This is a genomic window from Xylanibacter ruminicola Ga6B6, assembly GCF_000687715.1.
GTDB lineage: Bacteria > Bacteroidota > Bacteroidia > Bacteroidales > Bacteroidaceae > Prevotella > Prevotella ruminicola_B.
The window spans coordinates 1-54,911 of the sequence record NZ_JHXD01000021.1 but is presented as its reverse complement, the minus strand read 5'-3'; the positions used below and the strand labels follow the sequence as shown (position 1 = coordinate 54,911).

The 54,911-nt window shown below is 48.2% G+C and carries 49 protein-coding genes and 1 pseudogene; 19 read left to right on the top strand and 31 right to left on the bottom strand.

What is annotated here, in order from left to right:
* Together T500_RS17170 and T500_RS17015 are read left to right on the top strand one after the other, a co-directional pair.
* A partial coding sequence (locus T500_RS17170; RefSeq protein ID WP_036909039.1) for a DNA-binding protein occupies positions 1-464 on the top strand: 464 nt, incomplete at its 5' end.
* Positions 465-480: 16 nt separating this feature from the next.
* Complete coding sequence (locus T500_RS17015; protein WP_155267535.1) at positions 481-582, top strand: smalltalk protein; 102 nt, start codon at positions 481-483, stop codon at positions 580-582.
* 49 nt (positions 583-631) lie between these two features.
* Here the strand turns inward: T500_RS17015 and T500_RS0111985 are convergent, their stop codons facing one another.
* The gene (locus T500_RS0111985) at positions 632-1,960 is read right to left on the bottom strand and encodes an inositol-3-phosphate synthase (RefSeq protein WP_028908312.1); all 1,329 of its coding nucleotides are present in this window, start codon (positions 1,958-1,960) and stop codon (positions 632-634) included.
* 180 nt (positions 1,961-2,140) lie between these two features.
* Between T500_RS0111985 and T500_RS0111980 the strand changes: the two genes are divergently transcribed.
* Positions 2,141-4,198: a TonB-dependent receptor plug domain-containing protein gene (locus T500_RS0111980; RefSeq protein WP_028908311.1), complete on the top strand. Its 2,058-nt coding sequence runs from the start codon at positions 2,141-2,143 to the stop codon at positions 4,196-4,198.
* Between the two features lie 47 nt (positions 4,199-4,245).
* On the opposite strand, the gene dnaA is transcribed toward T500_RS0111980, so the two are convergent.
* From dnaA to T500_RS0111955, 5 genes and pseudogenes are all read right to left on the bottom strand, one after another.
* On the bottom strand, positions 4,246-5,670 hold the full coding sequence (dnaA, locus tag T500_RS0111975) for a chromosomal replication initiator protein DnaA (RefSeq protein WP_028908310.1): 1,425 nt from the start codon (positions 5,668-5,670) through the stop codon (positions 4,246-4,248).
* Positions 5,671-6,002: 332 nt separating this feature from the next.
* Positions 6,003-6,905, bottom strand: coding sequence for an MlaD family protein (locus T500_RS0111970; RefSeq protein WP_028908309.1), 903 nt, complete (start codon positions 6,903-6,905; stop codon positions 6,003-6,005).
* Between the two features lie 15 nt (positions 6,906-6,920).
* Positions 6,921-8,147: an N-acetylmuramoyl-L-alanine amidase gene (locus T500_RS0111965; RefSeq protein ID WP_080694881.1), complete on the bottom strand. Its 1,227-nt coding sequence runs from the start codon at positions 8,145-8,147 to the stop codon at positions 6,921-6,923.
* 78 nt (positions 8,148-8,225) lie between these two features.
* Positions 8,226-8,591, bottom strand: a complete 366-nt coding sequence (gene folB / locus T500_RS0111960) for a dihydroneopterin aldolase (RefSeq protein WP_028908307.1) — start codon at positions 8,589-8,591, stop codon at positions 8,226-8,228.
* 51 nt (positions 8,592-8,642) lie between these two features.
* Positions 8,643-9,083: pseudogene (locus T500_RS0111955) on the bottom strand (ribonucleoside-triphosphate reductase); the annotation flags it as partial.
* A 307-nt stretch (positions 9,084-9,390) separates the two neighbouring features.
* On the opposite strand from T500_RS0111955, the gene T500_RS0111950 reads away from it, so the two are divergent.
* Complete coding sequence (locus T500_RS0111950; protein ID WP_028908305.1) at positions 9,391-10,155, top strand: nitroreductase family protein; 765 nt, start codon at positions 9,391-9,393, stop codon at positions 10,153-10,155.
* 153 nt (positions 10,156-10,308) lie between these two features.
* Here T500_RS0111950 and T500_RS0111945 read toward each other — a convergent pair whose 3' ends face one another.
* The 8 genes from T500_RS0111945 to T500_RS0111905 form a co-directional block, all read right to left on the bottom strand.
* A complete protein-coding gene (locus T500_RS0111945; RefSeq protein ID WP_013065039.1) occupies positions 10,309-11,763 on the bottom strand; it encodes an MFS transporter in 1,455 nt (484 codons plus the stop codon).
* 2 nt (positions 11,764-11,765) lie between these two features.
* A complete protein-coding gene (gene kduI, locus T500_RS0111940; RefSeq protein ID WP_028908304.1) occupies positions 11,766-12,752 on the bottom strand; it encodes a 5-dehydro-4-deoxy-D-glucuronate isomerase in 987 nt (328 codons plus the stop codon).
* Positions 12,753-12,764: 12 nt separating this feature from the next.
* Positions 12,765-14,132 (bottom strand): PTS galactitol transporter subunit IIC, encoded by a 1,368-nt coding sequence (locus tag T500_RS0111935; protein ID WP_028908303.1) that lies wholly within the window; start codon positions 14,130-14,132, stop codon positions 12,765-12,767.
* 81 nt (positions 14,133-14,213) lie between these two features.
* Positions 14,214-16,166: an ATP-binding protein gene (locus T500_RS0111930; RefSeq protein ID WP_028908302.1), complete on the bottom strand. Its 1,953-nt coding sequence runs from the start codon at positions 16,164-16,166 to the stop codon at positions 14,214-14,216.
* A complete protein-coding gene (locus T500_RS0111925) occupies positions 16,163-17,626 on the bottom strand; it encodes a HAMP domain-containing protein (protein WP_080694880.1) in 1,464 nt (487 codons plus the stop codon). The genes T500_RS0111930 and T500_RS0111925 overlap by 4 nt, the downstream gene beginning before the upstream one ends.
* 158 nt (positions 17,627-17,784) lie before the next feature.
* Positions 17,785-19,833 (bottom strand): PP2C family protein-serine/threonine phosphatase, encoded by a 2,049-nt coding sequence (locus tag T500_RS16515; protein ID WP_230580901.1) that lies wholly within the window; start codon positions 19,831-19,833, stop codon positions 17,785-17,787.
* Between the two features lie 232 nt (positions 19,834-20,065).
* Positions 20,066-20,572, bottom strand: a complete 507-nt coding sequence (locus T500_RS0111910) for an NUDIX hydrolase (protein WP_028908299.1) — start codon at positions 20,570-20,572, stop codon at positions 20,066-20,068.
* 6 nt (positions 20,573-20,578) lie between these two features.
* On the bottom strand, positions 20,579-21,190 hold the full coding sequence (locus T500_RS0111905; protein ID WP_028908298.1) for a DUF4840 domain-containing protein: 612 nt from the start codon (positions 21,188-21,190) through the stop codon (positions 20,579-20,581).
* A 198-nt stretch (positions 21,191-21,388) separates the two neighbouring features.
* Here T500_RS0111905 and T500_RS0111900 point away from each other — a divergent pair, with 198 nt between their 5' ends.
* Positions 21,389-22,171: an EFR1 family ferrodoxin gene (locus T500_RS0111900; protein ID WP_028908297.1), complete on the top strand. Its 783-nt coding sequence runs from the start codon at positions 21,389-21,391 to the stop codon at positions 22,169-22,171.
* On the opposite strand, the gene T500_RS0111895 is transcribed toward T500_RS0111900, so the two are convergent.
* The 3 genes from T500_RS0111895 to T500_RS0111885 are packed head-to-tail and all read right to left on the bottom strand — an operon-like array spanning position 22,143 to position 24,600.
* Positions 22,143-22,817 (bottom strand): YggS family pyridoxal phosphate-dependent enzyme, encoded by a 675-nt coding sequence (locus T500_RS0111895; protein ID WP_028908296.1) that lies wholly within the window; start codon positions 22,815-22,817, stop codon positions 22,143-22,145. The two genes, T500_RS0111900 and T500_RS0111895, sit on opposite strands and share 29 nt — an antisense overlap.
* Before the next feature lie 20 nt (positions 22,818-22,837).
* Positions 22,838-23,314 (bottom strand): DUF4494 domain-containing protein, encoded by a 477-nt coding sequence (locus T500_RS0111890; protein WP_028908295.1) that lies wholly within the window; start codon positions 23,312-23,314, stop codon positions 22,838-22,840.
* Complete coding sequence (locus T500_RS0111885) at positions 23,311-24,600, bottom strand: hypothetical protein (protein ID WP_028908294.1); 1,290 nt, start codon at positions 24,598-24,600, stop codon at positions 23,311-23,313. The genes T500_RS0111890 and T500_RS0111885 overlap by 4 nt, the downstream gene beginning before the upstream one ends.
* Positions 24,601-24,725: 125 nt before the next feature.
* Between T500_RS0111885 and T500_RS0111880 the strand changes: the two genes are divergently transcribed.
* From T500_RS0111880 to T500_RS0111865, 4 genes are all read left to right on the top strand, one after another.
* A complete protein-coding gene (locus T500_RS0111880) occupies positions 24,726-25,931 on the top strand; it encodes a pyridoxal phosphate-dependent aminotransferase (protein WP_028908293.1) in 1,206 nt (401 codons plus the stop codon).
* 21 nt (positions 25,932-25,952) lie between these two features.
* Positions 25,953-27,200 (top strand): ABC transporter permease, encoded by a 1,248-nt coding sequence (locus tag T500_RS0111875; protein ID WP_028908292.1) that lies wholly within the window; start codon positions 25,953-25,955, stop codon positions 27,198-27,200.
* An 86-nt stretch (positions 27,201-27,286) separates the two neighbouring features.
* Positions 27,287-28,945 carry an AMP-binding protein gene (locus T500_RS0111870; protein ID WP_028908291.1) on the top strand — a complete coding sequence of 553 codons (1,659 nt, stop codon included), beginning with the start codon at positions 27,287-27,289 and terminating at the stop codon, positions 28,943-28,945.
* A 6-nt stretch (positions 28,946-28,951) separates the two neighbouring features.
* Positions 28,952-30,613: an AMP-binding protein gene (locus T500_RS0111865; protein WP_028908290.1), complete on the top strand. Its 1,662-nt coding sequence runs from the start codon at positions 28,952-28,954 to the stop codon at positions 30,611-30,613.
* Between the two features lie 53 nt (positions 30,614-30,666).
* On the opposite strand, the gene T500_RS0111860 is transcribed toward T500_RS0111865, so the two are convergent.
* Genes T500_RS0111860 through T500_RS0111845 form a run of 4 tightly spaced genes read right to left on the bottom strand, consistent with a single transcriptional unit; the run spans position 30,667 to position 35,545 of the window.
* Complete coding sequence (locus T500_RS0111860) at positions 30,667-31,830, bottom strand: DUF6057 family protein (protein ID WP_028908289.1); 1,164 nt, start codon at positions 31,828-31,830, stop codon at positions 30,667-30,669.
* A 3-nt stretch (positions 31,831-31,833) separates the two neighbouring features.
* The gene (locus tag T500_RS0111855; RefSeq protein ID WP_028908288.1) at positions 31,834-33,918 is read right to left on the bottom strand and encodes an alpha amylase C-terminal domain-containing protein; all 2,085 of its coding nucleotides are present in this window, start codon (positions 33,916-33,918) and stop codon (positions 31,834-31,836) included.
* 35 nt (positions 33,919-33,953) lie between these two features.
* Positions 33,954-34,400 (bottom strand): YhcH/YjgK/YiaL family protein, encoded by a 447-nt coding sequence (locus T500_RS0111850; RefSeq protein WP_028908287.1) that lies wholly within the window; start codon positions 34,398-34,400, stop codon positions 33,954-33,956.
* A 26-nt stretch (positions 34,401-34,426) separates the two neighbouring features.
* Positions 34,427-35,545 (bottom strand): phosphatidylinositol-4-phosphate 5-kinase, encoded by a 1,119-nt coding sequence (locus T500_RS0111845; RefSeq protein ID WP_028908286.1) that lies wholly within the window; start codon positions 35,543-35,545, stop codon positions 34,427-34,429.
* Positions 35,546-35,669: 124 nt separating this feature from the next.
* On the opposite strand from T500_RS0111845, the gene kdsB reads away from it, so the two are divergent.
* Positions 35,670-36,416 (top strand): 3-deoxy-manno-octulosonate cytidylyltransferase, encoded by a 747-nt coding sequence (gene kdsB / locus T500_RS0111840; protein ID WP_028908285.1) that lies wholly within the window; start codon positions 35,670-35,672, stop codon positions 36,414-36,416.
* Here kdsB and T500_RS0111835 read toward each other — a convergent pair.
* Positions 36,396-37,079 (bottom strand): DnaJ domain-containing protein, encoded by a 684-nt coding sequence (locus T500_RS0111835; RefSeq protein WP_028908284.1) that lies wholly within the window; start codon positions 37,077-37,079, stop codon positions 36,396-36,398. The two genes, kdsB and T500_RS0111835, sit on opposite strands and share 21 nt — an antisense overlap.
* Before the next feature lie 132 nt (positions 37,080-37,211).
* Between T500_RS0111835 and T500_RS0111830 the strand changes: the two genes are divergently transcribed.
* Both T500_RS0111830 and nudC read left to right on the top strand, forming a co-directional pair.
* A complete protein-coding gene (locus T500_RS0111830; protein WP_028908283.1) occupies positions 37,212-38,978 on the top strand; it encodes a bifunctional metallophosphatase/5'-nucleotidase in 1,767 nt (588 codons plus the stop codon).
* Positions 38,975-39,748, top strand: coding sequence for an NAD(+) diphosphatase (gene nudC, locus T500_RS0111825; RefSeq protein WP_028908282.1), 774 nt, complete (start codon positions 38,975-38,977; stop codon positions 39,746-39,748). The genes T500_RS0111830 and nudC overlap by 4 nt, the downstream gene beginning before the upstream one ends.
* Here nudC and T500_RS0111820 read toward each other — a convergent pair.
* Together T500_RS0111820 and T500_RS0111815 are read right to left on the bottom strand one after the other, a co-directional pair.
* On the bottom strand, positions 39,745-40,521 hold the full coding sequence (locus T500_RS0111820) for a DUF4738 domain-containing protein (RefSeq protein WP_028908281.1): 777 nt from the start codon (positions 40,519-40,521) through the stop codon (positions 39,745-39,747). The genes nudC and T500_RS0111820 overlap by 4 nt on opposite strands.
* Positions 40,522-41,841: a UDP-glucose dehydrogenase family protein gene (locus T500_RS0111815; RefSeq protein ID WP_028908280.1), complete on the bottom strand. Its 1,320-nt coding sequence runs from the start codon at positions 41,839-41,841 to the stop codon at positions 40,522-40,524. It lies immediately after the preceding gene.
* Between the two features lie 109 nt (positions 41,842-41,950).
* Here T500_RS0111815 and T500_RS0111810 point away from each other — a divergent pair, with 109 nt between their 5' ends.
* From T500_RS0111810 to pepI, 3 genes are read left to right on the top strand one after another with little or no spacing between them, the layout of a single operon-like run.
* Positions 41,951-43,057: an SPOR domain-containing protein gene (locus T500_RS0111810; RefSeq protein ID WP_028908279.1), complete on the top strand. Its 1,107-nt coding sequence runs from the start codon at positions 41,951-41,953 to the stop codon at positions 43,055-43,057.
* The gene (locus T500_RS0111805; protein WP_013065595.1) at positions 43,058-43,588 is read left to right on the top strand and encodes an FHA domain-containing protein; all 531 of its coding nucleotides are present in this window, start codon (positions 43,058-43,060) and stop codon (positions 43,586-43,588) included.
* 3 nt (positions 43,589-43,591) lie between these two features.
* A complete protein-coding gene (gene pepI, locus T500_RS0111800; protein ID WP_028908278.1) occupies positions 43,592-44,464 on the top strand; it encodes a proline iminopeptidase in 873 nt (290 codons plus the stop codon).
* Positions 44,465-44,491: 27 nt separating this feature from the next.
* Here pepI and T500_RS16510 read toward each other — a convergent pair whose 3' ends face one another.
* The gene (locus tag T500_RS16510; protein ID WP_051612049.1) at positions 44,492-46,387 is read right to left on the bottom strand and encodes a PAS domain-containing sensor histidine kinase; all 1,896 of its coding nucleotides are present in this window, start codon (positions 46,385-46,387) and stop codon (positions 44,492-44,494) included.
* Between the two features lie 39 nt (positions 46,388-46,426).
* Positions 46,427-48,349, bottom strand: a complete 1,923-nt coding sequence (locus T500_RS0111790; RefSeq protein WP_196243515.1) for a PAS domain-containing sensor histidine kinase — start codon at positions 48,347-48,349, stop codon at positions 46,427-46,429.
* 186 nt (positions 48,350-48,535) lie between these two features.
* Here T500_RS0111790 and T500_RS0111785 point away from each other — a divergent pair, with 186 nt between their 5' ends.
* Entirely contained in the window at positions 48,536-48,859 is a 324-nt protein-coding gene (locus T500_RS0111785; protein ID WP_028908276.1) for a nucleotidyltransferase domain-containing protein, read from the top strand.
* Positions 48,860-48,887: 28 nt separating this feature from the next.
* Here the strand turns inward: T500_RS0111785 and T500_RS17010 are convergent, their stop codons facing one another.
* Together T500_RS17010 and T500_RS0111775 are read right to left on the bottom strand one after the other, a co-directional pair.
* Complete coding sequence (locus T500_RS17010) at positions 48,888-49,034, bottom strand: nucleotidyltransferase family protein (protein ID WP_155267533.1); 147 nt, start codon at positions 49,032-49,034, stop codon at positions 48,888-48,890.
* Positions 49,031-49,429, bottom strand: coding sequence for an HU family DNA-binding protein (locus T500_RS0111775; protein WP_028908275.1), 399 nt, complete (start codon positions 49,427-49,429; stop codon positions 49,031-49,033). The genes T500_RS17010 and T500_RS0111775 overlap by 4 nt, the downstream gene beginning before the upstream one ends.
* A 645-nt stretch (positions 49,430-50,074) precedes the next feature.
* Here T500_RS0111775 and T500_RS0111770 point away from each other — a divergent pair.
* A complete protein-coding gene (locus T500_RS0111770) occupies positions 50,075-52,189 on the top strand; it encodes a BT4734/BF3469 family protein (protein ID WP_028908274.1) in 2,115 nt (704 codons plus the stop codon).
* A gap of 122 nt (positions 52,190-52,311) precedes the next feature.
* Positions 52,312-52,464, top strand: coding sequence for a helix-turn-helix domain-containing protein (locus T500_RS17005; protein ID WP_155267532.1), 153 nt, complete (start codon positions 52,312-52,314; stop codon positions 52,462-52,464).
* A 48-nt stretch (positions 52,465-52,512) separates the two neighbouring features.
* Here T500_RS17005 and T500_RS0111765 read toward each other — a convergent pair whose 3' ends face one another.
* The 3 genes from T500_RS0111765 to T500_RS0111750 form a co-directional block, all read right to left on the bottom strand.
* Positions 52,513-52,839, bottom strand: coding sequence for a thioredoxin family protein (locus tag T500_RS0111765; RefSeq protein ID WP_028908273.1), 327 nt, complete (start codon positions 52,837-52,839; stop codon positions 52,513-52,515).
* Positions 52,840-52,924: 85 nt separating this feature from the next.
* On the bottom strand, positions 52,925-53,530 hold the full coding sequence (locus T500_RS0111760; protein ID WP_028908272.1) for a hypothetical protein: 606 nt from the start codon (positions 53,528-53,530) through the stop codon (positions 52,925-52,927).
* Positions 53,531-53,870: 340 nt separating this feature from the next.
* Complete coding sequence (locus T500_RS0111750) at positions 53,871-54,215, bottom strand: winged helix-turn-helix transcriptional regulator (RefSeq protein WP_028908271.1); 345 nt, start codon at positions 54,213-54,215, stop codon at positions 53,871-53,873.
* A gap of 221 nt (positions 54,216-54,436) precedes the next feature.
* Here T500_RS0111750 and T500_RS0111745 point away from each other — a divergent pair, with 221 nt between their 5' ends.
* The gene (locus T500_RS0111745; protein ID WP_028908270.1) at positions 54,437-54,892 is read left to right on the top strand and encodes a cupin domain-containing protein; all 456 of its coding nucleotides are present in this window, start codon (positions 54,437-54,439) and stop codon (positions 54,890-54,892) included.
* Positions 54,893-54,911: the final 19 nt, after the last annotated feature.

Here is a 54,911-nt window from a genome sequence, read left to right as displayed (position 1 = left end):
CCCTGACACAGGACAAGGTGATTAAGGAGGCTGCTCTGCGCAGCGGAGTGAGCAAGGGAGTGATGCAGGCATGCTGGGATGCAGCCGGCGAAGTGATTAAGGCGTGGGCCACCGAGGGTCATAGCGTAGCACTGCCCGGTCTGGGTACTATGCGATTCGGATTGCGCGCCAAGAGCGTAGCCCAGGTTGACGAGGTGAAGGCCGGTCTGATTTCGAGTCGTCGCATCATCTTCACTCCTGACGTAGAGCTGAAGGAAGAGCTGGCCAAGACAGCGGTGCAGATTACCTGCTACGACCGCGACGGTAAGGAGGTGAAGCGCGTGACCAGTACCGATGCAGGCGATGTGGAGGACAATGAGAACACCCAGCCAAGCAATCCTTCGACTGGTGGCAACACAGGTGGTAACACCGGAGGCGGCAATCAGCCCAGCAACCCAGGTAGTGGCGGCTCGGACATGAACTAGCGGAAGGAGGTGAATTATGAGTAAGAAGGAAACATTTAAGTTCATCATCCAGATGATTGCGAGCATCGCCACAGCGATTGTGACGGCACTGGGAGCCACCTCGTGTATGGGGTATTAACAAAGAAACAGAGGATGTTCAAACGAGCATCCTCTGTTCTTTTATTTATTTAGTCAATCTCTTCGTCGGGCTCGTAGCCGCCCATCTCGCGGATGGCGTTTTTGAGCATGGTGTACTGCTGATACAGATGGTTAACGGCCTCCTCGCCTTGGGTGTAGTCGTGCATGGGCGACTTGAGGAAGAACGAAAGGAAACGTTGGATGCCATAACGACCAGCACGAGCAGCCAGGTCGCTGAGCAGACAGAGGTCGAGACAGAGGGGTGCTGCCAAGATTGAGTCGCGGCACAGGAAGTTGATCTTAATCTGCATGGGATAGCCCATCCAACCAAAGATATCGATGTTGTCCCAACCCTCTTTGTTGTCGTTGCGTGGGGGATAATAGTTAATGCGAACCTTATGGTAATACTGGGTATCCTCGTCGTTACCATGACCATAGAGGTCGGGCTGCACATCGGGTTTGAGAATGGTTTCGAGGGTTGAGAGTTTTGATACCTCCTTGGTGCGGAAGTTGGCAGGCTCGTCGAGTACCAAGCCATCGCGGTTACCCAGGATATTGGTTGAGAACCAGCCGCTAAGACCCAGGCAGCGGGTGCCGATGATGGGGGCAAAACCCGACTTAACAAGCGTTTGACCGGTCTTGAAATCCTTACCAGCGATAGGCATTTTTGTCTGCTCGGCCAGCTGCCACATGGCAGGGATATCCACCGTGGTGTTAGGGGCACCCATGATGAAAGGAGCACCCTCGCTCAGGGCGGCATAGGCATAGCACATGGATGGGGCGATATGCTCGCGATCGTCGGCCTTCATGGCGGCTTCGAGGTCGCTGAGCTGATAGTGAACCTTCTCGCACACGGGCACGTAGATTTCGGTAGAGGCTGCCCAGAGCACTACCACGCGGGCGCAATCGTTAGCAGCCTTGAATTGGCGGATATCCTGGCGCAGCGCCTCGACCATCTGCCAACGGGTGAGCCCAGCCTTTACATTATCGCCATCCAGGCGCTTGGCGTAGTTCTTATCGAAGGCGGCGGGCATGGGCACTATCTTCTCGAGCTCATCGCGTACGGGCTCGATATCTTTTTCCTTGAGCACTTCGGCATACATGGCTGCCTGATAGGCGTTCTGCGGATACACATCCCAACAGCCAAACACGATATCATCGAGCTTAGCCAGGGGCACGATGTCGGCATAGTGCAGATAACGGGCATCGGCACCACGACCTACGCGTATCTTATCGTACTGAGTCATTGAACCTACGGGTTTGGTTAAGCCCTTGCGAGCCATGAGCACACCCGTAATAAAAGTGGTAGATACGGCGCCACAGCCAACTACCAGGATGCCCAACTTACCTTGGGCGGGGGTTACTTTAGTTTGTGTCATTTTTTACTTTATTTGGTTGATAAACATATCTATGTTTAGTGCGCTGCAAAGGTGCACAAATAAATTGAAACAAGCAAAGAAAACTTAAAATTTTTGCAAAGTTTTACAGCTTTTAAGTGTTTTGTTACAGAAAAATACATTAATTTTGCACCCGATTTTTTTAGGTAACAAAAATTATTTATGTACAAACAAGCATTCAACATGAAGCGCCAGCGCCTGGTTTTCCGTCATTTCGGAAACAAGGGCTACTCGCTCTTTAGTTGTCTGGGCCGCGAGGTGGTTTGCAGCGTGCTATCGGTTAGCACCCTTACCTACGCATCGGCCGAGAGCGTGAGCACACACCCTGTGGTGAGCGACTCAACCGCTACGACAACTGCACGCGAGATGATGCTCGACGAGGTTAGCGTAACCGGATCGAGGGCGCCACTGACCAAGAGTCAGGCTGCGAGAATGGTAACTGTACTGGACCGCAAGGCTATTGCGCAGGCGCCAGTACAAAGTGTAAACGACCTTTTAAAGTACGCTGTAGGCGTGGATGTTAGGCAACGAGGACCCATCGGTGCCCAGACCGACGTGTCGATTCGAGGCGGCAACTACGAGCAGATTACCATCCTGCTGAATGGAATTAACATCTGCGACCCGCAAACAGGGCACAACGCCTTCGACTTTCCTGTAGACATCAGCGACATAGTGCGCATAGAGGTGCTTGAGGGACCTGCAGGGCGTGTGTATGGAACGTCGAGTCTGGTAGGAGCAATCAACATTGTGACGAAGCCTACCCTACCCTCTGCCGTGCATGCCGAAGCAGGATCGTATGGCTATGCCAATGTGGGCGGACGTGTGGCTTTTGGCGGCAAAGCCAGCCACAGCCTGTCAGGCAGCTATACCCGAAGCGACGGCTACAGCCGCAATAAGGCAGGCAAACTGAATGCCGACTACAAAAGCGGAAAGGCTTTTTACCAGGGACAGTACGACGACAACGACATACGCGTGAACTGGCATGCAGGTATAAGCGTAAGGGATTTTGGCTCGAACACCTTTTATGGCGCCAAATGGGACGACCAGTTTGAGCACACACTGAAAACCTACACTGCCGTAACAGCCGAGAACAAACAAGGGCGCCTGCACTTGAAACCAACCATATACTGGAACAGATCGCAAGACCGCTTTGAGCTGTTCCGCGATGCACCCGATATCTACCCCTTTAACTACCATCGCACGGATGTGTACGGCGTGAATCTGAACAGCCACTTTGACTGGGCTGCAGGGCGCACAGCCATAGGCGCCGAACTGCGCAACGAAGACCTTGTGAGCGGCAATCTGGGCGAGCCACTATCGCGCACACACCATATTCATGGTACCGACCGTAACTACGAGTACGGTCTGAACCGCACCAACATGAGCTTTGTGCTGGAACATAACATACTGCTTGAGCGCTTTACCCTTTCGGCAGGCGTGGTGGCCGTAAAAAACTCGTGGAACGAGATGAACATGCGTCTGTATCCAGGCATTGATGCCAGCTACCGTATTGGCAGCAACTGGAAGGTGTATGCATCGTACAACACATCGCTACGCATGCCATCGGTTACCGAACTGTACTACTCGGTGGGCGGGCATAAGGCCGATAAGCACCTGAAACCTGAGGAACTGGCGGCCGTAGAGGGCGGACTGCAATACAACTCGTACCTGGTTGACGCCAAGCTGAGCGTGTATCGTAACCACTGCAAGAACCTGATTGACTGGATCAGGCGCAGCGATGATGTGGATGCACCATGGGAATCGGTAAACTTTACCAAGGTGAACGCCACTGGTATAGAGGCCACACTGGCCCTGAACCTACAGGAGATGATGCCTGCACAACACATACTGAAACGCTTGCAGGTAGATTACAGCTACATTGACCAGGATAAGGTGGAGACCGACGGCATACAGAGCCAGTACACGCTGGAGTATCTGCGACACAAACTGGTGGCACAGTTGCAGGCCAACCTCTGGAAGCGCTTGCATGCAAATATAAGCTACCGCATGCAGGACCGCACGGGCACCTACACCAACGCCGACGGCGAGATAACCGAATACAAGCCTTACGGCATAGTTGACGCACGACTGAGTTGGAATGCCGATAACTACACGATGTATGTAGAGGCTAACAATCTGCTGAACAAAACGTACGTTGACTTTGGCCACATACCACAACCAGGCAGATGGTGGATGGCTGGATTTGCAATCCAATTATAAAACAAAAGAGGCTCGCTGAATAGCGGGCCTCAATTGATAACAATTATTTATTTACCTTTAAGTTTAAACGAATTCTCGATGCTGCAGAGTTCGGCTTCGAAGGCCTTATCAATCTTAAGGCGCTGCTCAACGGTATTGCAGCTGTGGATAACAGTTGAGTGATCGCGACCGCCGATGAGCTGACCAATACGCGACGATGGCATCTTGGTGTGCTTCTGGGCCAGGTACATCGAAATCTGACGGGCCTGCACAAAATCGCGCTTGCGGCTCTTGCTGAACACACTCTGCTGACTTACACCATAGTGGTTGCAAACCTTATCAAGGATATCATCGATAGTCAACGGATGGTTGTCAACCTTAACAGAACGCTTGATAACACGCTCGGCCAGCTTCATATCGATGTTAGAGTTGTATACAATCGAGTAAGCCATCAACGAGTTAACCACACCCTCCAGGTCGCGCACGCTGCCGTTAGCAGTCTGGGCGATATACTCAATCACGTCGGCAGGAATCTTCAAGCCGTCGCGCTTGCACTTAGCGTTCAGGATATCTACACACAACTGCACGTTGGGCTTCTCGAGCTCGGCAATCAGTCCGCAGGCAAAACGGGTAAGCAGGCGGTCCTTAACACCAGTAAGGTCAACTGGGGGACGGTCGCTGGCCAGAATAATCTGCTTGCCGATACGGAACAGGTGATCGAAGATGTGGAAGAAAGTGTCGAGTGTTTTTGGCGAATTCACCCACTCCTGAATATCGTCGACAATCAGCACGTCGATACTCTGATAGAAGTTGATGAAATCGTTCGTGGTATTCTGACGTACAGAATCGGTGAACTGAACCTGGAACAGACGGGCACTTACATACAGCACGCGCTTGTTAGGATAAAGCTCGCAGCACTTCAGTCCGATGGCGTTAATCAGGTGGGTCTTACCACAACCTGAAGGACCATAGATAAAGAAGGGGTTGAAGGTGGTTTTACCCGGGTGCTCGGCGATAGAGAGACCAACGGTACGAGGCAGCTTATTTGAGTTACCCTCGATATAGTTGTGGAAACTCTTCTTGGTGTCGAGCTGGGGATTGAGCTGCTGCTGACGGGGGGCATCGAGCACATTAGGCGACTTGTTAAGATGCTGACGGGCGGGAACGGTCTCAAGCGTAGGACCCTCGCTCTCTACATCGGTAGTTACATCGCGACCCTTAGCGGTAGCAGCCTTTACCTCAACGATTCTGTAATTGAGTTTTACATTGGTACCAAACACTCGCTCTAATACCTTACTTAATAATCCAACGTAGTACTGCTCCAAGAACTCGAATACATATCGGCTTGGAACCTGCACCAGAACCGAACGGTTCGCTTCGTTGAACGACTCGAACACGATTGGTGCAAACCACGTTTTGTACTGCTGCTCTGTAACGTTAGCCTGGATGAGACGAAGGCAGTCGGCCCAGAGCGCCTGATGATTATTATTCATTTGGCGAATGTTATATTTTTAAATTTTAAATCAAACTAGATACAAGACTTAGGCTTGTAGAGTTTATTGTTGTTGTTTCCGAGTGCAAAGGTAAAACAAATTTTTGTAACTTGCAAATGCCCGATTTTCCCCGACGTGTGTACACAATTTGTAACTGCTTAAAAACGTGATAGTTACGCTGTTTCACAAAAGCATCACCTTTTTTACACATTTGCAAACACCACAATGCCTGAAAATCAGGTAGTTACGATTGTGTGAACACAAAAATAATAATGGCCAAGACATAAAAAACATACCTATGGCCAAAATTTATTATTTAGACAAAATCTATATTACTTATCTTTCTTGCCGAAAACTGAGAAGTGAACATAGCGTTTTGGATGTTGCTTCAGATCAAGCATCAGCGAGTCGGCATGCATCATGGTGCTGTTCAGGTTGTAGTACAGACTGGGGTCGCGCATCAGCAGTCCGAGGGTGCCCTCGCGGCTGTTCAGGGCGGCAGTCATCTGCTCTACATTCTTCAGCGTGGTGTTAACACTGGTCATGGTGGCGGCAAAATCCATGTTGCTGATATCCTTTGTAATCTGGTTGGTGTTTGCCAGCACGCCATCGGCATTCTGCAGCATCTGGGGCATCTGACGGTTCAGCGAGGCTGTGAGCAGGCTGAGATCGTGCGAGGTGCGTGTCAGGTCGGCTGTAATCTGATCGACATTATGCAGCGAGTTGGCGATGGCAGGATCGGCCAACAGGGTGTTGACGCTGGCCAGGATAGAGTCGAGCTTAGGCAGCATCTGCTGTACGGCTGGAATCATATCGGCAGCCTTACCCATAGCGCCTACCTGCTGACTGCCTGTGATGGTATCGCCAGGGGCCACCATACCGTCGGCAGCATTACCCAGCACCAGCAGCACCTTTACATTGCCCATCAGGTCGGTAGCAATCTCGGCACGACTGCCCTTGGGCACACTCAGCTCGGTATCCACATCGATAGCAGCCACAATCTCGCCTGTGTTCTGATAGTCGAACATAATATCCTCGACCACACCCACACGGTAGCCGTTGGCAAAGATAGGACTGGCCACCGACAGGCCGCTTACATCCTTGAACTTCACGTAATATTTGTTGTCGCCAGAAAACAGCGTCATTCCCTTTAAGAAGTGCAAACCAAAATAGAGCACCAACAGGCCGGCAATGGCCACCAGGGCAATCTGAATTTCTTTCGAAAACTTTTTCATATCTTATAGATTAAATTATTTTTTTGACTTAAACTCGCGGATAGCCGCATTCACATCTACACGCTGACCGCCCTTGAAGGCAATGATAAACGCCTCGGGGATGGTGGCAGCCACCTGCTTGCGCAAGCGGTAGATCTCGTTGTAATCGGTTGATGCACCAACGGTGTACTTATACATACCGCCATCGCGATACGAATCAACATCGGTAAGACCCTTAAAGCGGGCATCGCCAGCCTTGAGCTTGCTGGAACTAGAGAGTATCTGCACCTTAAACACAGGGGCATCGTTGGTGGCAGCTGCAGCAGCGGGCTTAGGCTCGGCCTTGACAGGCGCCTGCGACTCTACCACGTGTTTGGGCTCGTTAACCTGGCGCACCTCTACAGGCTCAACCTTGGCCTCGACCACCTGCTCCTGTGGCTCCTCTACCTGTGCATCGGGCAGTGGTGCCAATCGGCGCTCAGGCTCGGGCTCATCAATCTTCTTATAAGGAATGGTGATATTACCACCATGACGCTTACGATAGTTCAGGAAGGCGTTGAACATACCCGTGGCATACAGCGTTTCGGCACGGGCCGAATTCATAAACTCCTCCTCGTCGCGGGTTGAGATAAAGCCCAACTCCAACAGTGCACCAGGCATCGACGAGAGGCGCAGCACAGCCAGATTGTCCTGCTGGGCACCCATATCCTGGCGGCCAGTGGCCTGACACACGTAGCGCTGCATGTACTTGGCCAGCTCTACGCTGTTCTCCATATTCTTATCCTGGATGAACTCGAACATGATATCGCTCTCGGGCGAGTTAGGATCGTAGCCATGATAGGTTTGCTGGTAGTCCTTCTCCATAAAGATAACCGAGTTCTCGCGTTTGGCCACCTCCAGGTTCTGCAGCACACCAGTCTGCTTACCTGTACGCTTGCTGGTACCCAAGGTGTAGGTCTGGAAACCACGTGCCACCCTACCCTTTGGCAAGGCATTGATGTGCACAGAGATAAACAAATCGGCCTTGGCCTGATTAGCTATCTCGGCACGACGGTACAACTCTACAAACTTATCGGTTTTGCGGGTATAAACCACTTTTACATCGGGACAGTTCTGCTCAACCATACGTCCGAAGGCCAGCGCAAACTTCAGCGTGAGGTTCTTCTCCTTAGAGATAGCACCCACGGCACCCGTATCGTGACCACCATGACCGGCATCAATCACCAACGTAAAACCAGTTTTACCAGCTGCCTGGGCCATCATAGCCCCTCCCAGCAGCAACGCACATAATATATATCTTAACCTAATCACGTTCCTAACCAATCTTCAATTTTTTAATTTTTACATTTTTACATTTACCTCGACCCCTGCGCCTTTGCTATCAGCCCCCATCGGCGGATTCTTTTTGGTGATACGCAGATGGATGCTCGACACCAGCGGGAACTGCTCATGGATGGCCTTCACGATGCGACCTGCCACATGTTCGAGCAGCTTTGAGGGGATGTCCATCTGCTGTTTTACTAACTGGAACAGCTCGGCATAGTTCAGCGTGTCGGCCACATCGTCGGTCTCCATAGCCCCCTGGATGGGATACCCCACACGCAAGCTAACCAAAAACTCGCCTCCCACCTGTGTCTCCTGGGGCATCACCCCATGAAAGGCATAAAAGCGAACCTCGTCCAGATATATAAATGTTTCACTATTCACTCTTCACTACTCACTAATCTCTTCTTCCTCCTCATCATGGCAGCCAGGAGCGTACTTCTTCAGTGCGCGCTCAACACCTGTTTTCCAGGTATTGATGCTCTCATCCTTGAGCGAGAGCGAAGCCACCAGCTTGATTACATGCTCGATAGGCATGCGATAACGCAGCACACCCGATATCAGTTTGGCATAGTTCCAGTACTCGGGGTTGAACTTCTCTGAGAGGCCCTCGACGGTGGTTTTATAACCACGACGATTCTCGAACTGGAAATCGTAACGCTTGGTGCCATCGGGGTTAACCTGCTTAATGATTTTACCCGTTGTAACGGTCTTGGGCAGCACAATGCCATCCTCGTCGTCGGCCAAGCCTGTAAATATCTCGTAAGGGTAGCCATTCAGCAAACCTACCAATGCCACCCATTTTTCGCGGTTATTCTGGAAACGTACCACGTCGCACTCCAACACCTCAGGACGCACCTCGGTTACCTCGGGGCGGGTGCCCGACAAGAAGATATCGAATGCCTGATTGGCCAACGTAAGCAGCAATTCGGCATCATCGGCCTTAACCGATTTGAGGCACTGGTTAAGGATGCTGGCCACACGCTCCTCGGACAGAGTAGCATCGCTGTGCTTACCTATGGCTGTGAGTTCGTGAGCAATACGCCCAACGAGTTCACTTCGCAAGTTTTCTTCCATATCAAACTATTTTTGCGTGCAAAGTTAGATAAATTTGCCGAATTATTTGTATTTTTGCAACCAAATAATACAAAAAAGCAGATTTTTATAAGCAAAATTAAGAGATATGAAACATTTATTGACACGACGAACCATCCGCAAATACACCCAGCAGGATGTTAGCGATGAGCTGTTGAACCGTCTGATGAACGAGGCTGCACGCACCCAGACCATGGGAAACCTGCAGCTTTACAGCGTGATTGTTACCCGTTCGGCCGACATGAAAGAAAAGCTGGCACCTGCCCACTTCAACCAGCCGATGGTGAAACAGGCACCTGTGGTACTGACCATCTGTGCCGATTTCAATCGTACCAGTTTCTGGGCCAAGTGCCGCAATGCCGAACCTGGTTACGACAACTTCCTGTCGTTTATCAATGCGGCTACCGATGCCCTTCTCTACACACAGACATTGTGCAACCTGATGGACGAGGAAGGCTTGGGCTACTGCTACCTGGGTACCACCGTGTATCAGCCCCAACAGATTATCGACGTGCTGCAGTTGCCTAAACTGGTGATGCCTGTGGCCACGCTTACTGTGGGTTGGCCCGACGAGGAGCCCGCCCTGAGCGACCGTCTGCCGCTGGAGAGCTTTGTGCATCAGGAAACCTATCAGGACTATATGGGTGCTGATATCGACACCTATTATAATTATAAGGAGAATCTGGAGGAGAACAAGAACTTTGTTAAAATCAACAACAAAGAAACACTTGCCCAGATATTTACGGATATCCGCTACACGCGCAAGGACAACGAGGCGATGTCAAACACTCTTATCCAAACCTTAGAACGCCAAGGTTTCCTGCCTTACACCATACAGCTGCAGAAAATTTAGGCACGGATTACGCGGCTTTTTTATAAAAAAACACGGCTTAGTTTACAATGCTAAAGCCGTGTCTTTAATTTATTAAAGCCGTGTTAATCCGTGCCTAAATATATAGCGCGAGGACTTAATCCGTGTAATCCGCGTAATCCGTGCCTAAAAAAATCACTCGAGCACGATGGGCTTGTACTTTGGTACGAGTGCCTTCATGATGCACCAACCAATGAGGTAGGCTACAGCACAGATACAGAATACTACCATGTAAGCAGCAGGCTTGCCTTCGAAACCGAAGAACTGGAAGGCGGCACCCTGATTAGCTGCCCAGGTAAAGAACTCACCCGAACCCATGTTGATGGCCATCGAGCCGAAACCACCAGTCATAGTACCCAGACCAACGATAGTACCGATGGTGCTCTTGGGGAACATGTCGCCGATGGTTGAGAACAGGTTGGCACTCCATGCCTGATGACCTGCACCCAGAAGACCAATCAGGATAGCTGGCCACCAAGCGCTATAAGCACCAAGAGGCTGAGCCAACAGACCTAATACTGGGAAACAAGCAAATATCAGCATGGCACGCATACGACCCAGATAGGGGTTCATGCCCTTCTTATCAACAAAATAGGTTGGCAGATAACCTCCACCGATAGAGAGAACGGTTACAATGAGGTAGAGCGTAAAGATGAGCGCAATACCCATAGCCGAATCGGAGGTATAGCCGTACTGGTCGCTGAAGTAAGCAGGCGCCCAGAACAGGAAGAACCACCAAACACCATCGGTCATGAGCTTACCTACGAGGAAAGCCCAAGTCTGACGATAGGTAAAGCACTTGAGGAATGGGATAGCCTTCTCCTCCTTCACTTCGCCGCGATCCTTCACCTCTTCAAGGTCGTTGTCCTGCTCAATGTAGTTCAGCTCGGCCTGGTTAACGAACTTGTTGCTACGTGGCTTTTCGTACAGCCACATCCACAAGCCCATCCAAACATAACCCAGCACACCAATGATAACAAAGGCCATCTCCCATCCCCAGGCACGGGCCAACAGGGGGATAGTAGCAGGTGCAGCCAGCGCACCTACCGATGCACCACTATTAAAGATAGAGGTAGAGAAAGCACGGTCCTTCTTGGGGAAGTACTCGGCAGTGGCCTTGATGGCAGCGGGGAAGTTACCAGCCTCGCCCACAGCCAGAATCATACGGCATGAGAGGAACAACCATACTGAGATGGTGGCAATGGCCACAGCGGCATCGCTACCAGCCTGCACCATGCGCAGAGCCTCGATACTGTCGTAACCCTCGATATTCATAGCTACCCATCCGCAGCCAGCGTGCATCACAGCACCTGTGCTCCATACAAAGATGGCGATGAGATAACCCTTCTTTGTACCCATCCAATCGATGAACTTACCTGAGAACAGGTTGGCGATGGCATAGAACAACGAGAACAAACCCGTAATCTTACCATAATCGGCATCGGTCCAATGGAAATCAACAGCGATAAAATCTTTCCAAGTCAAAGAGAGAACCTGACGGTCCATATAGTTTACTGTGGTTGCCAGGAACAGCAGCGCACAGATAACCCAACGGAAGTTGGACATTTTTGTAGTCTGTACTGGTGTCATAATTATCTCAGGTCTTTAACTTCGATGTTATCTTTATCGTTATAGTTCAAGTTCTCGCCAGCCATCCCCCAGATAAAGGTATAGTAATAAGTGGCCGATGCGCAATGGATGCTCCACTCAGGACTCATGATGGCCTGCTCGTTCTTGAGCCATACCACACGGGTTTCCTGGGGCTCGCCCATCACGTGGCTTACCTGCTGACCCTCGGGCAGATTGAAATAGTAATAAGCCTCGATACGGCGACCATGGGTGTGAGGTGGCATGGTGTTCCATACGCTACCCTCCTGCAACTGGGTCAAACCCATCTGCAACTGGCAGGGACCCTCCTCGAGGGCGGTATTTACAATCAGCTGGTTGATGGTACGCTGGTTGCTCTCGGCCTTGGTGCCCAGAGGCTTCTCTTTTGTACCAACAATCACAGCCTTCAGACTCTGTACCTTACCGTTCTTACGACCATCGAGTGTAACCCACTGCGTCTTATAGTGCTGGTGGGCAGTAGCCGAGTTAAGATAGAACTTAGCAGGGTTCTGAGCATCCTTTGAGCGGAAGATAACCTCCTTGTTGCTGTCGATATCGTTACCTTTCTTGTCCTTACCCAGCCAACCACGACCCACATAAAGGGCCTCGCTATAGCCAAGTGGATACTCCTGACCATCGACGATAACCACGCCAGGACCACCAGTATTAATAATGCCCAACTCGCGGTTACGCATAAAATAGTCGGCACGCAGCTGGGGATGAGTCTCCAGCTTCAGATCCTTGTTAACAGGCATTGCGCCTCCGTAGATAAAACGATCGTAGTACGAATAAGTGAGGTTAATCTCATCGGGCGCCATCACCTTCTCCATCACAAAACGGTCGCGCAGGGTCTGCGTGTCGTAATGTTTCACGTCGGCAGGGTGACAAGCCGTCTGGAACGTCATGTTCTGCTGGCCAAAGGCCGTCATCAGATTTCCCATAAGCATCAAAGTAAAAATTGATTTCTTCATTGTTATTAATTATTATTGATTATTCTTTTCATCGGCGATAATGCGCTGGCGGTTGAACCACATCATACCAGCGGTGAAGACAGTAAGCACGCCCAGACCAACCCACTGCAGGTTGTTAACGCACTTGTAGATGGTCCAGCCAAACAGGCTTGATGCAAAGTCGAGCGCGCCAGCCTCGAAGCCCTCAGGAATCTTGGCGGCGTTATCGCCAGTCTGCTCAAACACAGTGTGGGCGGCCTGCGTAAAGGCGGGCGCCATATCGGTTACAAACCACAGGCCAATGGCCAGCGCCACCAAACCTACGATAAACGTCTTAACCACATTACCCTTGGTATAAGGCAGCACCATCACAAACACATAGAACATGCCAGCCAACGAGGCCAGAGGCAGGAACTCATTGCCTGGCAGGATAACAGCCAAGCCCAAGGTTACAGGTATCAACAGCAGCGATACTACCAGCGTGGTGGGATGACCGATAACCAATGCTGGCGACATGCCGATATATACCTTCTTACCATTGAACTTCTTCTTAACCACCTCCTGTGTCTTCTCTGAGATAGGCATCAGACCGTCGATAAACAGCTTGGTGATACGAGGGATGAGCTCCATCACTGCACCCATGGTAACACCCAGGAACAGGATCTTCTTAATATCCAACTGAGCCAGCGCACCAATCAGCGCACCAACGATAACACCCAATACCAGGGGCTCGCCCAGCACACCAAACTTCTTTTTCAATCCCTCGGCATCGATATCCAGCTTTGAGAAACCAGGAATCATATCCAAGCCCTTATTAACGAGCATGGCAAACGGGGTGAAACTCTGCACAAAAGGCTGTGGGATAGAGATGCCCTCCATACCCTCGTAATAGCCCTGGAACTTAGGCGCTGTAAGGTCGGCCATTACCAATGTGTTGATGTAGCATACGATAGCTGCGAAATAGCCCCATGCCAGACTCTGATCCATCACGAAATAGGCTACGGCACCAATAAAGGCAAAGTGCCAGTAGTTCCATAGGTCGATATTAACGGTGCGGGTGGTTTTGGTGATGAGCATAAGGAAGTTTACACCCAGACAGATGGGGATAATCAATGCGCCTACAGCCGTGTTATAAGCCACAGCAGCTGCTGCCGGCCAACCCATATCGAACACGCCGAGCTGGAGGTTGTACAAACGCGAAATCTCAGAAAGCGGATCGCCAAAATTGTTAGTCAGCAGGGCCGTTACAATGCCCAGACCAACAAATCCTACACCTACGTAAAGTCCTGATTTTAAAGACTTTCCGAATTTTAATCCAATACAAAGTCCAATAATAGTAAACAGTATGGGCATCATGACCGATGCACCAAGACTGATAATGTAACTGAATACTTGTTCCATTGTTTTTAGTCGATTTTTGGTGCAAAGATACACATTTTTGCTGAACAACACGAGAAAGCGAACGTTTTTTTTACTCAAACGTTAACGTAAGTCGTCGTGCAGGTCAACCCATGCCTCTTCGTCGGGTATCACAATCACAAATCGTGAGCCGTTGGTATAGGTGGCATCCAGCTTCAGCTCGCCTCCAATCAGGCGCACCAACTGGCGGCATACTGGCAAGCCCAAGCCCAAACCCTCGGTAAAGATATCACCCTTCTCGAATGTATCGAAAAGATTCTTGCGAACACTCTCGCTAATACCAGGACCAGTATCCTCGACAAAGAACATCACCTTGAGTCCATCGGTCTTTACCGACAGTTTTACATGGCCCTCGGTAGTAAACTTCTTGGCGTTGAACAGCAACTCGTTCAAGGCCTTGGTAAGATAGTCGCGATTGGTTTTAACCGTACGCTTGTCATCCACCTGCACATCGGTAGTCAAATCGATGGTATGCGGCGGGCGCGAGGCGTAGATATCGGCCACTTGCTGTATCAGCTCCTTAATGCAAACACGCTCATGGGTATCCACCTTTACATCCTTACCGGCATTCGAGGCTACAATCAGCATACCCACCATACGACTGATGAGGATGGCGTTGGTTTGCATAGTTTCTGTAATATTGCCGAGCTCCTCCTGAGGGATGCTCTCGTAATCGTCGCGCAGCACCTGGGTAAAGCCGTTGATAATGTTGAGCGGCGTACGTATCTGGTGGGTTATATCCTGCAAGAACTCGTTCTTCTTCTCGTCGGCCTTACGTGCCTGCTCGTTGGCCTCGGCCAAATCCTGGTTCATCCGCTCGGCCTCAAGATTGGTTTGCTTCAGGTCCAGGATGTGACTACTCAGGGCCTGTTGCATCTCAGCAAAATTATTCTGCAGGCGACCTATCACATCCTTACGCCTACTGAAGCTGATGGCCTCGTGGAAGTGGCCGTCGGTAATGTAGCTGATCTGGCGGGTCAGGTCGTTAAGCGGCTGCACCATCATCGACACCACATTGAGGCAGAATACCAGAATGAGCAGCAAACCAAACGTAAGCACAGGTATCAGAATGTAGAGCAGTTTGTTATAGCTCACAAAGATATCGCTCTCGTAACATATCAGCGCCATGCTCCATGGGGCTTTGGTAAGCGACTGATAGAGCACCACACAAGGCTCGCCATTCACCTTTACGTTGAGCATACCTTTCTTACCGGCTATCATCTGGTGACCAAGCGAAATCAGATCCTGCTGGTTAGTGGGATCGGCATCGCTGAAAATAGTACGACTCTTAAGCTTCGTGGTATCGGGATGCACAATATACTGGCCATTGGCACCCAGCAACATGACATACGATTTAGGATACGGCTTATACGACGATATCACCTCCGACAGCCAGTCGATGGCCAAGTCGGTTGAGATGACACTCATCAGACGCTTGTGGCGATCGTACATCGGCACGCAGTACGACACGATCATATCGTTGAAATCGGTCGACTCTACACCCTGCAAATCCTCGGCATAAGCCTCAACCCAGCAGGGTTTGCCTAAGGTGGCGGCTGTGCGATACCAAGGTTTGTCGAAATAGTTGTAAGGCTTCTCAATCTTAGCCACTACCGTATCGGCATTTTCCGGGTTATAGGCATAAACTGAGAAATAGCGGCCACGATCGGGGAAGAAATTGGGCGCCATAGCCACCGAACAACCATCAAAGTTTGGATTCTGCCCTACTACCAATCGGATGTAATTCAGCAGCGAGTCGGGGCGTATGTCGTCGCCCAGATGCCATACGGCAGTACGGGTGGCCACTTCCACCTCGTTCATCAGCTCGTTTACACGCTCGGTACAGTTCTCGAGCTCAAGGTTGGCGCGCTCCATAGCCTGCTGCTTTACCAGCTGGCGCGAATAAAGGAACAAGGTGCCGATGGATAGTGTGAACACCACTACCAGGAACAAGAGGATACCCAAACTGAGTTTGAGCGACAGCTTGCGTTTGATGCGATTCAATAATATACTCATGCCTCTCCCTCCTCTTCTTGTTTTTTAGTTGCTACTTCGAGCAGTTTGCCCAGCAACTGAGTAACAGTAAACGTATGGGCATCAACCTGATTGGCCAACTCTACAATCTGCTCGTGGGTCATCTCCTGATGATGCTGGCGCACCTCGGTTACCAGTCGCGATATCTCGTTAACGGGCTCGTCCATCTGGTCGGTCATGTTCTGCAGGAATATCATCTTCACCCTATCAGCCTCGGTCTTATGCTTCTGAGCCTCGGTAAGCTGCCAGTTCTGCTCAACCAGCATCAGATTCTTGTGGTCGATCTCGTCGAGATGCTGCCTGATGGATTGCTGCATGGTAATAAAGCTGTTGGTCAGAACACCCACCTCGTCCTGGCGGTTACTGGTCTTGATAGGCACATCGTAATGACCGTTCTTAATCAATCGGGCCGACTTCTCGAGAGCGCGCAACGGGTGCAGCTCGCGATGGATAAACACCGAACAGAACACCACGATAGCTACCAATGCCAGCAGCACTACTGCAAACATCAGCGGAATCATCGTGTTGTAGTTACCCATAATCTCGTCCTCGGGGCATGCCACCGTAATCTCCCATTTAGTATCCTCGAAAGGCTTATAAGCTAAAACACGGGGCGTACCGTTCAGGCTGAGCTGCTCTGTACCACTCAAGCCGTTCATCATCCTATAGGCTGTTAAGCTATACTTCTCCTCAGGATACATCTCCATCAGCTTAAACATGGCGCGTGGGCGCAGCAACGAGGTATCGGGGTGGATGACAAAAGCTCCCGAATGGGTCATGAGCGAACCTGTTACATTAGGTAACGGACGCTGCTCGTGAACGATTTTCGTCAACCAATAGATAGAGATATCTACACCATACACACCTACTACCTTACCATCCTTGTGTATAGGCATGGCGTAGGTGATAATAGGCTCATCGTCGGTTCGGTAATCCTCGCGGGGCTCTGTCCACATATTCTTATCGCGGGTCATAGGCTCCTCGTACCACTGCTGGTGCAGATACGAGTCGTGGGCAAACTGCTCGCTTCTGACTATCTTCCCTTTCTTGCGATGATAGTAAATCATATAATCCTTTTCGCCACGATCGGGGAAGGTGCCAGGCACAAAGGCGGTGGCAATACCTATAATCGTGGGTTCGTTGGCAAGTATCTGCTGGGTGTACTTACCAATCTCGAGCGTGTCGTTCAGATTCTGCTCTACCCACCAATGCGTCTGACGGGTTATCACCTCAATCTCGTGCAACTTCTGCCCCACCACAATCTCAAACTTATCAAGTATATCCTCGGCCTTACCCAGCGATTCGTCGTGAACCGCCTGGCGGGCATAATAGAACATCAAGGAGAAAGTGGCGGCAAACAATATTGACACGAACAAAACTACCCACAAACTGAGCTTTGCAGATAGTGATTTTATGATGGTATATAGAATGTTCGGTTTCATTGTTCCAAAATTAATAGAAGATTGTTTGGGGACAAAGATACAAAAAAAATTAATACAACCAAACTTTTTGCCATATTTTTAACAAAAAGAGCAGGAGCCCGCATCACTGCGAGCTCCCGACAATGGACTCTATATATGAATGATTGTGCTGGGTAATATCAGCTTACACGCAAACAGAGCATGGTTAAATCGTCGTTAGGATCGGCTCCGTTACGATGGGTATTAACCTCGGTCTGCAAACGGTTTATCATCTGGCGGGCCGATACAAATGGTGTATAGCGCAGAATTTCGAGCAGGCGCTCATCGCCCAACTGCTTCTGCTCCAGATTCTCGGCCTCGTTCAAACCATCCGAGTAAACCAGCAGGGTGCGGCCCTTGATGCTCTCAATCTCCTCGCCAATATACTCTACCTCGGGCCACAAGCCAATAGGTGCGTTAGGCTCGATGGTAAGGAAATCGGCAGCCTTGACGCCACAATCAATGATAGGAGGATTATGACCGGCATTACAGAAACTGAGGTGACCACTATCGAGATCGAGCAGACCAATAAACAGGGTTACGAACATACCGTTGATGTTATCGTCGCCCGACAGCTCCTTGTTCATGATGTTACAAATCTGGGCAGGCTGCAGGTGCTCGTCGGCCAAGGTATGGAACAGACGTGTAACCTGCGCCATGAACAGCGAGGCAGGGATACCCTTACCACTCACGTCGCCAACGGCAAAATACAACTTGTTATGGTCGAACACGTAACCATACAGGTCGCCACCAACCTCCTTGGCAGGCTCCATATAGGCAAACATATCAAGCCCGTGGTGCTTGGGGAACTCGTGAGGCACCATACTCATCTGGATATCGCGCGCAATCCGCAACTCGCTCTCGATACGCTCCTGAGCAGCCTTCACCTCGGCCAAACGGCGACTGTGACGACGATTACGAACGGTATAGCTAGAGAAGAAGCCTACCATCAGCACAATGAAACCCGACAGGCCCCAGGTACGCTGCTTGATAATGTGCTCTTCCTGCTCGATAATCTTCTCCTCTTTCTTCAGCGAGGCATAGATATGACCCAGCTGACTACCCTCGTCGTGCATGTACTTAGTCAGGGTGGTATCAAGGCGCTCGCAAATCATAGCGGCCTGCACGTAAGCCGAGTCGCGCATACCTGCATTCAGGTTGGCTTCGAACTTAGGCAGATAGTACTCGTGAATCCAGTCGAGCGAGATGCTGGGGCTATAAACAGCCAGCGCCTTATCCAGACTCTGGAAGATGATAGCAGCCTCGCGGTAGTGGTGGCTGGCCGAGAGATAGAAGGCGCGATTAAGGCGACCGATAACGGTGTGAGCCATATCGCTCTTCAGGTATTTATTGTAAGCCTCAGCAGCCTCCTCTGGTCTCCCCAAATGCTCGAGCGCAACAGCCTTACATATCTGAGCACCAGCAAGATAGCCCTCCACAAACTGTGTGGTAGTATGAGGCATATCCTTAAACTCGGGCGACTTGTAATACTCATCAACCGACTCCTCGCAACGCTCCACCCAAGGCAGCACACGATCGTACTGACCGCTGGTGGTGTAGGCACGGATGATAATCTCGAACAGCTCGAAATGGCGTGGATACCACTCAGCTAGTCGCAGCACACCATCCTTCATCTCGTTAGAGAGATCGAAGTACTTCTGGAACTGCTTTTCAGCCTCGTCATAGTCGCCTGTCGACACCATACCGTCGCCCACGAAGGTTCCTAAGCGGATATAGCTTTCAAGGGCTATCTGGTCCTGCAGCGCCTCATCGAGCGAGAATCGCTGCATAGCATCGATAGCCGTCAGCATCGAGGTCTCGATATGACCCTGATAGCGCAAAATCATCGTCAGCTCCGAAGCGGCATAAATCTGGAACAAGCGCTCCAACGAGTCCTCAGTACCATCCTTCAGCATCTCACGGAAAATGGGAACGGCCGCGTTAAACTGGTGATGTTTACTACAGAGAGGATAAGCGTGATAGAACTTGCGGCAAAGGTCGGTAATCTGTCCAGCCTCGTACAAGCTATCACCACGTTGTTCCATGCCCTCTACGTTGTAGGGAGCAAGCAATGTGTAAAGAACATCGTCCTGAATCTGATAATCGTGTTGGTTGTCACATGATGTAAAGAATAGCAGAACTCCTGAAAACAATAAGGCCACTGCGGCCATCATACATTTTAATCTCATAACTTTGTGTTTGGTGTTGGTGAATAAAATTCCCTTTTTGGTGTTGGTGTTACTGAAAACAGTCCTTTTTTGTGGCGCAAAGGTAAGCATTATATCTGGCACTCCAAGCGTCTGTTAATTAATTTTAAGGAAACCATTTTTGGGGTTTTGGTTTTATGGATAATAGCTGTATAATAATAAGCCCCACAACACAAGTTGCAGGGCTTAAAATATAGTATTACAGAGGGGGATATCACGCCAAGAAGAACTTGCGGAACTCACTCTCGAAATTAGGCGTCAGGAATCCGCGCCCCATCGCCAGACGTATCTCCTGGATGCTCCAGAACCGACCACCATCAAGCTCAGAGGCTGAAGGGGTAACAGGACCATCGTAAACGGTACGATGTACATATACCAATTCGCGCTCGCGTGCACTCTCAAATACGTACATTCCTACCCGCTCGGGCTTAAAGTCGGTAATACCAAGCTCCTCGCGCACCTCGCGTACCAAGGCCTGCTCAGGGTTCTCGCCATAATCTATATGACCGCCCACGCTGGTATCCCACTTGCCTGGCTGAATATCCTTCCATTCAGGGCGACGCTGCAGATATACCTCACCCTTACTGTTAAACACATGCAGATGCACTACAGGATGCAAAAGACGAGAGCCGCTATGACACTCGCCTCGTGTGGCTGAGCCGATAACGCTGCCGTCATCGGCTACCACAGGGAATAGTTCCTCACTATTATCGCTCATCACCACTTATTATTTGTTGCGATAAAAAACAAATGGTGTGGCGTTGCTAAGATATGAGGTAAGCTTATCGTCCATATAGATGGCACCCTCGATAATCTCCATCGAGAACTCCTTAGTGCTGGTGTTATAGATACCGCTTGAATAGCTATTGGTAGAATAGAAAGCTACCTGTACCTTGTGCTCGCCATCGTTGAGCTTAACAGTATATTTTGGAGCCTTGGGGTTAATGAGCCAGTAGATAGGCGAAATCTTCATAAAACCAATGTAGCAATCGATATCCTGATCGGGGGCTGCCTGAAGGGCAGCACGCAGTTCCTTACCCTGAGTACTTACGCTATCGATATTGTGAGCCAGCAAACGGGCGGGGAAATCGTGGATGGTCATGGTGCTATCGGTAGAGATAGTCCAGCTGATGTCTACTGAATCTACATTGTTCACATCTTTCTGGGTGGGAGCCGAATAATACACCTTACCAAGATGAGTACCACGAACGGCATTCAAACAGGTAGCAATCTCGCCTTGAGTAAGGTTCTTAACCTCACTGCTATCATCACCAATACACGATGTTAAACAAACAGCTGCCATGCAGCATGCAACAGAGAAAATTTTTAATGCTTTCATTTTTTACTAATTGTTTTTGTTTTGTGATTTGAATTGTACACACTCTAAATGCACTACAACCCAAAATCTTGCATCACTAACCGTTAATAATATTTAATTCGTCGTTTTTTTAGGTTTCGACCCTGCAAAGGTATATTGTTTTTGCGAAAAACACGAAACTTTAATCAGAATATCAACAAAAAAATGTATTTTTGCACCATGATATTCTATTTTACAGGCACAGGAAACACCAAATGGGTGGCTCAGCAGATAAGCGAGGCCATCGGCGAAGAGCTTTATTACATCCCCGACTTGATGCGCGAGGGACAGTATCAGTTTGAATTAAAGCAGAACGAAAGCATCGGTTTCTGCTTCCCTACTCACGGCTGGCAGCCCCCCAGAATAGTACGAGAGTTTATCAGCAAACTATCTATTTCGAAAAATAACGCTTATTGTTGGGCGCTGACGACCTGTGGCGACAACATGGGCGAAACAATGACGATACTGAACAAGGATTTGGCAGCTATCGGCTTACAGGCCACCACGCAGTTTGCCGTTGTGATGCCTGAAAGCTATGTGTGTCTGCCGTTTATGTACACGGATACGGAGGAGAAGGAGCACGCCAAGATAAACCAGGCGCGAAAGATGCTGCCACATATCATATCAGTTATACGCGAGCGCAAGACGGGTATTGAGGAGTTAGTGAAAGGCGGCACTCCCCGACTTTACTCGTACGTGATTGGTGCTTACTTTAATGCCCGCATGGTAAACGACAAGAAGTTTACGGTTGATGAGGATGTGTGTATTAAATGTGGCAAATGTATAAAAGTATGCCCTGTGGACAATATACAAGGAACACCGCCCGAGTGGATTCACAACGGACGGTGCACCTCTTGTTTAGCCTGTTTTCATTATTGCCCCGTGCATGCCATCAACTTTGGCAAGATTACACGTAAGCGCGGCCAGTACTATTTTAATAAACGCGGGGACCAAAAATCTTAGTGCCCACACGTATCATGGTTGAGCCAGTCTGCAGGGCGATGGGATAATCATCGCTCATACCCCACGAACGCTCACAAAACGCTTCGTCGTTAGCAAAATACTGAGCTTTCACCTCGTCGAAGAAATCGCGGGCAGTCTGCATCTCGCGACGAATCTGCGCTTCGTCATCCACAAACGATGCCATCATCATCAAGCCACAAATCTGCACATGCTGCATCTCGCGCCACTCGCCTGCTGCCAACAGTTCGCGGCAGGCATCGAGCGTAAGTCCGTACTTGGTAGCCTCCTCGGCAATATGCAGCTCGAGCAGCACCTTGATACGGCGGCCACACTTTTCGGCCTGTTTGTTAATCTCGCGCAAAAGTTTGAGCGAGTCAACAGCCTCGATCATCGTTACATAAGGTGCGATATACTTTACCTTGTTGGTCTGCAAATGGCCGATAAAGTGCCACTCGATATCCAGAGGCAACGTCTGGTGCTTCTGGCGCAACTCCTGTTCGTGACTTTCGCCAAACACACGCTGACCCTCCTCGTAGGCAGCCTCGATATACTCGTTAGGGTGATATTTAGAGATAGCCACAAGGCGAACACCTTGTGGCAATGTATCGAGCACCTCGTGCAGATGGAATTTAACGTCGTAATCCATCATCGTATCGTTTGTGTTTTTTACTGCTGCTCGTATTCGGGCTTATCATTCTTTTTGCCGTACTCGTAAACGTCCATCAACGTTGTCTCGGCTACCGACGAAACTACATAGTCGATCATGGTACCGCCCATCACCTCGTCGATATTCTTCATGGCACCGTTCATTGAACCAGCCTGAACCAGGTAGTTAACGGTTGAACGCTTCTCCTTCTCAGTCTTCTCGTCGATAGTGATGAACTGGAGCTTGGCCTTGTACCACTTATCGGCAATGTTATCATCGGTAAAGAATACCTCTTTGTAAGCTGCTTTCTTTATATCGGCCACCTCGAACTCGCCGCTGATATACGACGACATCTCCTCGGTGATGCGGGTCTCGGCCTCGCTGAAACTCAGGGCGTCGACTACATAATTTTCGTTTACTTTCTTCTGCAAGCCGTCCTCGGTTACCTTTTCATAACGGATCTTGCATTCAAACCACATTGCTGTTCTACTTCTCATTTGTTTTCTGTTTTATTCTTTTTAATTCCCATATAATCTTTGTCCAGCGCCTCCATTTTCTTGGTGGTAAGCTGGTCGATAATCTCACTGGCAATACGCTGCGAGCGCTCGTTACCCAGGTTGCTGCTTTTGGCAAGCTCCTGCTCGGCCTTGGCCAACTCCTCGGTCATACTACGGCTGCGCGCCAAAAAATCCTTTTCCGAAAGGTTCATCTGCTTGTTGTTATAAACCTTCGAGAGGATACGGTCGGCCTCTTTGGTAAACTGTTTGCGGAATATCTGCTCGGCCTTGGCCTGATACTCTTTCATCTCCTTCTCGTCGATAGAGAGCGAATCCTTCATACGCATCTGCTTGGCCACAATATTGGCGATGGTAGCCGAATCGGCATCGGCACCCAAGCCGTATAGCAGGTTCTCCTCGTCGAGCATATCATCGGGGATAGGCTCCTCAACAGCCTTCACGTATTCTACCTCCTCGGGCTGGGGCAACATATAGAAATAGCTACCCACAATGGCCAGCGCTATAGCAACTGCAGCCAACCCTACCATAGCTGTGCGACGCATCTGCTTACGACTGATGAGCGCATGGTAGAAATCGTGAACCGTCTGGTAACGGCGGTCGGGATCTTCGGCTGTGGCCTTGGCGATAATCTGGCGCCACTCAAATGGCAGACCAGCTGAATGAAACAGCCACACCACAAACTTGGCCATCGAGTACACATCGGCACGGGCATCCATCTCGCCACCAGCCAGCACCTCAGGCGCTACATAATCCTCAAGTCCGTCGTACAGTATCTCCTGATCCAATTTAGCATAGAACGAACCATGACAAAGCAGACGGATGGTTGCATCGTTTTTGCGAGCTAACACGTTACAGGGGGCAAAACATACGTGATACACGCCCTGCTCGTTAAGCTGATGGGTAAGTTCTACCAGATCGCGCAACGTGTTGTTGGCAAAATCCTCGCGCGCCACAACAGCTGGATTCTCGTTCAGCAGCTGCTCGAAAGTCACGAAGTTGCCCACCTCAACCGCTATGGCATAAACACCGCCGTCGCCCTCGTTGGGCACAAAGTGCAGCTGGTGCTTATTCTTAACCTTCTCCATATCGGCAGCCTCGGTACGCACACAATTACTAAAGGCGACATGATCGGCCACCTCGTCGTGGAACTCCACGAAGTTAGAGTACTTTCCATCGATCAACCGCTTGTAGAAGTAACCGTAGGGAAGACGGACTTTCGTGGTTTTTCTAACGTCACGCGTTTCTAATAATTCCTCGAAATTCATCGTAAGCTCACAATTTTGCTGCAAAAGTAAACAAATAAATCGAAAAAAAGCACGATTTAAAAATATTTTAGTAACTTTGCACCGCAAATTGTAAATTGTAAAATTGTAAAATTGTAAATTAAGAGATGCCTGAGATATCAGTTCGCGGACTTGAGATGCCCGAGTCGCCTATCAGAAAACTCGCCCCTCTCGCTGTAGCCGCTAAGAAAAGAGGTACCAAGGTGTACCATCTGAACATCGGTCAGCCTGACCTGCCAACACCGCAAGTAGGACTCGATGCCCTGAAGCAGATAGATCGCAGTATCCTGGAGTATTCACCCTCGCAGGGTTATCAGAGCTATCGCGAAAAGTTGGTAGACTATTATGCTAAGTACAATATTAACGTAACAGCTGATGATATCATCATTACCAGTGGTGGTAGCGAGGCGGTGCTGTTTGCATTCCTGAGCTGCCTGAATCCTGGCGATGAGATTATCGTACCAGAGCCTGCTTACGCCAATTATATGGCCTTTGCCATCTCGGCAGGAGCCAAAATCCGCACCATTGCCACTACCATCGAGGAGGGTTTCTCACTCCCCAAGGTAGAGAAATTCGAGGAGTTGATTAATGAGCGTACACGCGCCATTATGATATGTAACCCCAATAACCCAACGGGTTACCTGTACACACGACGCGAAATGAACCAGATTCGCGACCTGGTGAAGAAGTACGACCTGTATCTCTTCTCCGACGAGGTTTATCGTGAGTACATCTACACAGGCTCGCCTTATATTTCGGCTTGCCACCTGGAAGGAATTGAGCAGAATGTAATCCTGATCGACTCAGTATCTAAGCGTTACTCAGAGTGTGGTATCCGTATTGGCGCCCTGATTACCAAGAACGCCGAGGTACGTAAGGCCGTGATGAAGTTCTGTCAGGCTCGTCTCTCTCCCCCACTCATCGGACAGATTGTGGCCGAGGCTTCGCTGGATGCACCCGAGGAGTACTATCGCGATGTGTACGACGAGTATGTTGAGCGCCGTAAGTGCCTGATCGACGGACTGAACCGCATTCCTGGTGTTTACTCACCTATCCCCATGGGTGCTTTCTACACCGTAGCCAAGCTGCCCGTAGATGATGCCGAGAAGTTCTGCCGTTGGTGCCTGTCGGAGTTCGAATACGAGGGCGAGACAGTGATGATGGCCCCAGCAGCCGGATTCTATACCACCCCAGGTGCAGGTATCAATCAGGTACGTATTGCCTACGTATTACAGAAGAAAGACCTTGAGCGCGCACTTATCGTACTGCGCAAGGCACTCGAAGCCTACCCAGGACGAGTAGATGAAGAGTAATTGATAATTGATAATTAACAGTTGAATTTTCCTCTATACATAGCCAAAAGAATATATAGCGATCAGGGCGACAAACGAAAAGTGAGTCGCCCGGCTATTCGTATAGCCACCATCGGCGTGGCTATTGGCCTGGCTGTGATGATAGTAACGGTAAGCGTGGTACTAGGTTTTAAGCACACCATCCGCGACAAGGTAGTGGGTTTTGGCAGCCATATCCAGGTACACAACATCATGAACTACAACGGTTCTGATCCGCACCCCATCTGCGCCAACGATAGCTTAATGAAGGTTGTTAGCAAGCTGTCAGGTGTGGCAAAAGCCGAACGCTTCAGCATGACACAGGGCATTCTGAAAACCGACGAAGATTTCTTAGGAATAGCCATCAAAGGCATCGCCGAAGAATACGATACCACCTTTCTGAGTCAGCACCTTATAGCAGGAAACGTCACTTCATTCAGCGATAAAACAAGCAAGTATAAACTACTGGTTTCCAAGATGATAGCCGACAAGATGCGTCTCAAGGTTGGCGACAAGGTTTTTGGCTATTTCATCGATAATCAGGATGTCCGCACTCGTAAGTTCACCATCAGTGGCATCTACCAGACCAACATGACACGCTTCGACGAGACGCTGTGTTTTACCGACCTGCATACCGCCAACAAGCTGAACGGTTGGACTGATAATCAGGTTACAGGTATTGAAGTGCTGGTGAAGGATTTCGAGAAGGTAAACGATACTGCCAACCAGTTTATCGACAATATTAACCGTACCAGCGACGAACAAGGCAACTCACTCACATCCGAAACCATTTACGAGTTGTACCCACAAGTATTCTCGTGGTTGGAACTGCTCGATATCAACGTATGGATCATCTTGGCACTGATGGTTTGCGTAGCAGGCTTTACCATGATTAGTGGTTTGCTCATCATCATCCTGGAACGCACACAGATGATTGGTATCCTGAAGGCCCTAGGCGCCCGCAACAATACCGTTCGCCACACATTCCTGTGGTTCTCGGTATTCATCATCGGTCAGGGATTGTTCTGGGGTAACATCGTGGGTATCGGCATCGTACTGCTCCAAAAATACACAGGTTTTATCACTCTCGACGCACAAACCTACTATGTGAGCGAAGCACCAATGGAGTTGAATCTGCCATTGATAGCACTCATCAACATAGCCACCTTATTTATCTGTGTGTTTGTTCTGATAGCACCAAGTTACCTGATTTCGCATATTCATCCTGCGAAATCAATGAGATACGAGTAAATTTTTAAAAAATTGCACAAAAACATTTGGTAGTGTGCAAAAAATGAATTACCTTTGCACAAAATTTCAAAAATTGTGCAGTTTTAATGAAAGAATTTAGCAGTTTTAATGCTTTAATCCAGAAAGCGATTGTAGACAACTGGAATCAAGATGCCCTTACTGATTATCAGGGCATTACGCTTCAGTATCACGACGTTGCACGCAAAATTGAAAAACTCCACATATTATTCGAGAATAGCGGTGTAGTAAAGGGCGACAAGATTGCCATTTGCGGTCGTAACTCTGCCCATTGGGCTGTTGCGTTCTTAGCCACACTCACCTATGGTGCTGTTGCCGTACCCATCCTGCATGAGTTTAACGGCGAGCAGATTCAGAATATAGTGAACCACTCAGGCGCTCGCCTGCTGTTTGTAGGCGATTTTGCGGTTAAGACTATCGACGCTGAAGCCATGCCAGCTTTGGAGGCCATCTTTAACTTGCCCGATTTCTCGCTTCACGTATCGCGATCTGAGAAGATCACATACGCACGCGAACATCTTAACATGATGTTTGGTAGCAAGTTCCCCAAAGCATTCCGTGCCGAACATGTAAAATACCATGAGGATACGGCCGAAGAGTTGTCGATGATTAACTACACCAGCGGTACAACGGGCTTTTCAAAAGGCGTGATGCTGCCCTACCGCGCTATTTGGGGTAACGTAGAGTTTTGTTTGCGAGTGCTTGGCCGCAACGTAAAGGCCGGCGACAACATGCTGAGCATTCTGCCTATGGCACACATGTATGGTATGGCCGTAGAGTTCCTGTTCGGATTCTGCAACGGTTGCCATCTGTTCTTCTTGACTCGCCTGCCGAGTCCAGCCATCATTGCCGAGGCGTTTGCTACCGTAAAGCCTGCATGTATCATTACCGTTCCGCTGATTATCGAGAAGATCATCCGCAAGAAAGTATTCCCAAAGATACAGAACAACCGTATGCGTCTGCTGCTTAACATGCCAGTAGTGAGCAAGAAGGTTAAGAACCGCATCTGTAAAGATGTATATAATGCCTTTGGCGGAAACCTGTACGAGGTGATTGTTGGTGGTGCCCCACTCTCTAAGGAGGTTGAAGAGTTCCTGCTCTCAATCGGATTCCCCATCACCGTGGGTTATGGCACTACCGAGTGCGCCCCACTGATTTCGTTCTCAGACTACCACGACTTTATAGGCGGTTCGGTTGGACAACCTGTCGACCGTATGGAGGTGAAGATTCTGAGTTCCGACCCACAGAACGTGGCTGGCGAGATTGTGACCAAGGGTACCAACATGATGTTAGGTTACTACCTGAACGAAGAGGCCACACGCGAGGCTATCGACGAAGAGGGCTGGTATCATACAGGCGACTTAGGCACCATGCTGCCAAGCGGACACATATTTATTCGTGGCCGCCTGAAAAACATGCTGCTGGGCGCCAACGGACAAAACGTATATCCAGAAGAAATTGAAGACAAGCTGAACACGATGGCTATGGTATCGGAAAGCATCGTGATACAGCGTGATGAAAAGCTGGTGGCTTTGGTTCACCCTGACCAGGACGAGGTGGTAAGCTTCAGTCAGGAGGAGTTAGAACACATCATGGAACAGAACCGTCAGGAGCTTAACAATATGCTGCCTGCATACAGCCGTATCTCGGCTATCGAGCTGCATGACGAAGAGTTCGCCAAGACACCAAAGAAGAGTATCAAACGCTATCTATACAAGAATAAGTAATAGCTTATGGAACATATACCTAGTTTTAACGCTCTTATACAAAAGAGTATTATTGACAATTGGGATCGCGACGCGCTTACCGACTTTAAGGGACAGACGCTGCAGTTTCATGACGTAGCCAGAAAAATCGAAAAGCTGCATATCCTTTTCGAAAACAGCGGCATTCAGAAGGGCGATAAGATTGCCCTCTGCGGTCGTAATTCATCACAATGGGCAGTGGCATTCTTAGCCACACTTACCTACGGCGCTATAGCTGTGCCCATTCTGCACGAGTTTAATGCCGAACAGGTACACAACATCGTGAACCACTCTGAAGCCCGACTGCTGTTTGTGGGCGATCATGTGGCTACCATCATCGATCCCCTAGCCATGCCAACACTCGAGGGTATCATCAACAACCCCGATTACTCACTCATGATTTCGCGTACCGACAAATTAACCTACGCACGCGAGCACCTGAACGAACTTTATGGAAAGAAGTTCCCCAAGTACTTCCGCAAGGAGCACGTACACTATTATATGGAGGAGAGTCCTGAGGAACTGGCCGTTATCAACTATACCAGCGGCACAACAGGTTTCTCTAAAGGCGTTATGCTGCCCTATCGCGCGCTCTGGTCGAACTTCGACTTTGCCATGAGTGTGCTGGGCAACACCATCAAGGCTGGCGATAAGGTTATCTCAATGTTGCCTATGGCCCACATGTATGGTATGGCATTCGAGTTTATCTTCGAGTTCCTGCACGGTTGTCATGTTTACTATCTGAACCGTGTACCCTCGCCTGCAATCATCGCACAGGCCCTTGCCGAGATTCGTCCACGTATCGTCATCGCCGTACCTCTTATCATCGAGAAGATTATCCGCAAGAAGGTATTCCCAAAGATACAGAACAACCGCATGCGCCTGCTGTTGCAGATGCCTGTGATTTCGAAGAAGGTACGCGAGATGATTTGTCAGGAGGTTTTGAAGGCTTTTGGTGGCAACATGTACGAGGTCATCATCGGTGGTGCAGCGCTGAACCAGGAGGTAGAACGCTTCCTGAAGCGTATCGACTTCCCCTACACCGTAGGTTATGGCGCTACTGAGTGTGCACCTATCATCTGCTATCGCGACTGGCATACCTTTGCCCCAGGTTCGTGCGGACGAGCAGCTTTGCATCAGGAGGTAAAAATTGTATCCCCCGATCCACAGCGTATTCCTGGTGAGATTCTTACCAAGGGGCCGAACGTGATGTTGGGTTACTATAAGAACCCTGAGGCTACAGCCGAGACCATCGACCGCGATGGCTGGTACCACACTGGCGACTTAGGTACGATGGATGCCGATGGTAACGTGTTTATCAACGGACGCTCAAAGAACATGCTGTTGGGTCCTAACGGACAGAACATCTATCCAGAGGAAATCGAGGACAAGCTGAATTCGATGACCATGGTGATTGAAAGCGTGGTTGTACAGCGCGACAACAAGCTGGTAGCTTTAGTTCACCCCGATATGGACGAGGCCAAGAACCTGGGATTCTCTGAGGAGGACTTGAAGAACATCATGGAGCAGAACCGCAACGGACTGAACGAGATACTTCCTGCTTACGAGAAGATTTCTGAAATCGAAATCCACGAAGAGGAATTCGAGAAGACACCTAAGAGAAGTATCAAACGCTTCCTCTACAAATAATACGAATAAAGCCTCCTTCGGGGAGGCTTTATTGTTTATATCGATTATTAACTTTACTCATACCAATAGTAATACCAGTATGTACCAAAGTACTGGTCTTCTACCTTACCTTTCTGTTCCATTTTATTAGGATACTGGCGGCGCAGCTCGCGGAAGTTTTCGTAATCCTCGTCTAACACGGTGTTACGATAAACAGCCACAGGCTTTGAACGCAGATGTCCATAGAGCACCAAGGCCTCGCGATAGTGCTTAGGCAGACTATCGTTCAGGGCGTAATACTTACCAACCTCGCCAGCAAATTTATCAAGCTGCTTATCGATGAGATAACCCGACAACTGATAATCGGCTACCACCTTACTGGGTACGGTATCCTTACACAGCACATGGTGCTGCACTAACTCAAGATAATGCATAGGTGACATCTGATAGGCTGGAGCTGCACCCATGAACTTATACACGCTGTCGACAGGATATAATAATAAGGTGGAGTGACCATCGGTTGGCAGAATACTCTTGCTGCTACCACATACCTTATACTCGAAGAGCTTCTCGCCTAAGGCATCCTGACGAGCCAATGCCTGCATACGCAACATCACCAAATGCTCGTCGCACTCTAACGATTTTTTACCTGCGGCCAAGGCACCATCCACATCACCCTCGAGCAAACAGCGTTCGGCTCGCATACGATAATGGAATACAGCATTGGTATTGCCGATACTTACCGTCAGAATCATGAGGAGCACCATGATAAGCAGGTTCATCCACATAGAACGCGACAGGAGATGCGGATTTGGATCATCGTCTAGTTCCTGCAGTTTGGTAAACAGATAGGTACATCCACCCCACAGCAAGAGATAAACAATGATAAGCCACCACGAGAACGCATGTGTGATGCCACCCGCTGGATCGGGTACAATGTCGGAAAGCATGCCCAAAGCCAACATAGATGGAAAATAGGTAAGCGCATAAAAACTCTTATTCAGACGCGTTACCTTATGAATAAGGTGCTGGAGCAGATAAAGCACGAGGGTGATGCCTATGGCACCCACCAACCGGTTATAATGCGTAATACCATGACTGAGCACATGCTGTGCCATCATCAGCAGATCGTTCTGAAAATAGTACAGCCAGCACCAAGAGAATAGAATAAAAACGATAGCGCACACAACGCGTATGGTTATGGCGCTATCTTCTTGTTTCTTTTTACGATAATTCATATTTTAAATTTTCTTCAACACAACGGCTGAGCGAGCCGGGATATAGAGTTTGAGCCACTCCTTATGATCGGCCACATAAAGCGGATCATAGTTTGTGAAGTGGGTAACAGTGTCGTCGGCAAAGCCGTTGCCACCAAAGTCTTTCGAATCGGTATTAAGAACCACCTTATACGAACCGGTGGGTACCAAGAATCCATAATCGGTATAGCTACGTGTGGGCGAGAAGTTGAACACAAATACCAAGTCGCCACGCATAAAGCAGAGCACCTGGTCGCCATCATCGTGCCATATCTCTGTAACAGGTGTAGCCTGGAAGTTGCGTACGCCCTTAATCACCTTCAGCATCTCGCGATCAAAGTCGCCCAGCCAATGGTAGCAAAGGTCCTTGTTGTCGACCAGATTCCACTGACGGCGTGCGTACTTATAGCTCCAGCCATTACCCTCACGTGGGAAGTCGATCCACTCAGGATGGCCGAATTCGTTACCCATAAAGTTCAGGTAGCCACCATTGATAGCTGCAGCAGTAACCAAGCGGATCATCTTATGCAGGGCGATACCACGCTGGGCAATATCATTCACATCCTTCTTGGCAAAGTGCCAATACATATCGGCATCAATCAAGCGGAAGATAATGGTCTTATCGCCAACGAGTGCCTGGTCGTGACTCTCACAGTAAGAAATAGTCTTCTCATCGGGACGACGATTTTTAACCTCCCAGAAGATAGAGCATACGTTGATATCCTCGTCGCGTACCTCTTTAATCGTCTTAATCCAGTAATCGGGGATATTCATAGCCATACGGTAGTCGAAACCATATCCGCCATCCTCGAACTTAGCAGCGAGCCCAGGCATACCCGACACCTCTTCGGCGATGGTGATAGCAGCAGGATTAACCTCATGTATCAGCTTATTGGCCAAGGTGAGATAACAGATGGCGTTATCATCCTCGTGACCATTAAAGTAATCGCCATAACCACCAAAGGCCTCACCCAAGCCATGCGAGTAGTAAAGCATAGAGGTAACACCATCAAAGCGGAAACCATCAAACTTAAACTCCTCGAGCCAGTATTTGCAGTTTGAGAGCAGGAAGTGCAGCACCTCGTCCTTACCATAATCAAAGCAAAGTGAATCCCATGCCGGATGCTCATGACGATCGCCAGGATAGAAGAACTGATTAGGATCTCCAGCCAGATTGCCAAGACCCTCAACCTCGTTCTTAACAGCATGCGAATGTACGATATCCATGATAACTGCCACACCATTCTTATGAGCAGTATCAATCAATTCCTTCAGTTCCTCAGGAGTGCCGAAACGGCTACTTGGTGCAAAGAACGATGATACATGATAGCCGAACGAACCGTAATAAGGATGCTCCTGAATGGCCATTACCTGAATGCAGTTATAACCATCCTTGATAACGCGCGGCAACACATTATCCTTAAACTCCTTATAGGTACCAACCTTCTCGGCATCCTGTCCCATACCTACATGGCACTCATAAATGAGCAAGGGGTTCTTCTTGGGTTTGAAGTTCTTTTTCTTGAACTCGTATTTCTCCTCAGGATTCCAAACCTGAGCTGAGAAAATCTTTGTATTCTCGTCCTGAACCACACGACGGCACCAGGCAGGAATACGCTCGCCTTCTCCCCCATTCCACTTTACCTTCATCTTGTAAAGCTGACCGTGCTTCAGGGCTTTTTCGCTGAGTTTCAACTCCCAGTTGCCCGTACCCTCGATACGCTTGCAACGGTACTTTTCGCTCTCCTGCCAGTTATTAAAGTCACCAATCAGATAGATATCAGTAGCGTTAGGCGCCCACTCGCGGAACACCCAGCCCTTTGACAACTTATGCAGACCAAAATAAAGATGACCAGAAGCAAACTGACTCAACGTTTTCTTGCCGTTCTGTGTAAGCTGGTTCATCTTCCATACAGCATGATCGTGACGGCCACGGATAGCACCCTCAAAAGGTTCCAACCACGAGTCGTTACGTACCAAGCCGATGTGTTCAGGCTGTGTAGGAGCAGCTTTCTTGGCCGAGGTCTTTTTGGCTGCCGGTTTCTTGACAGATTGTTTCTTTGTTTCCATAGTTATTGTATTTTTATTGTTTTGCTTTTAATGTTTTATGCCTTAACCTTGAAAATGGCTTTCTTGATTTCAGGCTGGTTGATGATGCAAGGGGCATGACCATCTTGCGGGAAGAAGATGACGAACTGACCAGGTTTAACCGTTACATAGGTCTGAGCCTTGGTGTCGCCATACTTGGTGATATCTTTTTCGGCGTTATACTCGAAATCGGGCAGATCGCACAGAGGCGTATAACCGAAAGTTTCTTCACAGGTGATAGGAATCTGGATATCAATCATCTCGATATGTGTTTCGAGAACTGCTGCCTCTTGGGTTTTGCCCTTAGCCACCTGAATATTTACAAACAGATCCTTATCCTTGATAAAGTGCTTACCCTCTTCTATCGCCTGGAGGTTGTTGTTTTTCAGAAACTCAACCACATCGGCAAACAACGGATTAAGTGTTACGTATTTGCCCAGATTCTCAATTGTATCAATAATCATAATCAGTAAAATATTTAAGTTGTTTGTTACTTTAATTGTCTGTGTCCACGGGTATAGGTTCCTTGAGCGGTTACCTTACCATTACGGTCTTTCTCTACAAAGTTGCCATCACGAACATCATCGAGATAGGTGCCTTCGAAACGATTACCGTCCTTATCCTCCTCGATAGCCGCACCGTTACGACGACCGTTCTTAAAAATGCCTTTGAATTTAGAGCCATCGGCAAAACGGGCAATACACTCGCCATTAGGCTGACCGGCTTTAAAGGTTCCCTCAACAGTATCGCCGCTCTTCTTGGTAAGCTTTCCACGCCCATCCTGTTTATCGGCTTTCCACTGACCTACGTAGGTATCGCCATTCTGCCATACCAGCGTACCCTGACCTTGCTTGTCGCCCTTAAAGAACTGACCTGTATAGACGTCGCCATTGGCATACTTAAAAATGCCCTGACCAGTACGCTCACCTTTTACGTAGTCGCCCTCGTAAACGTCGCCATTCTGGAACTTATAGATACCACGACCGTTCATCTCGTCATCAGTCCAAGGACCAATATACACATCGCCTCCAGCATACTTAAAGGTACCTTTACCCGAGCGCATATTCTCCTTCCAATCGCCATCATAAACCGAGCCATCGCCCCAGTCGTAGATGCCTTTGCCGTTCTTTTTATCGTTCAACCAATCGCCTTTGTAGAAAGCACCACTGGCAAAAGTATAGGTACCAAAGCCCGAACGCTTATCCTGTCGCCACTCGCCATCATACTTATCGCCATTATAGTAGTACATCACACCATGGCCCTGCTGATAATCGCGGAACCACAAGCCATCGTAACGATTGTTATTTGCGAAGTAATATGTTCCCTTGCCATGCTGCTGATCCTGGAACCACTCACCCTCGTACTTCTCGCCATCAAAAAAGGTAAAAATGCCAAAACCCTGACGCTTGCCTTTAACGTATTCGCCTTCGTAAAGGTTGCCATTCTTATAAACAGCCTTACCCTTACCGTTTGGTTTTCCCATTACCATTTCGCCCTGATAATCGCCACCATCCTTAGTTGTGGCCGAGCCGAGTGTTATCTTCTGCGCATCTGCAGTAAAAGGCAGAAACAATGAAAGTGCTATAATCGAAAGTTTATTTATATTCATTTGCAATATATCCTATTTTAGTGTGCAAATTTAAATAAAATAATCGAGGTGCGCAAATTACTTACCTATAATTTTATAAGTTTTTGCGTTTTCATCAGTTTTTTTGTTTACCTTTGCACCCGTTATGAAGTTTATGGCTATTATTCCTGCCCGTTATGCTTCTACAAGATATCCGGGCAAGCCGCTTGCAATACTGGGCGGAAAAACAGTGATTCAGAGAGTGTACGAGCAAGTTAAAAGCGTGCTCGACGAAGTATATGTAGCAACCGACGACCAGCGCATTTTTGACGCAGTAGTGGCCTTTGGCGGTAAAGCCGTGATGACACGTGCCGACCACAAGAGTGGTACCGACCGTATTGAAGAGGCTGCCGAGAAGATCGGATCGGATGCAGATGTAATCATCAATGTACAGGGCGACGAGCCATTTATACAGCCCTCGCAGATTGAAACCTTGATGCACCTTTTTGATGCACCAGAGACACAGATTGGTACATTAGGAAAACTGTTCGAATCGATCGAGGCTATCGAGAATCCTAATTCTCCGAAGATTGTTACCGATAATCGTGGATTTGCACTCTATTTTAGCCGTAGTGTAATTCCTTTTATCCGAGGCAAGGAGCGTAGCGAGTGGTTTGGCGAATACCCATTCCTGAAGCACTTGGGTATCTACGCTTATCGCCGTGAGGTTTTGGCCGAAGTAACAAAATTGCCCCAAAGCAGTCTGGAAAAAGCAGAGAGCCTGGAGCAATTACGTTGGTTACAGAACGGCTACCGCATCCGTGTGGGTATGACCGATATCGAAACAGTTGGTATCGACACCCCAGAGGATCTGACCCGCGCCGAAGAGTTCTTACTGAAGCATCTGGCGTAAAAGATCCTTCTGACGCTCAGTGAGATTTGTTGGAAGTTTTACCTGATAGGTAATGATGAGATCACCAAAGGTGCCATCGCCCCTATCATACCCCTTACCACGCAGTCGGACCTTAGTGCCTGGCTGCGTTTCTGGTTTAATTTTCAGCTTCAACTTCTGACCGTTCGACAGGGTTACAATCACCTCGCCGCCTAACATAGCAGTGTAAAGATCTATCGTAACGTTAGCATTCATCTCGCCACTATGCGTTCGGGCCTGACGACCGCCGCCAAAACCTTGGAAGCCACCGAAGCCTCCGCCTTGTCGACCTTTGCGGCCAAACAGATCCTCGAAGAACGATGAGAAGCCACCTCCACTCTGGAAACCACTAAAGTCGAAACCACCAAACGGGTTGCCGCCAGCCTGACCGTCACCTCCAAACCCCTGAAACTGCTCGGCCTCGCGCCACTTCTCGCCATACTGGTCGTACTTTTTACGTTTCTCGGGATCACCAATCACATCATAAGCCTCCTGCAAGGCCTGGAACTTTGCCTGAGCCTTGGGATCATCAGGGTGCAAATCGGGATGAAACTGCTTAGCACGTTTCAGATAGGCCTTCTTTACATCCTTCTGCGCAATTGTTTTATCTACGCCTAAAATCTTGTAATAATCAATAAATGCCATAATCTTATCCTCCTACTTCTTTTTTCAACATTTCCAGCAAAAAATGTGCCAAACAAAAAACAAAATAATCAGGTAAATATTTGGGCATATCAACTTATTTATGTAATTTTGCAGACAAAAATAAGAAAATTGATGAAAAAGCTTACTATCATATTGATTTCCACACTGTTATCAGTGGCGCCCATTGAGGCAAAAGACAATAAGACCGTAAAAATTAAGGTGATTGAAACCAGCGATGTGCATGGACATTTTTTCCCTTACGACTTTATGGAGCAGACACCCATCAAGGGTACACTTTCGCGTGCAAACACCTATATCAAAAAGCAGCGTAAAAAGTATGGCGAGGATCATTTCCTGTTGATAGATAATGGCGACATCCTGCAAGGTCAGCCTTGCGTATATTGGTCGAACTATGTGATGCCCGAGGACGAGAACATCGCAGCTTCGGTTATCAACTACATGAAATACGATGCCGAAACCGTAGGTAATCACGACATCGAGCCTGGTCACAAGGTTTACGACAAGTGGATTCGCGAGGTTCGCTGTCCATTGCTGGGCGCCAACATCGTTAAGGAGGAATACAAGAATGCCGAGGCCCGTCCTGAGCACATTTATACAGGATTGAAGCCCTACTCTGTACATTATAAAGATGGGGTTAAGATTGTAGTTATCGGCATGCTTACACCTGCCATCCCCAATTGGCTGAACAAATCAATCTGGAAAGGATTGGAGTTCGAGGAGATGACCGCATGCGCCAAGAAATGGATCAAGTATGTAAAGGAGAACGAGAAGCCCGATTTGATTTTCGGTTTGTTCCATTCAGGCCTGAATGGTGGTATCAAAACAGCAGAATACGAGGAAGATGCAACAGAATCAGTAGCCCGCGAGGTTCCTGGTTTCGATGTTATCTTCTTTGGTCATGACCATCAGGTACACAACATGCTGATTACCAACAAAGCTGGCGAAAAGGTGCTTTGTGTAGATCCCTCATGCTATGTAAACAACGTGGCTGAAGCAGAGATTACGCTGACATACAAGGATGGCAAGCTTAGCAAGAAAAGCATTATCGGTAACATTGTAAATGTGCGCGACGAGAAGATCGACAAGCAGATGATTACCTACTTCCAGCCTACCATCGATAAGGTAAAGGAATATGTGAGCCAGAAGATTGGTTACTTTAAGAATCCTATCTACACCCGCGAGAGTTTCTTTGGCAACTCGGCATTTACCGATCTGATTCACAATCTGCAGATGAGCATCTCTAAGGCCGACATATCGTTCAACGCCCCCTTGGCATTCAATACCACCATCGATGCCGGCGAGGTTACACAGGCTGATATGTTTAAGCTGTATCGTTTTGAGAACCTGCTGTTTGTACTCAAGATGACTGGTGAGGAAATCAGAAAGCACCTGGAGTTCTCGTACGACATGTGGTGCAACACAATGACATCGCCCAACGACCACGCATTGCGTTTAAACGACGATTCGAAGGAAGACCAGCAGCGTACAGGCTTCCAATACTACACCTTTAACTTCGACTCGGCTTGCGGCATCGACTATGAGGTAGATCTGACCAAGCCCGACGGACAGAAGGTGAGAATCCTGCGCATGTCGAACGGTGAGCCATTCGACGAGAAGAAATGGTATAAGGTTGTGATGAACAGCTACCGCGCCAATGGCGGTGGCGAACTGCTGACTCGTGGTGCAGGTATCCCACAGGATTCGCTTGAGAGTCGTGTACTCTTCCACACCGAACTGGATCAGCGCCACTATCTGACAGAAGAGATTAAACGTTTGGGAACTATCGACCCACAGAAAAATAACAACTGGAAGTTTGTGCCCGAGGCATGGACAAAACCTGCACTCGAAAGAGACCGTAAACAACTGTTTGGAAAATGAAACAACATTATTTTGTATTCTGCAAAGAAGACTTATTGTTAGAAAAAACCGCAGATGGCGGATACACCATCCCCTTTCAGGAAGAACCACCCACCGAGGTGAAGCCTTGGACCAACGTAATGACCGTTACTCCTCTGGATGGCGTTGAGGTAAAGACATATAAGATAGACAGTCCGGTTTGCGACGACCCACGCTACGAGATGTGCGGTTTGCGACAGAGCTATTACAAACTTGACAAAGCCCTGTACCAAAAGGCCGGCAAATGTCAGGAGCTGCTGTATTGGGATGCCAACACCAAGTATTGTGGAGTGTGTGGTGCCCCTATGCGAATGGATACCGACATCTCGAAGAAATGTACTGAGTGTGGCAAGGAAATATGGCCACAATTAGCTACAGCAGTCATCGTGCTGATACACAAAGGCGACGAGGTTCTGCTGGTCCGCGCCAAGAACTTCCGTACCGATTTCTACGGATTGGTAGCAGGATTTGTTGAGACAGGCGAAACACTCGAAGAAGCGGTAGCCCGTGAGGCATTCGAGGAAACAGGCGTAAAGATTACCAACATACGTTATTTTGGTTCGCAGCCCTGGCCCTACCCTTGCGGACTGATGGTTGGCTTTAATGCCGACTATGTATCAGGCGACATCCACCTACAAGCCAGCGAAATAGCTAAAGGAGGCTGGTTCCGTAAAGACAACCTGCCTACTATCCCCGAAAAATTATCAATTGCACGTATGCTGCTCGATGCGTGGTTAGCTGAGAAAGATTAATACTCTACTAACTGCATCGATAACACACCCGTATAACTGATGGTTGATTCTACCATATAACAGGTAGCGCCATCAGGGATACATAGTGTGGCGTTAAAATGCAAGCCAGCGGCATCAATATGACTAAAGGCCATATTGGCCAGAATGGCATCTTCTAAGAAAGCAGCAGGCACTAAGCCTTGATACTGCTGCTTACGAAAATCGCTCGAATAGATCTGACGTGCGCCTTGGAAAACACTAATGTGCATAATGTTGTCGTAATACACATTCTCTACTTCCAATCCGTCCTCATTAAAAGTACGCTTTGTTACTTTATACTTGGTAGGATTAATGGCAATATACCAATGGTAGCGATTGCCGTTATAGGCAGCCACCGAGTCGATCTTAACCTGATGGGTATAGGTAAGCACACTCGGAGCAGTAGCCTCGATATCGGCATCATCGTCGTCGCTCTTCTGCAGCTTCAACAAATCACCATTCTGATTATTAAACCAGAAGAGATGTTCGGTATGTTTAACGATACTATATGCCGTTCCCGATGCCAGATAAAGCGAGTCCTTATAGATGCGGAAGTAGGTTGGCATACTGGTAGTATCGGCAAAGTAGAGCGTATCTCCGCTTACACGGAACGACACATCACCACTCTCCTCATCCACCCATACACCTTGAAGCATCTCCTTAGCCTCCTTATCGTCGGGCAACGATGATGAGTTGTTCTGGTTACAAGCTACCAGAACAACCATCAACATTGATATCGTTAAAATATTCTTCATTTACTTACCTATGCAATGATATTCAAAGCCATTCTCGTCGAGTTCCTCTGTATCAAAGATGTTACGACCATCGATAACCAACGGACGCTTCATAGCTTTCTTAATCACACCCCATCCTGGCAGGCGGAACTCCTTCCACTCGGTAAGCAGCAACAGGGCATCAGCATCCAGTACTACATCGTACATGTCGCGACAATAGGTTACCGTTTCGCCGATACGACGCTTACACTCTTCCATAGCGATTGGGTCGTAAACACGTACGTTACAACCAGCCTCAAGCAACTTGGCAATCATCACAAGGGCTGTTGATTCACGCATATCGTCGGTCTCAGGCTTGAACGAGAGTCCCCACATGGCGATAGTCTTACCCTTCAGAGCCTCAACACTGCCAAATGCCTTAACCAGCTTCTCAAACAGCACGCTCTTCTGCTTTTCGTTTACACGCTCAACAGCTTTCAGCACCTCCATCGAGTAGCCATTCTGGTCGGCAGTCTTAATCAGCGCCTTTACATCCTTAGGGAAGCAAGAGCCACCATAACCGCAACCTGCATACAGGAACTTACGTCCGATACGTGTATCGCTACCAATACCTGCGCGTACCATATTAACATCGGCACCAACACGCTCGCAAAGGTTGGCGATATCGTTCATGAACGAGATACGGGTTGCCAGCATCGAGTTTGCGGCATATTTGGTCATCTCGGCCGATGGTATATCCATGAAAATCACGCGGAAATTATTAATAAGGAAGGGCTTGTAAAGCTTGGTCAGCGTTTTCTTGGCTTTCTCGCTCTCAACACCTACTACCACGCGGTCGGGACTCATAAAGTCCTTAATGGCGTTACCCTCTTTCAGGAACTCTGGGTTCGAAGCCACATCGAATTCGATATCAACGCCACGCTTTGCCAGCTCGTCCTCGATAGCCTTACGCACCTTTTTAGCTGTGCCTACGGGAACAGTACTCTTGGTTACAACAACCAGGTATTTATTCAAGTTCTGTCCGATGGTCTTAGCCACCTGCAGCACATATTTCAAATCGGCTGAGCCATCCTCATCTGGAGGTGTACCTACAGCTGAGAAAACGATCTCCACATCATCAAGCACAGAAGCCAAGTCGGTAGTAAACTTCAAGCGACCTGCGGCCACATTCTTCTTTACCAACTCGTCGAGTCCAGGTTCATAGATGGGGATTTCCCCGTTCTTCAGGCGTTCAATTTTCTTTTCATCAACGTCTACACACGTTACGTTTGCACCGGTATCGGCAAAGCATGTTCCCGATACCAAACCTACATATCCGGTTCCTACAATAGCAATATTCATACTGTTAACAACTAATTTTTGTGCAAAGGTACACTAAATTTTTAATTTCCCAAGCATTTTAAGTTTCTTTTATTTGTTTATGTCGAAAAAATGCAGTAATTTTGCAGCCGTGATTGAATTAGATAGACATATTGAGATACTGTTGCTCGACAACGATTGCGTGATTGTGCCTGGTTTGGGCGGATTCATGGCGCATCATGTCGAGGCAAGATACGAGGAAGACGAGCAGGCCTTCCTCCCCCCACTCCGTACATTAGGTTTTAACCCACAACTTAAGATTAACGATTCACTTCTGGCCCAGTCGTACATCGAGGCTTACGACATCAGCTATCCAGAGGCCCTTCAGCGTATTGAAGACGAAGTGAACGAACTGACTCAAACCCTGCAGAACGAAGGTCGCTACGAGCTTAATAATATAGGTATATTAGAGCTTAACGAGGATGGAAACTACGTGTTTACCCCTTGCGAGGCAGGCATTCTTACCCCAAGCTTGTATGGACTCAACTCGTTCGAGATGAGCTTGATTAAGGTTGTCACCCTGCCTGAGGTTGAGGAAACTCCTGCAGCCAAGGTTGTGGAGATGAAGCCCGAACCCAAGCCCGAGGTTAACAGCGTGCTGCAACAGAACCTGGTTGATATCAACGACGACGATACCGATGTAGTACGCATCAAGTTCTCATGGATTCGCAATGCCGTGGCTGTTGCCGCCATCCTGTTGGCTGTGTTCTTTGTTGCCATGCCTACTGGCAAGACCGAGCTGATGAAGAGCACCATCAACAATCTGAACAATCAGATCCTGTTTGGTATGATGACCTCGAAGGATACTAACACCAGCGCCATCGATTTTAAGCGTAAGGATACTCAGAAGCCAGCCGCAGTTAAAACTGCCGAGGCTATCCTCGATACCATCAAGCCCGCTAAGCCTGTCGAGGCCGAGGCTACCAAGCCTGTTGCCATTAAGACCGACAGTGCTCGCGAAGGTTACTGCATTGTGCTGGCCAGTCATGTTAACAAGCAGAATGCCGAGATTTTCATCAACAATCTGGCAGAGCGTGGTTACAAGGGTGCCGAGATTTATGTGCACAACAATGTTACCCGTATCGTTTACGGTCACTATGAGAATCAAGCCGATGCTTATACCCAGTTACAGAAGATAGCCAAAGAAAAGGATTTGGCCGAATCTTGGGTTTACAAATATAACGAGAAAAACAAGTAAATGAAGAGAGTACGCTGCCCTAAGTGCGACCAGTACATCACCTTCGATGAGACCAAGTACGAGGCTGGTCAGTCGTTGGTTTTCAAATGCCCCGACTGCGGCAAGGAGTTTGGCATCCGTATCGGCGTGAGCAAGCTTCGTGAGCGTCAGAAAGATGAAAACCCCGACGAGCAGGCCAACGAACAGGGTTGCGGATCAATCGTAGTCATCGAAAACGTATTCCATTACAAGCAGGTTATCCCTCTCCGTATGGGCGACAACATCATTGGTCGTTATCAGAAAGGTAATCCTGCCAATACCGCTTTCGAGACAGTAGATCCCAGCGTCGATCTCAATCATTGCACCATCACCGTTAGTCGTGATAAGAAAGGTGGCTTGCGTTATACGCTGAAAGACAACAACAGCAACACTGGCACCTTTATCGATAACGTAGAGCTCACCCCAAAAGAGCGCCGTGTTATCAGCGATGGCACCCTGTTCACCCTTGGTGCCACCTCTATCATCCTTCGCACATCCAACGACGAAGAATAAAATATGATTACCGAAGGCTATATGCCGTTTATGGGCTACCAAACCTACTACCGCATAGTAGGCGAGGTATCTGAGAAAGCACCGCTATTGTTGCTGCATGGCGGTCCTGGTAGTACGCACAACTATTTCGAGGTACTCGACTGCATCGCAGAAACCGGACGACAGGTTATCTCGTACGACCAGATAGGTTGCGGCAATTCTTATCTCGACGGGCACCCTGAACTTTGGACGCAGAAGACGTGGATAGACGAACTTATCGCCATCCGCGAGTATCTTCAGCTCGATACCGTGCATATACTTGGCCAGTCGTGGGGAGCTATGCAGGCCATAGCTTATGTGATCGACCACCAGCCTCAGGGCATCAAGTCACTTATTCTGTCATCAGGACATGCCTCCAGCAGTTTATGGGCCAGCGAGCAGCACCGTCTTATCAAATACCTGTCGGACGAAGATCAGGAAGCCATCCGTCATGCCGAAGCTACAGGCAAATGGGATGATGAAGCCTATCTGCAGGCAAACAATCATTACTTTGAGCAGTTTGTTATCAGTGTCGACGAACACTCATCAGAGTGTCTCCGTCGTCCTAAGCGTGCTGGTGCCGAAGCCTACCTCTATGGCTGGGGCCCCAACGAGTATCAGCCACTCGGCAGTCTGAAAAACTTCGAGTATACCGATAAGCTTGGTCAGATTTCTCAGCCTACACTTATCTGTAGTGGCACACGCGACATCTGTACCCCCGTTGTAGCAGCCTCGCTCTATGAGCATATCCCCCACAGCCAATGGCATCTGTTCCGCCACTCGCGCCACACCTGTTTTATCGATGCTCACGAAGAGTATTGCCAGGTGCTTACCAAGTGGCTGAAAGAAAACGACTAAATGAATAGAACAGCCAGCGAGGAAGGATTAAAGCGGAATCCACATCCAGAATACAGAACCTTTCCCCTTTCCTTCTGACACCACACCGATGTCGCCATGACAGGCGTCGGTAAAGGCTTTACAGATGGAAAGTCCGAGACCTGTACCCTGTACAAAATCATTTACTTTGTAGAAACGGTCGAAGATTCTGGGCTGAGACTCTGGTGCGATACCATCACCCGTATCTTCACAGTATACATACAAGCCCTCAAGCTGTTTGCCGTCGATGGTTCTGGTCTCCGTATGGTAACCCAGTTTGATATGTCCCTGATGGGTATATTTCACAGCATTAGTCAGGAAGTTGGTGATGACCTGCGACACACGGTCTACATCGACCTTGATTGGCAATGTGGCATAAGGATTGTCTTTTATGAACTCCACCCCTGGCTCCTGCACTCTGGAGCGCAACGACTCAAACAACTCGTTAAACGACTTAGCGAAATCCACCTCAACGGGCCTGATATCCATCTGGCCCGATTCAAGCGATGAAACTGTCAGGATATCGTTGATCAAGCGCAACAGCATATCGCAGTTGTTCTTGATAATCTGGATAACTTCTTTTTTATCCTCTCCTTCCAGCGCCGATAGTACTTCTGTAAAGCCCACAATCGAATTGATTGGAGTACGTATCTCGTGCGTCATATTTGCCAGGAACAGCGTCTTCAGCTGTCCAGACTCTCTGGCGCGCTTCGTCTCTTTGCGCAGCTGATCCTGCTTGCACATCAGGTCGTTGACGTTTCGCCATACGCCAAATGCACCCAGAAGATTTCCTTCCTTGTCGAATTCTGGGATACAGTTAATCTGCACCCACTGATTCTCAGTGGAGCTCTGGGTCACAACTGGATACATCTGACCAACATATACCAACGGTTTCTTCAGGGTTTCCGCAGGATCAGAAAGTGCCTTGACAAACGGATGCTCCTGATCGACGAAAATCTTCTGCAACTGCTCCAGACTGAACGAGCGCATCACAGTGTTCAGTCCATCATAGAACTCTAATGTGTCACGCTCCAGACTGATGCGCCATGTTTGCATCTTCGAAGCCTGGAGCATATAGCGCAACTCGGCCTCGTAATTCTTGATGGCCTCGTTCATCTTCTTCATCCTGGCATCGTTCTCCATCACGTTGAGATACATGTTACGTTCCTCAGTCACGTCGTTGGCCGTCACCGAGATATACATCAGTTTTCCTTTTTCATCGTAGATAGGATGTACGCTTATTTCCAGATATACACGCATGTTGCGCTCTGGAACGATACTCAACGAACAGGCCCAGTAGTCTTCCGGATTCTCACGATCCAGCACCTCGTTGAATGGCATCACATCAAAGAGATTCATCTTCGAGAAGAACTCATCGCTCGTATCACTATCGAAATGACAGATCTGTCGCATAATTTGGTTAGCATCTATGAGCCAGCCTTCAGGCGAATAGAACGACATGCCGATGATAGAATTCTCGAATATCGACCTATATCGCTCCGATAGATGCTCCACCTCACGTTCTTTCTGCTTAACCTCTGTTTCATCAGTCAGGGTAGCGATGATGTTCACCGGCTTTCCGTCCTCATATTCAGCAATAGCGCGTCCATACATATCGTGCCAGTCAGGTTCGCCCTGTCCTGTATAGTTGTAATCCCAGCGATAATGGCAATCGGCTTCCAGATCTGTACCATCGCTCAGGCGCTCAACAAATGTGCGGAACCTTTCACGATCGTCAGGATGAATATATGTATAACATATATCTATCCCCACATTATTGCCGAACATCGCCTTGCCGTGCAAATCATACACACGGTTATCCTTCAAGTCGAGACACATCACGTGGTTGCCACTGATGTTGAGCGCCATCATCATGGCTTGCTGCTCGTCAAACATGATATTCATCTTCAATCTTCAATTTTCAATGTTCAATCTTCAATATTCCTAATCCCTTTTCTTTTCAATCTCAGAGGCCGTGCAAGGTATCGACACCCATACACTTGTGCCCTTTCCGTAGTCAGACTGTATCTCTATGGTACCACCCATCTGTTTGGTCAGCAGCTGGGCGATAGGCAAGTCTAGGCCAGAGCCTATCAGTTCGCCATTTGCATTGCGTGCAAAGTTATGATCGAAGATGTGTGGTGCTACCTCTTCTGTAAATCCAGAGCCAGTATCTTCAATGCGTATTGTAAGTTCACCACGATGATACTCGTAGCTTACAGTTATCGAGCCGTGCTCAGTCATCACGCAGGAGAAATAGCACAGGCGCTGGATGACCATCGCCAAATGACTGCCGTCGATATCCACCACCAGTTTGTTGTAGGGCTGCACTACTACAGGCTGTACACCAGGCTTGATGCTCGACAATGCATTCTTGCAATACCCTTCAAATTCAAAAGCGAAATCCACATTATCCTTCTTATATTCCTCCATATTGGCCTCCAGTCGCGATATGTAGAGGATATCGTTCACCACCAGCAACAGCTCGTTGGTACTATTCTTAATCTGGTCGATGAAGAAAGGCTCGTCGTCCTTGTCATGATCGCCGGTAAAGAGTCCGGCATAGCCTATAATGTTATTCAGCGGTGTACGTATCTCATAGCTCATATTGGTCAGGAAGGCCTGCTTCACCACCTCAGTCTCCTGCGCCTTCTTCGTCTCCACAGCTAGTCGCTGCTCCGTCTCCACCACTTCAGTTATGTCACGATATGTGCCGAAGTAGCGCTCCACCTCACCCTTTTCATTCAGCATAGGCACCATGTTGAAGAGCAGCCATATCTGTCGGCCCTTCTTGTCGCGTATCTCAATCTCGATGGCTTGCACAATGCCGCGAGTAGTCAGATGGTCCATCCTGTTCAGCGCACTATTCACCGTTCTGCGGAATCGAGGTGTAGCCAGTCGGATACAGCGCAGTTGCGACATGCGCAACCTCTTCTTCGTCTCACGATTGATGAGTTCGAACGTATAAGAGTGTGGATAATAGTTCACCAGTTGCACACCGCTCACGCTCAGGGCATAGTCCAGGTTGGCAATATACTGCTTGATGCTGTCGGTACCCTGCTGCAGTTGCTTCAGACCGTTCTGCAGGCGATGGTAAGAGTTCACCATCTCTGATATGTCGTGGCCCGACATATACACTCCCTCCAGCTCACCTTGTTCGTTGCGTATGGGATTGATGGTCGATTCATAATACATTCTACCAGTCAGGCCGAACTCATCCAGTCGGTATTCAGGCGTCTTAAACTCGTGGAAATCGATGATACTGCCTGTCAGCGTGTTGGTCATATCATTCAGAGGTATCTGACTGTAGAAGGGGTTGTTCTTGAGTAGGAAACTTCCATCGAGCACCTGTTCACGACTTTTCACGTTAAAAGCCGCACAGGCACGTTCGTTCAGATCGGTCAGCACGCCGTTGTTGTCGTAGTACAGCATATCGAGCAGCGACGAGTTGAATATCGTGTGATAACGAGCCAGCAACTCATTGATCTTCTGTTGCCGTTGATACTCGTCAGTCACGTCGTGCTGAATAGCCATCAACGATGTGGGCAGTCCATCTTCGCCCCTACTCATCACAGAGAATGATATCTCGTAGTGTCTGCAGTCCGATTCCTTTTTCGCCCTACTTCGTGCGCTCACCTTGCCCGTATCCATCTTGCCTTCGCAGATAGCGAAGACCACATCACGCATATGATCCACATCGTCACGATGGAAAAACAGGGCGAAATCAGCAGGGTTATATTCGCGTTCATAGTCACCCTCCTCCGACAGGTAACAGAAATGGCGCGTAGCAGGATCATAGAACCAAAGGCGCAACCTACTTGTTTTCATGATCAGCGCCAGACGAGCCTTCTGTTTTTTATTGCTCACATCTTCATTCATCCATTTTAGATTAGCTGTTTTTAGTCTTACTAATTGCAAATATAGCTCAAATATTGCACATTTGGTCAAGCTAGCCTCTTATTTAAGTTTTATTTACATTTCTTATTTTGCAAAACATTTGGATGTTTTGAGTATTTTGTCTATTTTTGCAGCAGAACAAACAAACATCGTTGTATGACAGATAAAAACAGAAAGGTACTCGACCAAATCAAAGCAGTTGCACGCGAGTCTGCCCCCAAAGGCAGTCTGGTTATTCTGTTTGGTTCCAGAGCGAGAGGCGAAGCAAAAAGAGGTTCCGATTGGGATATTCTGATTGTTCTGCCTAAGAGCCGCTTGGAACAGAGCGATTACGATGATGTAAGTTTCCCCTTTGTTGAGTTAGGTTGGAAACTCAACGAACAAATCAACCCCGTTATGTACACCAAAGCCGAATGGGATGCCAGCAGCATTACCCCATTCTACGACAACGTGGTACGTGATGGCATAAACCTTATATAAGCCTCTTCTTGAAATATCCTCGACGATTTTAAACTGCTGTAAAGATATCAATGCCATCGCGATGATCACCACGAGCCACTGAACCAAAAAGTCGCATGCTTACTATTCCGAACTGCTGCTGCAACTCAGACTGATGCTCTCGTAACAGAGCAATATACTCTTGCGACGTTTTCATTCCTCTGTATAAAGCTTGTCTTTCTCGAAGGTGATGCCTTCGTAGAGTTCTTGGTGGCCTTCGTAACTTTGAGGGAGGAAGTGGAGGCGGACACCACGGATGTGCTTTTTGGCTTTAAAATCCTTGAGATTGTCAACCTTTTCGCTCTCAATCTCCAATTTCATCATACCCCAGTCTGGCAGACGGACACGATCGCCCTCGCGTAGATGTGAATTAACAACTTCAGCAACACTCGATAAGACTCCCAGGACATTGGATGTATGCGTACCCATGCGCTGGGCCGTTTCCTTGATGAGCTGTTTGCTATCTACTGTATGATAGTGAACAGCTACTGCCTTATACTTGCCGCAAGTGGGACGTGTTGGGTTGGTTTCTTTCTTTAATCTATATTTCATAAGTAATAAGTTTTTAGTGGTGCAAATTTACACATTTTCTAGAGAATAAACAAGAAAGTCTACGAAAATCTTCATTTTGAGATAATCTGCGGAAAATTTTTTAGAAAAAAGTAGTTGTGTTAACTACATAACTACATAAAATGCGCCAAAACACAAGTAAATACAGGTATTTACGATGTCTGCATAACTACATAAAAACTACATTCTAACTACATAAAACTACATAGCACCTACACCCCTAAGAAAATTCTCTAGAGAATTTTGTTGCTTGCTAGGGAGTAAGAGATGGTTAGTAGGTTACTTAGCCGAAAATTCTCTAGAGAATTTTGCAACGACTCTTAAGGATGGAGGTTGCAAGTACCATAAGAAGTAATTGCTTGCATAGCTATAAGTTACTTTTTGCCTATCAAGAAGTAGCTTTTGGAGGAACGAAAAGTAACTTTTATGTAGTTAGAATGTAGTTTTATGTAGTTTTTGTGTAGTTAGTTTGATACATAAAAGTAAGTGTTTATAAGGGTTTTAGAAGATTTTATGTAATTATGTAGTTAGATTAATGAAAATATTTTCAAAATTTCTTGGAATTTGCGAGAAATTGCAGTATATTTGTAGGCGATTATCGAACATAAACAAATAACTAATAAACTTATGAAGGTAACATTACTTAAAAAAGACGGCCGTAAAGAGGTTATCAACCGTGTAGAGTTGGCTGAACTGGCCTCAGCCATTAAGAATGGTATGATAGAAAAAACGGTACGTAGAACGCGCGAAGTGTATCACCTGATGAATCCACACCGTTTGGCAGATGGACAGGTAGCTGTACAATGGGAAGGTGGCATCAAGTTGCCACGCATCTGCTTTGTGGCCGACTATCAGAATCGAAAAGGCGATTGGCGCATGCTGGCCTACAACGGATTGGTAGTGCTGGAGGTAAACGACTTGCAAACCTACGAGAAGGCAGTAGAAATAAGAGAGTTGGCCAAGAAACTGCCAGAAACATTAATGTGCTTTCTGGGTGGATCGGGACGAAGCGTGAAAATAGTATGCAGAGGTGAGCTGTATGATGGCGGTTTGCCAAAGGGCGAGAAGGATATCCGCCAATTCCATCTTAATCTGTATAACACAGCCAGACAAGCCTATCAGAACCAGTTTGGATTCGACATCCAGTTTTTGGAGCCACGAATGGATCGCACCGTTTACATGAGTGCCGACCCTGAGATGGGGTACAATGCTGAGGCGCGCCCGTTCTATGCCGACACAAAGGAGCACACCTTACCCCAGCCCGTAGCTATCAGTAAGGATGAGGATCATCTGATGCCTGGTCGCACCGTTACGCGTACCTATCATCTGAACTGGACCTTTATTGTTGAGACCATCATGGGGCATTATTTCGAATTGCCCGATGAGAATAAGGAGGCAGAACTACTGATGCAGATAGCAGCCCGATGTCTGGACGAAGGCATTCCCCAGGCGCACGCCAAAGGTATGACGCTGCTGCACCCTGTGCTGAATCGCGACAAAATGCTGGTGGAGAAGAGTTTCCAGACCGTTTATAGCGTGACGGAACAAAAGGATTATCTGGAGAAGCACAAGATTAAGCCCTTGAAGAGTGTGCCCGAAGATACTATCCAGGCGATGAAGACAGAGATATTCCTGAACTCGAACTTCGACATGCGTAAGAACCTGCTGACGGGCGTGGCTGAGTATCGAGAAAAGTTCAGCGACGATCAGCGATTCAAACCACTTACCGAAGAGGTGCGTAACGATATGACGCTGAGAGCCACCGAGTTAGGACTGAAAGCGTGGGACAGAAACGTGAACCGCTTTATCGACTCAACACGCATTGAGCAGTTCGACCCCGTAAACACCTGGCTCGACCAGTTGCCCGCTTGGGATGGGCATGATTACATAGCCGAACTGGCAGCCCGTGTGCCCACTTCGCAGCCGCATTGGCCCAAGTACCTGAGATATTGGCTGATGGGTATGGTAGGACAATGGCGCGAAAGCGATAAGCAGTTGACTGGCAATGCACTAACGCCCCTATTGATTGGTCGCCAAGGATGTGGTAAAACACGATTCTGCAAAATAATCCTGCCACCCGAACTGCGCGATTACTATAACGACAAGCTGAACTTTAAGAACGAGTTCGACCTGAACATCGCCCTTACCAGCTTTGCCCTCATCAACATCGATGAGTTTGACAAGACCACAAATTCGCAGCAGATTGTACTGAAATACCTATTATCGTCGAGCGACGTAAAGTTCCGACCACCCTACGGCAAAACCATCAAGTTGTATCGCCGCTACACCTCGTTCATCGGCACCACCAACCAAATGAAACCACTGGTTGACCCAACAGGAAGTCGACGTTTTGTGTGCGTAGGTGTTGAGGGCAATATCGACTTTAGTGATACGCTCAACCACGAGCAGCTGTTTGCCCAGGCCCTATACCTATTTAATAAAGGTGAGCGCTTTTGGTTGAACGATGATGAAATTAAGCAGCTGATGGCCGAGAACGAGCCGTTCCAGAAACTGAACGACTTGGTAGAGATGATTGGCGAAACCTTCCGCCGCCCCAAGGAAACGGAGCAAGCCAAGTGGTGGAGTCTGAGCGACATCAGTGCCCTACTAGCCTCGCGCTATGCTAATTTCGATCCAGAAACATCGTTCAGGAAAATAGGCAGTGCGCTGAACGATATCCAGTTCAACTTTACAAGCAAGCGAACCACCAAGCACATGGAATACTGGTTGATTGAAAAATAAAAACACAAACAAAATCCGCTAATTCACTGGGAATTAGCGGATTATATTCAAATCAGAATACAGAACGTGCAATTGGTCCGAATCGTGATGGTCAGTCCGCTGATGAAATCAACGGTGGTATTATGAGATTGGCCAGGAATCTGGCTCAGCGTCTGGGTAAGACCGAGACAGAGGTAAGCCGATGGCTGTCAGGCACACATAACTTGACGCTTTCAACTATCTGTAAGGATGCAGTTTCAGATGTTGCATACGGTATTCACCCAGAACAGCATTAACCACCGTCCTTATTTCATCCTGAGTGCGCCAGATAGTATCGAAGTCAGTCATTGTTCTGAAAGCTTAAGCAATCGGTTAATGTTGTATTCAAGTTCTTCCAAGTCAATGAACTGAGATCCACGATATACTTCCTTGCCATCCATCAGAAGCAATACGGTTGGTCCTGAATAAACCAGGAATTGACCTGCAATTAAAGGTTCTTCGGTGATATCTGTATAGAAAGAAGTCAGGGACGGGAACAGGTCTGCCAACCTCATCACTTTATCAAGCATGACATTGCAGACTCCACAATCTGGAGCCTTGATGTAGAACAGACATATGCCGTTATCCGTTATGGTCTGCTCTATATCTATTATGTTAGTCAAGTGCTTCATCAATTCTTACCGTAAATTCGGATTTTGAGCATCGTGGTGGCAAATGTCTCTAAGACAATGGCACCTATCAGAAACAGCCATTCTTTCATTTGCTCTCTGATGATATGCCTTTCTTATAGATATACGTGGTATAGCCAGGAGCGTAGGAGTCATAGACCTCGCTGAGGAACTGACCTACCAGTGTGAAACCATGTTGTGGGTAGTATTCGTGGGTGCAACTGGTGTCGGTCCAAAGGTATAGATGCCTTAGGTCTCTGTGCAGGAACTCATCCATCATTTCCTGCAGCAACAGTTTCCCACAGCCTTTCTGATTGCTGATGAAGAGCGATAGTTTCACTTCGCCGTCACTCATGCACTGCACCGTTTTTCCGTCAACCTCCAGCATATAGTCGGCCAATAGACGGAAACGTTCAAGCTCATGGTCGGTCATCTGTGCCTCAATGTTCTCGCGCCATTGGCTGACATCTGCCTTGTCGTCATGGAAGTTGGCAAACAGCACCCCATGAATCACGCCATCATCGCCCACGGCCTTCAAGGCAAGCGAGGGATTGCTATAGTTATAGCGAAGGATATACTCTGCCACTGCATCGATAAACCACTGCCGTTCGTCGGCATAAAAATCGCCCCATGCACCAGCAGCCAGTGGCGCTGCTTTAGCAAAGTCATCATTTGTGAATTTCTCTATTTTCATTTCTATTATTGCCTCATGCTTTATTAAGTTATGTAATACTCTGAAAATTGGAATTTACTTGAATGAAATCCCCTTTAGACATGAACATTATCTGACAAGCCTGAATCCCCAGTGCATCGTATTCAGCTGTCCAAACACAGGAACCCAGAATGCGCCTAACATTTCCGTGTAGCGAGACATGGAAATATCGCCCATGTCGAAAGTGTCTGTCCATCCAAAATCATGAAGGATTTCCATATTTCATTTAAACAAATTTATTTATCTCATTAAAATATTTATTTGAATCTTTTGAAATCAGATATCTCCATATCGATGACAAAAGTCATTAATGGTTCCAATGTTAATCTGTTACCACTTCATTGAAATGCTCCTTGCCCCAGGCTATCAGAGCTGTGAGTGCAGGCATCAGCGATTTGCCTGTGTCTGTCAGGGAATACTCCACTCGGGGAGGAACCTCCGGATAGACCTCACGATGAACAAGGTGACTCTGCTCCAGGTTCTTCAGTGTCTGCGAGAGCATCTTCTGAGAACAATCCGTCATCAGACGGCGGATCTCATTGAAGCGCAATACACCCGTCTCGCTGGTGTGAAGCATATAGAGCACCAGCATAGACCACTTGTCACCGAAACGACTCACTACTTGCCTGATAGGACAGGCTAAATACTCAGCTTTGATATCTGCCATAATATACTTATTAGAGCGCAAAGGTAACCAATAGTTACCGAATTACCAAATTATACTTAGTTAATCTAAGTTAATGTCACTTTCGCAGAAGCCCGATAACATCACAATTCCTACTTTTTGGTAACTATCTCACCAAAAAGTGCCTTCTTGTGGGAATAAGAAAAAGGTTGTAATTTTGCAGCGTCAAAACGAACAAATAATATTTTAAACGAATAAGAATTATGAAACAGATTGAGACAATTAAGAGTGGAAAGAACTTCAGCGCAGTAAGCGTAGGTAAGATGAATGAGATTATCGAGCACGTGCTTCCCATGGGACCCGATGTAACTATTCAGGGTAAGGTGTTCGCAGGTCAGGCCGTTGGTGCAACGAGTAGCGAACTGAGTTTCCAGACACTCGTTCCTGGTCAGGACAGCGGTTTCCTGCACACCCACAAGACTCACGAGGAACTTTACATTATCCTGAAGGGTGAAGGCCAGTATCAGGTGGATGGTGAGGTCTTCCCTGTCAGCGAGGGCACCATTATCCGTGTTGCTCCCGATGGCAAGCGTGCGCTGAAGAACACGGGCAGCGAGAACCTGACCATGCTCTGCATCCAGTACAAGGCCAATGCCTTCACCGAGGCTGACAGTCCCATGACTGATGGTGTCATCCTGCAGGAAGAACTGAAATGGTAAGCGAGATGTTCGACAAAGC

What these genes read in the sequence shown, in the direction of transcription:
- T500_RS0111885 (WP_028908294.1), bottom strand. Translation starts at nt 24,600, where the DNA reads ATGAATTTCGAGGAATTATTAGAAACGCGTGACGTTAGAAAAACCACG.
- nudC (WP_028908282.1), top strand. Translation starts at nt 38,975, where the DNA reads ATGAAACAACATTATTTTGTATTCTGCAAAGAAGACTTATTGTTAGAA.
- T500_RS17010 (WP_155267533.1), bottom strand. Translation starts at nt 49,034, where the DNA reads ATGAAAACGTCGCAAGAGTATATTGCTCTGTTACGAGAGCATCAGTCT.
- T500_RS0111985 (WP_028908312.1), bottom strand. Translation starts at nt 1,960, where the DNA reads ATGACACAAACTAAAGTAACCCCCGCCCAAGGTAAGTTGGGCATCCTG.
- T500_RS0111935 (WP_028908303.1), bottom strand. Translation starts at nt 14,132, where the DNA reads ATGGAACAAGTATTCAGTTACATTATCAGTCTTGGTGCATCGGTCATG.
- pepI (WP_028908278.1), top strand. Translation starts at nt 43,592, where the DNA reads ATGATTACCGAAGGCTATATGCCGTTTATGGGCTACCAAACCTACTAC.
- T500_RS0111925 (WP_080694880.1), bottom strand. Translation starts at nt 17,626, where the DNA reads ATGAAACCGAACATTCTATATACCATCATAAAATCACTATCTGCAAAG.
- T500_RS0111965 (WP_080694881.1), bottom strand. Translation starts at nt 8,147, where the DNA reads ATGATGGCCCAGGCAGCTGGTAAAACTGGTTTTACGTTGGTGATTGAT.
- T500_RS0111880 (WP_028908293.1), top strand. Translation starts at nt 24,726, where the DNA reads ATGCCTGAGATATCAGTTCGCGGACTTGAGATGCCCGAGTCGCCTATC.
- T500_RS0111950 (WP_028908305.1), top strand. Translation starts at nt 9,391, where the DNA reads ATGAAACATTTATTGACACGACGAACCATCCGCAAATACACCCAGCAG.
- T500_RS17005 (WP_155267532.1), top strand. Translation starts at nt 52,312, where the DNA reads ATGAGATTGGCCAGGAATCTGGCTCAGCGTCTGGGTAAGACCGAGACA.
- T500_RS0111850 (WP_028908287.1), bottom strand. Translation starts at nt 34,400, where the DNA reads ATGATTATTGATACAATTGAGAATCTGGGCAAATACGTAACACTTAAT.
- T500_RS0111820 (WP_028908281.1), bottom strand. Translation starts at nt 40,521, where the DNA reads ATGAAGAATATTTTAACGATATCAATGTTGATGGTTGTTCTGGTAGCT.
- T500_RS0111765 (WP_028908273.1), bottom strand. Translation starts at nt 52,839, where the DNA reads ATGAAGCACTTGACTAACATAATAGATATAGAGCAGACCATAACGGAT.
- T500_RS0111900 (WP_028908297.1), top strand. Translation starts at nt 21,389, where the DNA reads ATGATATTCTATTTTACAGGCACAGGAAACACCAAATGGGTGGCTCAG.
- T500_RS0111895 (WP_028908296.1), bottom strand. Translation starts at nt 22,817, where the DNA reads ATGGATTACGACGTTAAATTCCATCTGCACGAGGTGCTCGATACATTG.
- T500_RS0111855 (WP_028908288.1), bottom strand. Translation starts at nt 33,918, where the DNA reads ATGGAAACAAAGAAACAATCTGTCAAGAAACCGGCAGCCAAAAAGACC.
- T500_RS0111865 (WP_028908290.1), top strand. Translation starts at nt 28,952, where the DNA reads ATGGAACATATACCTAGTTTTAACGCTCTTATACAAAAGAGTATTATT.
- T500_RS0111905 (WP_028908298.1), bottom strand. Translation starts at nt 21,190, where the DNA reads ATGAAAGCATTAAAAATTTTCTCTGTTGCATGCTGCATGGCAGCTGTT.
- T500_RS0111775 (WP_028908275.1), bottom strand. Translation starts at nt 49,429, where the DNA reads ATGAAATATAGATTAAAGAAAGAAACCAACCCAACACGTCCCACTTGC.
- T500_RS0111785 (WP_028908276.1), top strand. Translation starts at nt 48,536, where the DNA reads ATGACAGATAAAAACAGAAAGGTACTCGACCAAATCAAAGCAGTTGCA.
- kduI (WP_028908304.1), bottom strand. Translation starts at nt 12,752, where the DNA reads ATGAAGAAATCAATTTTTACTTTGATGCTTATGGGAAATCTGATGACG.
- T500_RS0111760 (WP_028908272.1), bottom strand. Translation starts at nt 53,530, where the DNA reads ATGAAAATAGAGAAATTCACAAATGATGACTTTGCTAAAGCAGCGCCA.
- T500_RS0111745 (WP_028908270.1), top strand. Translation starts at nt 54,437, where the DNA reads ATGAAACAGATTGAGACAATTAAGAGTGGAAAGAACTTCAGCGCAGTA.
- T500_RS0111930 (WP_028908302.1), bottom strand. Translation starts at nt 16,166, where the DNA reads ATGAGTATATTATTGAATCGCATCAAACGCAAGCTGTCGCTCAAACTC.
- T500_RS0111860 (WP_028908289.1), bottom strand. Translation starts at nt 31,830, where the DNA reads ATGAATTATCGTAAAAAGAAACAAGAAGATAGCGCCATAACCATACGC.
- T500_RS0111830 (WP_028908283.1), top strand. Translation starts at nt 37,212, where the DNA reads ATGAAAAAGCTTACTATCATATTGATTTCCACACTGTTATCAGTGGCG.
- T500_RS0111845 (WP_028908286.1), bottom strand. Translation starts at nt 35,545, where the DNA reads ATGAATATAAATAAACTTTCGATTATAGCACTTTCATTGTTTCTGCCT.
- T500_RS0111890 (WP_028908295.1), bottom strand. Translation starts at nt 23,314, where the DNA reads ATGAGAAGTAGAACAGCAATGTGGTTTGAATGCAAGATCCGTTATGAA.
- T500_RS0111970 (WP_028908309.1), bottom strand. Translation starts at nt 6,905, where the DNA reads ATGAAAAAGTTTTCGAAAGAAATTCAGATTGCCCTGGTGGCCATTGCC.
- T500_RS16515 (WP_230580901.1), bottom strand. Translation starts at nt 19,833, where the DNA reads ATGAGATTAAAATGTATGATGGCCGCAGTGGCCTTATTGTTTTCAGGA.
- T500_RS0111870 (WP_028908291.1), top strand. Translation starts at nt 27,287, where the DNA reads ATGAAAGAATTTAGCAGTTTTAATGCTTTAATCCAGAAAGCGATTGTA.
- T500_RS0111805 (WP_013065595.1), top strand. Translation starts at nt 43,058, where the DNA reads ATGAAGAGAGTACGCTGCCCTAAGTGCGACCAGTACATCACCTTCGAT.
- T500_RS0111750 (WP_028908271.1), bottom strand. Translation starts at nt 54,215, where the DNA reads ATGGCAGATATCAAAGCTGAGTATTTAGCCTGTCCTATCAGGCAAGTA.
- T500_RS0111835 (WP_028908284.1), bottom strand. Translation starts at nt 37,079, where the DNA reads ATGGCATTTATTGATTATTACAAGATTTTAGGCGTAGATAAAACAATT.
- T500_RS0111815 (WP_028908280.1), bottom strand. Translation starts at nt 41,841, where the DNA reads ATGAATATTGCTATTGTAGGAACCGGATATGTAGGTTTGGTATCGGGA.
- T500_RS0111770 (WP_028908274.1), top strand. Translation starts at nt 50,075, where the DNA reads ATGAAGGTAACATTACTTAAAAAAGACGGCCGTAAAGAGGTTATCAAC.
- T500_RS0111980 (WP_028908311.1), top strand. Translation starts at nt 2,141, where the DNA reads ATGTACAAACAAGCATTCAACATGAAGCGCCAGCGCCTGGTTTTCCGT.
- T500_RS0111945 (WP_013065039.1), bottom strand. Translation starts at nt 11,763, where the DNA reads ATGACACCAGTACAGACTACAAAAATGTCCAACTTCCGTTGGGTTATC.
- dnaA (WP_028908310.1), bottom strand. Translation starts at nt 5,670, where the DNA reads ATGAATAATAATCATCAGGCGCTCTGGGCCGACTGCCTTCGTCTCATC.
- T500_RS16510 (WP_051612049.1), bottom strand. Translation starts at nt 46,387, where the DNA reads ATGAATATCATGTTTGACGAGCAGCAAGCCATGATGATGGCGCTCAAC.
- T500_RS17015 (WP_155267535.1), top strand. Translation starts at nt 481, where the DNA reads ATGAGTAAGAAGGAAACATTTAAGTTCATCATCCAGATGATTGCGAGC.
- kdsB (WP_028908285.1), top strand. Translation starts at nt 35,670, where the DNA reads ATGAAGTTTATGGCTATTATTCCTGCCCGTTATGCTTCTACAAGATAT.